A 54239-nucleotide genomic window follows, 5' to 3' on the forward strand; every position below is an offset into this window, starting at 1 on the left:
AACTTATTGCAATGGCTGAAACCTTTGTGCTGCCAGAGCGAAGAGAAAGACATTATCCAAGATGTGTGAAAAAGAGACCCAGTCGGTACCCTGAACGAAAGCCCCAAAAAATGCCTGTCAGCTCTTAACTGACAGGCATTAGACTTTAAGGTCTGCTTTTTTGTTTGTTTTAGACATTTTTAGGTATAATCATCCTATTCAATCTAAGGAATCAAATATTATGCACGTTGGTATTATTGGCGCGATGGAGCCAGAAGTAAAAATCTTACGCGAAGCAATGGTAAACCCAAGCATCATGACTAAAGCTGGTTTTACCTTTTACACCGGTGAATTAGCGGGTAACACTGTTACTTTAGTTCAATCTGGTATTGGTAAAGTAGCTTCTGCAGTAGCAACGACACTACTAATCGACAACTTCAGCCCAGATTGTGTGATCAACACAGGTTCTGCAGGTGGTTTTGAGCCATCGCTAAATGTAGGTGATGTCGTTATTTCTTCAGAAGTTCGTCACCACGATGTAGACGTGACTGCATTCGGTTACGAAATCGGCCAAGTACCACAAATGCCAGCGGGCTTTGCTGCGCACCCTAAATTGATTGAAGCGGCAGAGCAAAGCGTAAGCCAAATCAGCGATGTCAAAACCATGATTGGCCTAATTTGTACTGGTGATTCATTCATGTGTGACCCGGTAAGAATTGAAAAAACACGCGCAGAATTTCCAACTATGCTTGCAGTAGAAATGGAAGGTGCAGCAATTGCACAAGCTTGTCACGTGCTAGAAACACCATTTGTTGTTATTCGTTCAATGTCTGACATTGCTGGCAAAGAATCGCCGCAATCATTTGAAGAGTATATCGAAACTGCATCTATCAACTCATCTAAAATGGTTGTTGCTCTTTTAGAGAAGCTAACATCGGTGAGTTTATAAGGTGATTGCAAATATTGTTCAAAACCATTTGGACATTATTGTATTTTTTGTAGCGCTCTTAGCTGAGCGCTTCTTTCCTTTGGTTAGTTGGTATCATCCTAATACCTTTTTAACCGTTATTTTCTCTGCCCTCAGCGATCGTTTATACAACCCAACGAATCCTAAAAGCTATCAATATTTAGCCTCAACTTTGGCTTTTACACTCACTATTTTAGTGATAGTGACATTAGTTGTGCTGTTTTTAGAGTTTGCTTTTTACCCTGAGTTATTAAGTGGCTTAGTTTTATATTTGTTACTCAGTAGCCGCGCGCAAGAGAAGAAATCATTACGTATTGCCAGATTGCTCAAGCTCAACCAAAAAGCGACTGCTAGAGAGCTACTCTCGAGCCTTGTTGCCCGTGATGTATCACGTTTATCGGCTTCTGGAATTTGTAAAGCAACCATGGAGTCACTGGTGTTACAAAGTGCGCGGCATTATTTTGCCGTTATCTTCTTTTATCTACTTGGCGGCGCTATCCTTGCTTTAGTTTATCGCTTACTGACATTAATTCATCAAGCATGGCGAAAAAACCAAAAACCAAACAACCCGTTTTTGGCTACCATTGCTAAGTTACTATTTGTATTGGAGTGGTTACCCACTCGATTAGTTGCATTAACCATTGCAGCAACCAATGCCAGTAGACAGAGCATTCATTACATTAAGCACTATGGCAGACATTTTTATCAAACCAATACGGGTTGGCTGTTAAGTGTTACATCGGCTGCTTTGCAAGTACAGTTAGGCGGCCCTGCCCTTTACCAAGGTGAGCGCTTTAATAAAATGCGTGTTGGTACCGATCGCCTACCAGATGCCGATGATATTCCCGCTTTAGTGAATCGCTTAAATCAAGCGAAAGCATTTTGGTTACTACTTATCATCGCCATTGAAGTGGCTACGCTGTTTATTAACTAAAAAAGGCACAAAAAAACCAGCCGCAGCTGGTTTTTATTCTGTTAGCTTATTTAAGCTAAGGTGATTTTAGCAAACTTACGTTTACCTACTTGGTAAATCTGTGTAGTGCCTTTAGCAACTTCAAGCTTAGTATCCGTTACTTTTTCTTCACCATTAATCTTTACAGCGCCTTGTTTAATCATACGCATTGCTTCTGACGTACTTGCAACAAGGTTCGCTTCTTTTAATAGATTAGTGATAAACACAGTGTCTTCAGCAATTGTTACTGTTACTTCAGGGATCTCATCTGGTAATGCATTCTTTTGGAAACGCTTGATGAAATCTTGATGAGCACCTTCGGCTGCTTCTTCGCTGTGGAAACGTGCAATCATTTCTTTGGCAAGCTCAATCTTAATGTCGCGCGGGTTTGCACCATCTGCAACACGTTGTTTAAGCGCTGCAATCTCTTCGATAGATAATGCACTTAATAAGTCATAGTAACGCCACATTAGCTCATCACTAATAGACATCACTTTACCAAACATGTCGTTAGGCTCATCAGTAATACCAATGTAATTACCTAATGACTTAGACATTTTCTGAACGCCATCAGTACCTTCAAGCAGTGGCATCATAAGTACTGTTTGTGGCTTTTGACCTTCGTCTTTTTGTAATTCACGACCCATTAATAGGTTAAAGCGTTGGTCTGTACCGCCAAGCTCAACATCAGCTTCTAATGCAACTGAGTCCCAACCTTGTACCAGTGGATATAAAAATTCGTGGATAGCAATTGATTGACCGTTGGCATAACGCTTTTTAAAGTCATCACGTTCTAGCATACGTGCTACTGTTTGACGCGCAGCCAGTTTAATCATACCTGCTGCACCTAAGTTCTCCATCCAAGTAGAGTTGAATGCAACTGTAGTTTTAGCAGGATCAAGAATCTTAAATACTTGCTCTTTATAGGTTTCAGCATTAGCTAATACATCTTCACGGGTTAACGGTTTACGCGTTACGTTTTTACCCGTCGGATCACCAATCATACCGGTGAAGTCACCGATCAAGAAAATCACTTCATGACCTAGGTCTTGGAAGGTTTTCATTTTGTTGATAAGAACTGTGTGACCTAAATGCAGATCAGGCGCAGTTGGATCGAAACCCGCTTTGATCTTAAGTTTCTTACCAGACTTTAGCTTTTCGACTAATTCGTCTTCAATTAATATCTCTTCTGCACCGCGTTTTATCTCAGCTAGAGCGGTTTGTAAATCCACTGTGTATTACTCCAAAAATTCAGCTACCGGGGCGTGGTGGCCTGTCAGGGTTATAAATATAGAGCTAAAAACTTTAAAATTTAGCTAGTTAGCACCAAAAAGCGACACTAGAAAAAAGCCTAACTTAAATAGTTTAAGAAACAGCCCTGAAGGCAGCGCGCATGATTGTTCTTTATACCGCGTTATTGCAATTTAATGAAGGGACTTTAGTTAACTAATGTAGATTTAGTTTAACCATAGACATCTGCTGCAATTTTAAACAAAAAAGTTTAACGCGCAGGCCAATTCTAGCGTAAAATAGCGCCAGTTTAAATCTACAAAACACTGGTATTTGCTCTATTTTAGGTATATCCTGCGATATTAGTATTTAAATTTCTTGACAGCAGAAAAGGCACGATATGGTTCACGTAGTGCACAAACTTCCCAAAAAACACAAACTGCTTATTCTCGGTTTGGTTTCTGCTATTGTCGGCTTGGCGTTATTGCCTTCTGAAAAAGCCACCGCATCAAAGGACAACAGTGCAAACGCACTTGAAATTGGCAAACGCTACGAATTACAAGTTAAAGTTGATGATAACGAAAAACTAACTGAGCTTAATTCGGAGCAAGCAGCAGCAAAACTTCCAGAATACGAGCTTATCGACCATGAAGTACGTAATGGCGATAATTTAGCACTTATCTTTAAACGTGCGGGTTTCTCAGCGCAAACATTACACAAACTAGTTAATACCAACGCTGAAACTCGTAAGTTAACAAAAATTCACCCAGGCGAAATCTTAAGCTTTGCAACCGCTGAAGATGGCTCTTTAGCGCAGCTTCGTTATGTGATCTCAAAAACAGATACCTTATACGTTACATTAAATGACGAAGGTAACTACGACACTTCTATCGATAGCAAAGAAATCGAAACGCTAAGTAAATCTGCTGGCGGCGAGATCTCTAATAGCTTTTGGACATCAGGCATTGCCGCTGGCTTAAGCGAGCGTCAAATTATGAATTTTGCTGACATCTTTGGTTGGGATGTCGACTTTGCTAATGACATTCGTAAAGGTGACCAATTTGGTCTTATTTACGAAGCTCACTATGTTGATGGTGAATACATTGGCGACGGTAAAATTATTGCCGCAGAGTTTATTAACCAAGGCGAGCGTTACACTGCTATTCGCCATACCGATGGTAACTTCTATACGCCTGAAGGCCGCAGCATGAAAAAAGCTTTCTTACGTGCGCCAGTTAACTTTAAGTATATTAGTTCGAGCTTTAACCCGCGTCGCTTACACCCAGTGACCAAAACGGTAAAACCACATAACGGTATCGATTACGCAGCGCGTACCGGTACGCCAGTTGTATCATCGGGTAATGGTAAAGTGATTAGAGCAGGCTACAGTAAATACAATGGTAACTATGTATTTATTAGCCATGGCACACAGTATGTAACTAAGTACTTACACTTAGACAAAAAGATGGTTAGAACTGGTCAGAAAGTGAAGCAAGGCCAGAAGATTGGTACCGTTGGCGCAACAGGTCGTGTAACAGGCCCTCACTTACACTATGAATTCTTAGTTAACGGTGTACACCGTAACCCTAAAACGGTCAAACTACCTAAATCAGAGCCTTTACCGCGCGATGAGTTAGCTAAGTTTAAACCAATTGCTGATAACTTCTTGGCGCAATTACAGCGTAACCGTGAGTTACAATTGGCGCTAAATAAGTAGTTAAGTAAACATAAAAAAGCCGCTTCAATTGAAGCGGCTTTTTTGTGCCAAATAAACCCGGCTAAAACTATTATAGACTTTACTAAAATGAGTACTGATAGCACTGCGGTTTAATACAACTATTACCTTAAAAGAACATAGATAAGTTGAATAATCAGCGAAATCATCACCAGTGGCCAAATGTACTTTGCATACTTTGTCGCGCCATCAAGCCCCATTCTAGACTGATACTTTTCAAGTAGCGGTATTAGAATAACCAAGGCAACAAAAAGGCATAATAAGATAATAAAAACATTCATGGCGGCTTCCTTACACAACTATCATTTAACTACAATTTCTTTAGGGTGGCCCTAGTCTATAGGCAAAAAAAAGCGCAGTAAAATTACTGCGCCAGTCGGTTGGAAGTAAATCGACTTAGCCAACAATCGCTAACAGAATACCTGCTGCAACGGCACTTCCTAATACCCCTGCTACGTTTGGTCCCATGGCATGCATTAACAAGAAGTTATGCGGGTTGCTCTCAAGGCCGACCTTATTAACCACCCGTGCTGCCATTGGTACCGCTGACACACCTGCTGCGCCTACTAATGGGTTGATTGGCGATTTAGAGATCTTATTCAGACCTTTTGCCATAAACACGCCTGACGCTGTACCAATTGCAAAGGCCAATGCACCTAACACCAAAATACCGATTGTTTCTACGGTTAAGAACTTATCTGCCGCAAGCTTTGAGCCTACCGCTAAGCCTAAGAAAATGGTGGTAATGTTGATGATTTCGTTTTGTGCACTATTGCTTAAACGATCAACCACGCCCGATTCACGCATCAAGTTACCTAGGCAGAACATGCCCACAAGCGGCGTTGCTGCTGGTAAAAACAAGATGGTTAAACTAAGCACCATTAACGGAAAAACAATTTTCTCTTTCTTCGATACTGTACGAAGTTGCGGCATTTGAATTTCACGCTCTGCTTGCGTTGTTAATGCACGCATAATTGGCGGCTGAATAATTGGCACAAGTGCCATATATGAATAAGCCGCTACTGCTATTGCACCAAGTAAATCAGGTGCCAGCTTAGATGCTAAGAAAATAGCTGTTGGACCATCTGCTCCACCAATAATGGCAATGGCCGATGCATCTTGAAGTGTAAACTCAAAACCAGGAATAAAGTTAAGTAGAATTGCACCAAATAAAGTAGCAAAAATACCAAACTGTGCAGCCGCGCCTAACAGCAACATACGCGGATTTGCTATCAAGGCACTAAAGTCTGTAAGCGCCCCCACGCCCATAAAGATCAAAAGTGGGAACACCCCAGAATCAATCCCGATATCGTACACGTAATAAAGCAAACCACCCGGTTCAGATAACCCGGCTACAGGAATATTAGTTAAAATAGCCCCAAAGCCGATAGGTAATAACAATAATGGCTCAAATTTACGGGCGATTGCGAGATATAATAACCCGCAACCTACCGCAATCATTATTAATGCAGGAAAGGTAAAGTTAGCAATACCTGTCGCATGCCAGAGGTTTAAAACACCATCCATCCTCTGTCTCCTATGCTAGCGCGATTAGCGCATCGCCAGTGGCAACAGAGTCGCCCTCTGCTACTAATACTTCAGCTATTGTACCTGAGTGTGCGGCGCGAACTTCTGTTTCCATTTTCATTGCTTCCATTATGATAACCACATCACCTTCATTTACTGTTTGGCCAGCTTTTACTTTCACTTTGAAAATATTGCCTGCTAACGGCGCGTTTAAGGTTTCGCTAACAGACGCTGAGGCAGATTGAGGAATTAACTCACTGTCTTTTAGAGTTACTTCTTTTAGTTCACCACCTTGCGCTACGACCACATCGTAAACTTTACCGTCAACTTTAACGCTGTATTGCTCTGCTTTTGCAGGACTTGAAGCGGCTGGTTTGCTTTCTGACTTAGCAACTTCACCCGTTGGAATTGCTTCAAACGCATCAGGGTTGTTACGGTTTTTAATAAACTTAAGGCCAATTTGAGGGAATAATGCGTAAGTAAGCACATCATCAATCACGTCATCAGCAAGCTCTAAACCTTGCTCTTTAGCTTCACTTAATAACTCTGCTTCAAGCTTCTCAAGTTCAGGCTCAAGCTTATCAGCAGGACGGCAAGTGATTGCTTCAGCGCCATCTAGTACACGTTCTTGCAGCTCTTTATTCATTGGCGCTGGTGTTGCACCATACTCGCCTTTAAGCACACCCGCAGTTTCTTTAGTGATGGTTTTATATCGCTCGCCAGTCAAAACATTAAGTACCGCTTGAGTACCAACAATTTGCGAGGTTGGTGTAACGAGTGGAATGTAACCTAAGTCTTCGCGAACACGCGGGATCTCGAGTAATACTTGATCAAGTTTGTCAGCAGCACCTTGCTCTTTAAGCTGATTTTCCATATTAGTTAACATGCCGCCCGGCACTTGCGCTAATAAGATACGTCCATCAACGCCTTTAAGGCTGCCTTCAAATGCAGCATATTTCTTGCGTACGTCACGGAAGTAAGCAGCAATTTCTTCTAATTGGTTTAAATCAAGGCCTGTGTCTCGCTCAGTGCCTTCTACAATTGAAACGATGGTTTCTGTGGCGCTATGACCATAGGTCATACTCATTGACGAAATAGCCGTATCAAGCATATCGATACCTGCATCGATCGCTTTTTGGTAAGTTGCAGTGCTTAAACCTGTGGTCGCGTGGCATTGCATCGCAATAGGAATAGACACAGTTTCTTTTAAACCTTTGATCAACTGTTCACAATCATAAGGCTTTAATAAACCTGCCATATCTTTGATACAAATTGAATGACAACCAAGATCTTCTAGTTGTTTTGCAAGCTCAAGCCACATATCAAGCGTATGGACTGGGCTTACTGTGTACGAAATAGTACCTTGGGCATGAGCACCTACTTTAACAGCAGCTTTAATGGCAGTTTCAAGGTTACGCACATCGTTCATCGCATCGAAAATACGGAAAACATCAACACCGTTTTTGTGGGCACGCTCAACAAACTTTTCGACTACATCATCAGCATAATGACGGTAACCTAGAAGATTCTGTCCGCGTAGTAGCATTTGTTGCTTAGTGTTTGGCATTGCCGCTTTTAGCTCGCGAATACGTTGCCAAGGATCTTCACCTAAATAACGGATACACGAGTCAAACGTCGCACCACCCCATGATTCAATTGACCAATAACCCGCATTATCGAGTTTTTCTGTCATGGGTAGCATGTCGTCTAAGCGCATACGCGTTGCCAAAAGAGACTGGTGTGCGTCGCGCAATACTAGTTCGGTTAGTTTTAATTTAGCCATGTTTAAGCTGCCCCGTTATTTTTGTTTATTTCGAAATTGAGCAATTGCAGCGCTGATTGCTGCAATATGTGCCTGTGGCACACCCTGTTGAGGTTGAACTTTTGCTGTACGCGTAGGTTCTGCAGTTGCAGGATCATCAAATCGACCCACCAGCTTTGACATTAAAGTGACTGCTGAAATCAAAATAGTCAGAAAAACAAACACGCCTACCATGCCTGTCACCATCAAACTGGCCGCAGTGGTGAGTAATCCACCTATATCCATACGACTCCCCTCGCTTACTTAAAATAAAAAGTTATTTTTGTTAAATAATTATGCACCAATAATAACAAACAAAATTCATTTGTATAGCACCATTGTAAATTGGTAAAACCAATTAAATTTAAAATAACATGACGTACATATAATTAACACCCCACTATTTATGCATTTAAAGCCCCGCTATAGATGATATAAATAATCAATATAGCCAGTCGTTATATGCTGAACTATTAATTAATAGCAACAAAATGGCTAAAAACCACACACAACAAGGTGTTAGAGGTAGCCAACCCAAATAATGTTAAATTGGTCTTACCATTTATTAGTGCATTATCTCTTTTTCTCATGCATCTCAATATGAAAAAATATCACTATGAATAAGTTACATGCTTACTCGTAAAAGTTACCAAATGATGAACCCTCTAAAGAACAACAAAAACACACAACCCATTGAAATATATAAAATAAAAGTTCTGGCACAGAACTCGCTTCAGTTACATCGAACTTAAGAAAATTTAAATAGCCAAGGAGACCACTATGTTACGCTGGACAATTACTTTTCTAGTTATCGCGTTAATCGCAGCAGTGTTAGGTTTTGGCGGTATCGCAGGAGCCGCTGCAGGCATCGCTAAGATTATCTTTTTTATATTTTTAGTATTACTTGTTATTTCGCTGGTATCAGGAGCACTTAGAGGCAACGTCCCTAAGTAGTTAAAAGCAGATAACCACTTACTTTATTTTTAAATTTACAAGGAATTTCATTATGAAAAATTCAACTTTAAAAGCCGCAACTATCGCCCTATTTTCAGGTCTTTTCATCATGGGTTGTGAAGACAACTCTGCTGAAGACGCAGGTGAGCGTATTGACGAAGCAATTACTGATACACAAAATGCAGTTGAAGATGCATGTGAAGAAGTAAAAGAAGGTGTTAACGCAGAAGAAACTAACTGCTAATAGCACACCATACTTAAGAAAAGCGGCCAAGTGCCGCTTTTTTGTTTTTTAAATGATGCATGAGATCTGAGATAATCGTAGGAATGATTTTAACCGTGAACTTTTGGCTATAGCGTGAGTTTTTCGGCGTTAAAACGCCTCCTACAAGTCTTAACTTGGGTTTAAAGTCTGATGACTTTATAAACCACCGCGCGAAATAAATTTCACGCCTACGTGAGCCTCAAACTCGCTAACTTGTTGGGTTTTAATCTGATAGCTGACGGCTGAAAGCTGATGGCTCTGACTGCGTCTCCGTTCTACCCAACGTTATCACTCACATACCTTAGTGAGGGGCACATTTGTCGTTACACTCGCTATATGCCATTGGCCGTCGATAAAACTTACTTTTGCGACATCGCTTACAGCAAAATCTCCGGGGACATTTAAACGCGTTAAGTTACTCGCTAACGGCTGCTGACAATATGGGCCGGTATCACCATGCATTACAAGCACAGGCTTCTTAGTGTGCTTTGCAAAGTCGCTGATGGCATCTCGGTATAGTTTAAATGCATCACATTTAGAGCGCTGCGATTCACTACAGGCGGGTTTACTGCTTGGGTGGTAAATATCAGCCTGAAAGCCAAACACATAGGCCTTAGCATCTTGTTGAACAAGTGCTTGTTTTAACCAAATTAAGTTGTACTTATCACGTTTGTCAGCGGCATCAAGTGCTGCGTTTTTGTCACTTTTTAAAATTTGCGAGCGGCCATTAAAAGTGCCCGGTATATGCAAAGTACGAAACTCAATACCATCAAACTGCCAACGGGCATTCTCTAGCATTTCAGCTTGTGTGGCATAACCCTGTAGTTGCTGTGCTTTTTGTGTATAAGCCTCGTCGAACATTAAGCCTTTAACAAAGCTTAGCCGCTCAAGCTCATCAAAACGTACCGATAGCTTTTCTCGGTCACAATCGGTCCATTCATTATCACCGGGGGTGTAAATAAAAGGCTGTGGGGTCAATGACGTCAATAACGCTTTATTTGTTTGCAAAAGCTTGTTCGTGCAAGCAAGTGCTCCCGATTTCATATCACCAAGATGTATTAAAAAGCCATGCGGTGTTGCTTCGATTGCCTTGGTAATTTTTCCGCCTTTGGCGAGATTAATTTCATCAATCGGGGTGTATGGCATATCGCCCATAACTAAAAAAGTATTTGTGGTCATTGCAAGTGCTAATGACATTGAACTAACAAACATACAACTTACGCCTTTAAAATACACATACCTTAAGCTCTCACAATGACAACTAAATGAAAACCAACTACGGCAGATTTTTTCTATCAATGTTAAACTGCTGTCAGCAAATTAAGTGAGCCCACGAATGACATTAAGTACAACTTACACATTAGATAAACCGTATTATTACGAATGCTTTGATGAGTCTTTGCCTTATTCATCTCAAGCCAAGCCTAAATACCCGCTGTTGATACTGTTAATAACCTTAGGCTTATTGGCGTTTTATCAATTAGAGAATCATTACCTTGGTAGCTTTATGATTATGCTTGCCGTCGTTGAGTGCTTATCGTTTTATTACAAGCGCCCATGGTGGGTCGCAAGACAAATGATGAGCCGTGCATCAGGCAGCGAAGTGACTATCGTATTTGATGATGAAGGCGTTAAGGCCGAAAACCCGCATAAAAGCTACCAATTAAGCTGGCAACAGATTAGTGAGATTATTGAAACTGAGCGAGGTTATATTTTAAAGGCACAGCGCGGTATGCAGTATATTTCTAAACAAGCGCTAAATGATGAAATGACGGCCGAACTAAATAAAAGAGCCACTCAGTGAGTGGCTCTTAAAATATCTGTCGCTGATTAAACGTTGCCCGGATTTGGGTTAGATTTCTCTGCTTGAATTCGCATGTAGATTTCTTCACGATGTACTGATACATCTTTCGGTGCGTTTACACCAATGCGAACTTGATTTCCTTTAACACCAAGAACAGTAACTGTTACTTCGTCACCGATCATTAGGGTTTCACCTACTCTACGAGTTAGTATTAGCATTCTCTTGCTCCCATGTTCCAAAAAATTAAAAGATTCCGCGTCAAAAACATTCTAATGAAATCTAGACTTAAAAGTAAGTAAAAACTCTAGATCTTATTCATTTTCGGTTAAAAAAACTTTGTGTAGCGCACGTACAGCCAGTTCTAAATACTTTTCGTCAATTAAAACTGATATCTTTATTTCTGATGTCGATACAAGCATCACTTTGATGTTTTCATCGGCAAGGGCATTAAAAAATAAACTTGCCACACCAGAGTGAGATTTCATCCCTACACCTACTGCAGACACCTTGGCAACATTGCTGACCCCTTTAATAGATTCTGCGCTGATACCATCTTGGTTACTGGTCAAAATTTCAAGGGCTTGCTCAAAATCATTCGTGTGCACAGTAAAAGCATAGTCTATTTTTTCAAAGTTATGATTAACTTGATTAATCATATCTATTTCGATGCCAAATTCTGCAAAAAGTTTCAAAATTTTTGCAAGGTTTTCCGTTCCTTGGTGTACGCCATTGACGTAAATCAAGCTTTCGTCACGATTAAAGGCGATACCCGACACAATGTTTGCTTGCACATCCGGCTCCTCAAAACTGATCAAGGTCCCTTGATCCGGGTTAAAACTCGATAACACTCTGAGCGGTATATTGTATTTTCCTGCCGCTTCGACACTACGAATATGCAGTACCTTAGCCCCAAGACTAGCCATTTCGAGCATTTCTTCGAAGGTGACATGGCTCATACGTCGCGCATTAGGCTCAATACGTGGGTCGGTGGTGTATACCCCATCAACATCGGTGTAAATTTGACATTCATCGGCATTGATAGCGCCTGCAATCTCAACCGCAGAGGTATCAGTACCACCGCGACCAAGCGTGGTGATATTGCCTTCAATATCGCGGCCCTGAAAGCCCGCTATTATAGCAATCCGGTTATGTTCAAGTTCATGCTTTAGACGAGTCGCCGCAATCTCTTCAATCCGCGCTTTACCAAACATGTTATCGGTGCGAATGTTGACCTGATCAGCAAGTAAGCTTACCGCTGAGTGACCACGTTTAATAATAGCCATAGCGAGTAAAGAGACCGACACTTGCTCACCGGTGGTTAGCAATACATCAAGCTCACGAGCACTGGGTCGAGAATCGATTTGTTTAGCGAGTTCAATTAGACGGTTAGTTTCTCCCGACATCGCCGAGAGCACCACCACAACTTGATGGCCTTGTTGTTTGGTTTTTACAACAAGGTCGGCGACGGCCTCAATTCGCTCTATTGAGCCAACTGAGGTGCCACCGAATTTTTGGACGATAAGTGCCACTAGTGATTAAGAACGCTCAGTTAACCAAGCCGTTACACTTTCTAAGGCTGCAGCTAGGTTCTCTGGCTGAGTACCACCTGCTTGCGCCATATCAGGACGACCACCGCCCTTACCGCCTACTTGTGCAGCCATGTGATTTACAAGTTCACCGGCTTTCACTTTACCTGTTAAGTCTTTAGTTACACCGGCAATTAGGCTTACTTTGTCGCCATTAGCAACACCAAGGGCAATAACACCTGAGCCAATCTTCGTTTTCAGGTCATCAACCATGCCACGTAGTGCTTTAGACTCAGTACCTGCAACATCAGCAACCAGTAGTTTAATACCGTTCACTTCAACAACAGAGTCAAGTAACGATGCACCAGCCGCACTTGCTAGCTTGTCGTTAAGCTGTGCAATTTGCTTCTCAAGGCCTTTTGATTTCTCAAGTAATGCAGTTACTTTTTCAAGTACTGTGCTGCTATCACCTTTTACTAGTGCTGCAACATCGTTTAACTGTTGTTCTTGCTCACTTACATAAGCAACCGCTTCAGCACCTGTTACCGCTTCAATACGGCGGATACCGGCTGCGATACCGCTTTCTGATACGATTTTAAATAAACCGATATCACCTGCACGCTTAACGTGAGTACCACCACATAGCTCGATTGAGTAATCACCAATGGTTACTACGCGAACTTCATCGTCGTATTTTTCACCGAATAATGCCATCGCACCTTTTGCTTTTGCATCTTCGATAGCCATTAGCTCAGTTTCAAGCGCAAAGTTACGACGGATTTCATCGTTTACTGCGCGCTCGATTTGACGTAATTCGTCTTTTGTTACCGCTTCAAAGTGAGAGAAGTCAAAACGTAAACGTTCAGGGTCAACTAGTGAGCCTTTTTGACTTACGTGCTCACCTAAAATTTGGCGTAATGTTTCATGCAAGATATGCGTTGCAGTGTGGTTTTTCTTGATGCTATCGCGACGTGCTGCATCAATTGTTGCCTCTGCTTTATCGTTTGTACCAATACGACCTTGTACACGACCATGGTGTGCAAATGCATTACCAAGTTTCGTGGTGTTAGTCACTACAAACTCACCACCAGCGACTTTTAAAACACCCGTGTCACCAACCTGACCACCTGATTCAGCGTAGAACGGTGTACGGTCTAAGATTGCGATACCTTCTTGACCATCTTCAAGTACAGAAACCGATTGACCTTCAGAGAAAAGTTCAACCACAGTACCTGTGTAATGTTCTGCATCGTAACCTTTAAAGTCTGTGTGTTTTTCAGACTTAAGTTGTTGGTTGTAATCAGCACCAAACTTACCCGCTTGCTGTGCTTGCTTACGCTGAACAGCCATACACTCTTGGAAGCCATGCTCATCAATCGTCATGAAACGCTCACGCGCAACGTCTGCCGTTAAGTCTGCTGGGAAACCATAAGTATCGTAAAGTTTGAATACTAAGTCACCTGGGATCACATCACCTTCGATGTCAGTTAGGCTTTCTTCTAAAATAGCCAGACCACGCTCAAGTGTTTTACCAAACTGCTCTTCTTCAATACGCAGTACTTTTTCAATAATTTCTTGTTGCTTAGCAAGCTCTGGGTACGCTTGACCCATTTGCTCAATTAGCGCAGCAACTAGCTTATAGAAGAAAGCACCTTTTGCGCCTAGCTTGTTACCGTGACGAACAGCACGACGAATGATACGACGTAATACATAACCACGGCCTTCGTTTGACGGCATAACGCCGTCAGACACTAAAAACGCACACGAACGAATGTGGTCAGCCACAACGCGTAACGATTTATCATCTAAATCTTGTGCGTTTGTTACTTTGGCCGCAGCTGCAATAAGAGCTTGGAATAAATCGATTTCGTAGTTTGAGTGCACGCCTTGTAAAATTGCAGAAATACGCTCAAGACCCATACCTGTATCAACAGACTGCTTAGGAAGCGGCTCCATTGTACCGTCGGCATGGCGGTTATACTGCATAAATACTAGGTTCCAGATCTCGATGAAACGGTCACCGTCTTCTTCAGGTGAACCTGGAGGACCACCCCAAATTTCTTCACCGTGATCGTAAAAGATTTCAGAACATGGACCACAAGGACCTGTATCACCCATTGACCAGAAGTTATCGCTAGTTGCAATGCGAATAATACGGTCTTCACTTAGACCCACTTCTTTATGCCAAATGTTGAAGGCTTCTTCATCATCGTGATAAATAGTAACAAGGAGCTTTTCTTGCGGTAGTTTTACAACGTCAGTTAAAAACTCCCAAGCAAATTTGATTGCGTCTTGCTTGAAGTAATCGCCAAAGCTGAAGTTACCTAGCATTTCAAAGAATGTATGGTGGCGTGCAGTGTAGCCTACGTTTTCAAGGTCGTTATGTTTACCACCTGCGCGTACACAACGTTGAGAGCTGGTTGCACGTGAATAAGGGCGGCTTTCCGCACCTAAAAATACATCTTTAAATTGCACCATACCGGCGTTATTGAATAATAACGTGGCATCGTTACCCGGGATCAGCGAGCTTGAAGGAACAATTTGGTGTTGTTTAGAGGCAAAAAAGCCTAAGAACTGTTGCCTGATCTGTGCGGTAGTCATATGCTGCATGTGAAAATCTCACCCGTTTATTGCTGTGCTTGCATTGCAAAATCAATTTGTTCGTAATTAAAGCCTCGATACATCAAGTAGCGTACACGTTTCGCTCTTTCTTTCTGGTCGAGTTCTTTACCTGAATTTGAAAACTTCTTTAAATATGCGTCCTTTGCGAGTTCGAACCAATCGACTTCGAACTCCTCGAGCGTCTTATCTAATAGTGCTCGGTCTATCCCTTTTGCCATTGCTTCGCTCTGAATGCGTTTTACACCATGATACTTAGCTAAATGGCGGCGTACAAACCCTTCGCAATAGCGCTGTTCGTTAATAAAGTTGTGTGATTCACACCAATCTAACAAGCGCTCTGTAAACTCAGGTGTCGCCTCTTTTTGCTGTAACTTTCGCGTTAAATCCCGACGCGAATAATCTTGTCGGGACAATAACCAAAGTACGTAATTCTTTAACTTTTGTTCTTTATCATCCATTACGCGTCAAAGCGTCCTGATTGTGACTGTGCTTCAGGTGCTTTTGTTTGGTCATCACCTTTTGGCACAACTGGCATAAAAATGGCCTGAAAAGACACGAAGAAGCTAATGTAACAAATTGGCATTAAAACCAATAGTGGAATAAACGATAAAGGAATACAGATCACCATTAAAACAGCGCAAATTAGGCCATAAACACCAAGTGGCGCCATATTATGGTAAAACACCATGAATGAGGTTTTTAAAACCTGAAACATATTGCTTTGCTTTTGAAAATAAACCAAAGGCACTGCATAGGCAAAAGCAGTTAAATACACACAGATCGCCAATAGAAATACCGCAACTTGCCCCATTGAAATGGTTGCTAATAAGTCTGCTATATGTGATTGGTTTTGTGGGTCGAAAGTTTGACTCGAAATAACTGCGTAGGCATCTGCAAAAATGAAATTAGATAGTAAGGCTAATAAAATACCTGCCGCCATCTGATACACGGCAACGCGCACTAAACCTATACGGTTTCCTTTATTACTAAATGGCTTAAAAATATCTGCTTGGCTGATAGTCCCGCCTTGCTGCTTTGTTAGCACTGCTTGATAAAAACCTGCCATCAAAAATGGCGTCACAAATGCACCAACAACTTGCAGTAAAGGTAGCAGCAATGCCAAAAAGCTAATTATCACGATTAGCAGATGCATTAAAATAAAAGTCAAAGGTTGCAGCTTAAAGATTTCCCACCCAGCTTTAAACCATTTAACGCCCGCATCAGCTTTAAAAATACGTACTTCGATCGACATAGTTTCTCATTCAATAACGACAAAACGCACCGAGTATAACTGGGTGCGCCGCTTGTTTATAGTCACCTGTTGTGAAATTTACTCAGGCTTTTTAATTTTTTTAATATCAAGCATGTGCGAGCCATGTTTGATTTTCGTTTCAAGGTAAGCTCGGTTACCTACCACACCCGCTTTAATGTGCGCATGAGTGCCAACCACTGAATCAACTTCAATACCCGCATCACGCAGTGCTTTGAGCTTATTTGGGTTGTTAGTCATTAACTTAACATGCTTTTGATTCAATGCTTCGAGCATTAATACCGCGTCTGAAAAATCACGTAAATCATCAGCAAAACCCAAATGGTTATTTGCTTCGTACGTATTCATACCTTGCGACTGTAATACGTAAGCATCAATCTTATTGTATAAGCCAATACCACGGCCTTCTTGGCGTAAATACAGTAAAATACCACCCTGCTGGTGCATCATCTCGATACACTCATTTAATTGCTCACCACAATCACAACGTGAAGAGTGAAATACATCGCCCGTTAAACACTCTGAATGCATTCGAATTAAAGGAACATCTTGCTCTGTGTCTGCTTGATTAAACACTAAAGCAACATGTTCTTGGCCATCATTTAAGCCACTAAAAGATACGATTTCTGCAGGGATATCACTGTTTTTGCCAACATTCAGCTGGACTCTTGCTCTTACTTGCGCCACGACAAATCCAAATTAAAAAATAAATGCGATACTGCAAATGTTATTACAACAGCTTGAGGTTGTAAGGATGCAACATACGACGAGTGATAACTAATATTGAGGCAGTTACCAGCAATTCAAGTATTATACACTCAAACCACCCCAAGATACGAGCTTTGCGCCTCGCTTTAGTGGCGCTCATCAAACACATGAAAACTCGCCGTCATACAGCTACCTAATTGAATTGTAATGCGTTTTAAAAAATCACATTCAAAATATTCGAAAAAATAGATTAGTTTAATCTCGATAAACAGTCAGACCTTGTTCAAATTGTTAATAAAAACATACTATGTATCTTAATATTCAACAGTGACACAGCGAGTGTAACTTGCTACCTTGCACCTAATGATGATAATGATTATCATCAACTAGTATTAATTCCCTTCTCTATCTCAGGGCAAAATAATAAGGAATATTATGAAAAAGAGCTCGCTTGCCTTATGCATGGCACTTTTATTTAGCCAGCAAAGCATGGCAAATGAAACGACCACACAAGAGTTTAACGACACCTACCGCGCTTATGTCGCCGCTGTAAAAAATCAGCAAGACAGTAGTGAGCTTGCAAAAAAAGCGTTTGAACTAGGCAAAAAAGTTTATGGCGAAAGCGCCGACAACACTGCGAACCTTGCTATTAACTATGCAAACAGCCTAGATAAAAGCGAGCAAGAGCAACGCTTTGAGTTATATCGTACAGCCTACGAAATACTAGAACAAAATCACGGTAAACTCAGTGTACAAGTGTATGACTCATTAATCGGCATGGCAGAATCAACACCTTCAGCTAAGCGTGCAGATACGTATTTAGATGATGTCATTGCCATTGCTGAAAAACAAAACTCCGCCAAGCTTGTTGCAGATGCAAAAATGACCGCCGCTCGTATCCTTGCATATAAAGGCACTGGTGAGCGCTATTACACAGCAAAGAAATATCTTGAAGAAGCCGATGATTACTATCAAGAGAATTTACCCAATAACGCTGTCGATCGTATTAGCGCTGACTTTTTAGTTGCCGCATTTGCAGAAAATCAACGTAAATACAGCACCGCCATTGAGCGTTTAAATCACGTGGTAAGCGTATTTGATCAAGAGCTAGACTTTGATCATCAAACCGAATTAAACGCCCATTCAAAGCTAGTTCACCTATACGAAAAAACAGGTAAAAGCGACGAAGCAACTAAACATTGCTTAGCGATTGCGAAAATGGTGCCGTGGAAAGAAAGCCAAGAACAAGAGCCGTTATATCGCGTACATCCTAAATATCCAAAATCAAAAGTTCAACGTATGGAAGATGGCAGTGTCGTAATGGAGTTTGAAGTAACCCCGTCAGGCTTTGTAGACAACATTACTGTGGTTGGCTCTGAGGGTGGCTCTGCATTTGAAAGAGAAGCTGTTAAAGCAGTAAAACAGTGGCGTTATGCCCCTAAGTTTGAAAATGGGCAAGCTATTGCTGCGACTTCTCGGGTGCAATTAGATTTTAAAATCAACAACTAAATAACAGGGTCGCAGTGCGACCCTATCATATCTTGTTAAGTAGTTTATCTGCTGCGTTCTCAATTAAATCGAGTACTTTTTCGAAGCCTTGATCGCCACCATAGTAGGGATCAGGGATCTCGTTTTCCCCTGCGTCACCATGACTTAAAAATAGCGACAGCTTATATTGTAAGTGCTCTGGACACTGGGCTGTTAAATCAGCAAGATTTTGCTTGTCGGCTGCGAGGATTAAATCAAACTCATAAAAATCAGCTTGAGTCACAGGTCGCGAATAAATTCCTTTAAAACTATAGCCGCGCTTTTCGGCTGCTGCTTTTGAGCGAGGATCTGGTGGATTACCTTGGTGATAACCAATGGTGCCAGCAGAATCAACTTTGACATTAATACCTAATGACTTTGCTCGACTACGAAGCACCGCTTCAGCTGTGGGTGAGCGGCAAATATTGCCTAAGCAAACAATCAAAATCTTCTTCATTAAAATGAACCACCTTTATTATTTGCTTCAAAAAATTGCTTAAAACTCATAACTCAAGTTGATACCACCATCAACACGTTTATCATCATCGCTTGAGGCTTCACCGTACCCTAATTCAAACCTCAATCGCCAACCGTCTTGGTTTAAGCCACTGAAATTATAGCTGTAACTAAGCCCAATACCATTAGTGGTTTCTTCATCAAACGCTTCAGCGAGAGCACAACCAATTGCGTTGGCAAATGCTGCTGTAAGTTCATCGCTATTTTGAGATTCATCGCACTGAGTATCTACTTCTCTGTTTCCTAATGCGCCAACCAGCAAGCCGATTGCATGTTTATTATTATCACTTATAGCTTGCTCAAAACCCGCAGAAAAACCATCATCAAGGCCTATCTTATAATTGCCATACCAACGCTGACTTAAGTCAGCACTAGCAACAGATACTTCAGGTATTACAAAGTACGGATAGCCACCACCAATCGAAAAACTAATATCATTAGCGCTAGCAAAAGTGGGGCCTAGTAGCAGCAACGAGACAACTGTATGTGTTATTTTTTTCATTGTTCACAATCTTTAAAATTTTGACGCAACAAAAAATAAAGTAAAATAGGTACAAAGACAACTTTTTAGTATTGATTTAGTATCTTTTCGTCATACTTATCAACATCTAAAGTTAAATTGTACTGCTGCGCAACACTATCAAGCTCAGCCTGCTTAATTGCCAACTCATCCATGGTAATAGTGTTGTCATCAAGCTGCCATAACAAACGTGACCCCGCATAACTGTATTGAATTGCTAATAAAGCATCGGCATTGCCCTCACGCCCTGCTGCTTTTAACTTTGGCATTTTACGGGTGATTTTATTCAGCGCTTTTTTAAGCTCCCACACATAGACAATTTCAGTCATGTAATCATGATTGCGGTACTTATTAAGCACAAAGCCCACCAGCAAACTACACACAACAACACCTAATAGGTTCCAATGAAAATGGCTACCGCTTGGATCAGGAAATAACGCAATTAATGTTTGTGAAATGGCTAAACTGCCAACGGCTAAAGCAATTACACAAGCAATAATTACTTGGTTTAAATGTTTACGGTAACGGGCTTTATCTATTTGAATAAGTTTCATAACAACCTAAAAAACTTGTGAAAAATAAAAAGTGAAAAAAATTTCACCCCTTTTTTATTTGCCAGCCGTTTTAGCTATGAAAGCAATTATCCAAAGAGGAACGGCTATGCATACTTTACCACTAAACTCAGCAAGCTTGAATAACAGCAATGCTGCTTTAAAGACAACCGCAGCAATTATTGGTGGTGGTGTCATGACCTTTGCAGCATTTGCATTTATGCAGTACTTAATTTCTGCTGAGCAAAGAGCCGATGTAAAAACAGGCCCAGACATCACGGTTGAAATTTATGAAGTACCGGAAGACTCAAAAGTACAAGTAAAGCAAACACTGCCGCCACCGCCAGTTGCTAAAATGCCACCAAAAGTACCACCGCGGCCAACCATTGATACGACCGATACAGTTGTGGTAGCTGATTTAACACCAACAATGACATTCGATAACATTGGCGACACACTGAGCAAAACTATTAATCAACCAACAGGAGATGCAACGCCAATTGTGCGTATTAACCCTAAGTACCCTCCGGTAGCAGCTCGCGACGGCATTGAAGGTTGGGTGCAAATTAGCTTTAGTATTTCACCGACTGGTGAAGTGATTGATCCTGTTATTATTGATGCTGAGCCAAAACGGGTATTTGACCGTGAAGCAATTCGCGCGATTAAACGTTGGAAATATCGCCCTAAAGTTGTTGAAGGTGTGGCACAATTGCAAACAAACCAAAGCGTTCAACTTGATTTTAAAATAGATGGATAACTGCCTATGCTAATGAGCATCAAGACATGGTTATTTGACAAGCCAAACACAGATTGTTTGGCGCTGTATGCCAAAACGGGCGACAACCGTTACCTTAACCAACTCGTTGCTCAATACGGGAATGATCTTTATCACTATCTAGTCACTCAAAGTGATAAAGATCTTGCCCTTGATATATGCCAGCAAACCTGGTTAAAAGTTATTGATAAACGCAACTTTTACAATGATCAAAACAACCCAAAAGCGTGGCTTTTTCGATTAGCTCGTAATTTATTAATTGATGAATTTCGTAAGCAGCAAAAGTTCGTTGAATTAGAAGACAACCAACTATTTTCTGAATCTCAGGATGCAAGTTATCACTATGACTACGAAGCCTTTGATAAAGCACTTATGGCGCTTAGCTTTGTACAACGTGAAGCGCTGACCTTACAACAAGAAGGCTTTAGTCTCGAAGACATTGTTGCAATCACACAAAATAACCCAGAGACCATTAAAACTCGGCTGCGATATGCCCGTCAAAACCTGAAACAACAACTAGGAGGCCATCATGAAGCGTAACGACGAGCAATTCGATGCTGATTTAAAAGCACATTTTCAAAAACGTAAGGCAGAGCACAGCTTAAGCAGCGACGAGCTTTCACATATGCAAAAGCCACAGTCGGCAACGCCAAGACCACAACGCTTTTTAGGCCTGCAAATGACCGGTGTTTTTGCTGCTTTAGCGATTCTTGGTTTTGTCATGCTGCAATACAACAACCGTGAATTAACCGATGTTTACGCCGTGGATTTATCGGATTATCAATGGCTTGAAGTACACGAACTCGACGCCAAAGGCAGCTATGTGAGTAATCTTAAACAACAAAAACAAAGCCTAGATGCTAACTACCAACAAGCATTAGCCAATCACCAAGCCCGCACCAGCTTCACCGGCCGTCTAGTCAGTGTTGATAACGACTGGTATATCGCCGACTGCGAGCAAAATGTCATAGTACAAATTAAACAATCACTCCTTGAAGAACTACAAAAACACGGCACCCTAGATACACATATTCACCAAGGTGACCTACTGGCCCTAGACCAGAACAAACAAGGCCAAATCATCGCACTCAAACAACTGACCCATGAGGCGGAAAATTGTACGAGTTAGCGAGCTCGTAGGTTGGGTAGAGCGTAGCGAAACCCAACACACTCAGAGCAGTCAGATTTAAAAAAGTTAGCGAGCTACAAGGGGAAAGAGTAAAGGAGTACCGTGGGCGTGAAATTTATTTCGCGCGATTCTCTCAATTTATGCGGCTGTAAGTCGGGCTTTAGCCCGCCACGTATGAGTGATAAAACATGTTTCGCCATAAATGACGACCTACGTGACGTTGGTTAGAACGGAGTGAAAACCAACACACTCAGAGCTTTCAGCTATCAGATTTAAAACAACCTAGCGAGTTACAAGAGTAAAGTCGCAAGTTTTTAGGTAGCAGCTGGTTTACCCCGCGTAGTTAGTCTTCAGATGTCAGATCATTCTTCTGACATCTGATCCCTAATATCAATCTCACTCCCCTACCTTCGGCAACATGCTTTTACTAATCACTTCAAATGTATCTAAGTCTACCAGCATAGAGTAAACTTCATCGTTGTTAATAAATACAACGAATAAATTGCCTTCAGCGTTGAGGTTAGACTCTACAATGCGGTTGTAACCTGAAATAACTTCGCTGTAGTTTGAGCCATCAATCTTGCTTAGCGCGAAGGTGCGCTTATCTTTGCCATCGAGCAGTTTGTCGTTGTTGGTATCGTTTTTGATAACTTCGTAAGAAACGGCCTTAGGAGCATTGGCTTTTTGCTCATTGTAAACTCGAGTATCAAACTCTTCGTAATGGCTTAAAGCACCAAACTCTATGATCAACTGATCCGTTGTTTTAAATAGCCACTTGGCGTGATTGGTTTTGTCATTAAGAAACAAAATGTTCTTTGAGCGCGTAGGTCTGTATTTATAACCACCGCTAAAATTATTGTAAACTGTTACATCAGCTTTCACCTCGATATCCAGTTTTTCTGATTCCAACGGGATAAAGTAAAAATCACTCCCCTCGACCTTACGCGGGTAACCCAGTTTCCACTTTTCTTGCTGCTTTTCATCTTCAGCTAAGTTTAGTGTTTGTTGCTGAACATGGTTATCGGACTTTAGTAAGTAAGCAACAAAGTTATACCCTATTGCTGCTGCTCCAATGATTAAGCCCATAAGTAAAATTAGGCCGTTAACATTCCACACCCATTTAAAAAACTTTTCTGTCTTCATACGACTGGTTAAATCCTTTTAAGAATAAGAACTTGCTAAGCTAGCAGATTTAAAACAAGTTAGCGAGTTACAAAGGGAAAGAGTAAAGGAGTACCGTAGGCGTGAAATTTATTTCGCGCGATGGTTCAACGAGCCATCAGCTTTCAAACTGACGGCTAATACTCCACTCTTTACCTCGCTTTTCCTACCAATAATCGCACATTGCTCTAATGTTAATAACAATTTAATGCTGAACCAGCTAGGCTAGTAACATCGTGTTTAAATATTATGGAGTTACCATGAAAAGGTCTTTGTTTAACAGTTTAATCATTACCTCAATTAGCTTGTCGAGCTTGCAAGCGTGTGCTCAGCCGGAGCAAAAGATCCCTCTGGATGCTAGCGCTAATGACTACAAGCTAGAATTAGTAAGTGAAGGAATTCAAATTCCGTGGGGTATGGCTTGGCTTAACGAGCGTGACTTACTCGTCACCGACAGACGTGGCGAGCTTAGATTAATTCGTGATGGCAAACTCGTTGAGCAAATAGTTAAAGGCACACCTAAAGTACATGATGAAGGTCAAGGGGGCTTATTAGACATAGAGCTTGATCCGAACTTTGCCGACAATGGCTGGATTTACTTTTCGTACTCGGGCTATGAAGGCGATGGTGAGGGTTATAACACCTCGATTATGCGCGCCCGCTTTAAAGATATGGCTCTTATTGATCAGCAATTATTGTTTGATGGCGAGCCAAATATTAAAACAACAAAACACTATGGTTCGCGTATTGAGTTCGATAAACAAGGTTACTTGTACTTCTCTATTGGCGACCGTGGCAAAAGGGACGTTCACCCACAAAGCCTTGACTATGATGCAGGCAAAATTCACCGTATCAATAGCGATGGCTCTATCCCTAAATCAAACCCGTTTTATAACCATAAAACAACTCACAAAAGTATTTATTCATATGGACACCGTAACCCTCAAGGTATGGCGATGCACCCAGAAACTGGGGTTATATGGAGTCATGAACATGGCCCGCGGGGCGGCGATGAAATCAACATAGTTAAAGCAGGTGCTAACTATGGTTGGCCTGAGATCACTTATGGGATCAACTACATTGGTACAAAAATTACTGACGAAACCAGTCGCGAGGGAATGGAACAACCTGATTGGTATTGGGTGCCTTCAATTGCCCCTTCTGGAATGGAATTTATCACCAGCGATAAATACCCGCAGTGGCAAGGTCAAATTGCCATAGGTTCGATGAAGTTTGGTCACCTTGTTTTGGTGAAACTTGATGGTGACAAAGTAACAGGCCACAGCAAGGTATTTGAAGGTGTAGGTCGCGTGCGCAGCCTAGCCACCCACCCTAATGGTGATTTATACCTAGGTGTTGATGGTGTCGGTGTTTATAAGGTTGTACCTAAATCGTAGGTTGGATAGAGCGAAGCGAAACCCAACACCTCAGAGCTATCAGCTTTCAGCCGTCAGCTATCAGATTTAAAACGAGTTAGCGAGTTACAAGGGGAAAGAGTAAAGGAATACCGTAGGCGTGAATTTTATTTCGCGCGATGGTTCAACGAGCCATCAGCTTTCAAACTGACGGCTGACGGCTGACGGCTGACGGCTGACGGCTGACGGCTATCAAACTTGAACATACGACTTACGTTACAAGCAATAAAAAACCACAGACTCCTCTGTGGTTTTCTACTTATAACTTAAAGCTTTCAGCTATTACTTATAAAACAATTATGCTTGTCACTAGGTAAGCAATAAAAGTTAGCGCACCGCCGAATAAGGCATATGGCATTTGAGTTTTTACGTGCGTTAATAAATCACAGCCTGATGCAATGGCCGATACTGCGCTGGTATCTGAAATTGGCGAGCAGTGATCGCCAAACACACCACCACCTAAAATAGCAGCAATGACCAATGAAGGTGGTAAACCTAATGCTTGAATGAGCGGTACACCAATTGGAATAAGTATTGCGAATGTGCCCCACGAGGTACCTGTGGTAAATGAAATTACTGCACCCGTTAAAAACAGCACTGGCACAACCAAGTAAATAGGTAAGAAATCACCGACTAGCCCGGCTACAAACACACCCGTACCTAAGTCTTTTAAGCTTGCACCTAAAGTGAGTGAAAGTAATACAATAGACACTAATGGCAGTAACTCACCCATTCCTTTAAAGCCAATATCAACCAGCTTATGATGCGTAAATTCACGCGAGCTAATCATTAAAAAGTAAGCCACAACACAAGCTAAAATAGTTGCATACAGCACTGATTTAGAGCCGCTGCCGCTGGCAATATCGCCATCGCCAGTCCAGAACATAAAACCAACCATGCTACCAATTAAAGTGATAAGTGGCACAAGCATGTAACGCGCTTTTGAGCCTTTGACTTCTTCTGCAAGCTCCGTTTCTTGTTGTTCAAAATTTTCTTCTGCTTGCTTTAATGGGCCATGTACCTTGTCGAAAGTAATCGTATAAAACACGATAAGTAGCGCGATAATGGCATAGAAGTTATAACCAATACTGCCCCATAATACCGATACAGCTGACTCTTCCATTTCGTAGTTGCCAAGCAAGCCCAACACATAAGCGCCCCAACCATTTAGCAAGATTAAGATACACACAGGTGCACTAGTACTATCGATAATGTAAGCAAGGCGCGCTCGGCTCATTTTAAATTTATCAAACAAACCACGCGATAAAATCCCCGAGGTTAATACACTTAAGTTCGATTCAATGAACACCGCAATACCTGAGAACATGGTTAAGTAACCCACTTGGCGCTTACTTTTTGCAACCCCTTTGTTCATCAGTAAATTAACCGTCGCAGCCACACCGCCAGATTCACGAATGTAGGCAAGTAAAGCACCGATTAGAACACTAAAAATAAGGATACGGCTATTACCAGGGGAGCTGGCAACTTCAATGACTCGCTCTATGGTATTAATAAAGGTGAAAAACAAGGTATTACCTTCACCATTCAGAGCAAGTAAAAACTCAGACGACGCAACAGCGACTAATAACGCCATGATCACTTCTTTGCGCCAAAACACAATTAAGATAGCAATCAAGGGTGGTAAAATTGAATACCAAGACATAAAAACCCTTTTAAATTAAGAACAACATTTTATTTTTATTATGCGAAAACTTGCTAAGCTTAATGGCTTTGCCACCAAACTCAACTTAATTCGACTAGTGATTTAATATACTCTCATAAATCAGTGAGATAATAGAGCCATACTTACCTGTTTCAAAACGCTTGCCGACAAACTGGTAATTTTTTTGCGAGCCTTCAATAGGGGTATGACGCGCGTTGGTTAGTAGTACAATAGCAAGGTCGTATTCGGGGTCAATAACGGTTACAGTGCCTGTCCAGCCCGTATGACCATAAGCCCGCGGGCTAGCATAAGGGCCAAAATGCCATTTGCGCGCTTGATGCCCAGCGCGTCTCCACCCTAACCCATAGGTCTCATCGCTTGCTTGGGAGTTTGTGAATTGCTCAAGTACTTGTGGCGTAAAAATTTGTTTGTTGTCGTAACCGCCACCATTGAGTAACACCTGCATAAGTACGGACAAGTCACCAGCGGTACTAAATAGCCCCGCATGCCCCGCTACACCACCTAAAGCATAAAAGGCTTTTTCATCATGTACTTCACCTTGCAGTACATCGGTTCGAATGTTTTCAAACTCAATGCGACCACCTCGGGTGTTGCCGTTAATCTCAGTAGCTGCAATCTGTGAAGCTAAAAAGCCTTTTTGCAATGGATTATAAACCGTATGTGTTAAACCAAGCGGCTGATAAACTTGGCTCTCAACATAGGTATCGAGCGCCATACCGCTGATACGCTCAACTAATACACCAAGCAACATATAATCGATATCAGAATATAGGTGTTTTACGTTACGACCAGCCACAAAAGGCACGCCTGTTAATAACAGGTTTTTAGTACGTAGGCTGTTTTGAGAAAAAAAGCGCTCACCAAATTTATTGTCTTTACGATGAAAATCAACCACTGCTGGGTAACCCGCACTATGGGTGAGTAAATCTTTTACTAAACGTTGTTCACGACCGCTGCCTCTAAATTCTGGTAGGTAATAGAACAGCGGTTTTTCTACGTCGAGTTTTCCTTCGCTGGCAAGCTTCATCAGCGCAAAGTTAGTGGCAAACATTTTTGAATTTGAAGCTATATCAAACAAGGTATCGTTTTGCATGGCTTGTGGGCTTGCAAGCTCACTGCCATCAGCATGGTACTTTTTAGCCGCGCCATAATGGCTTAGTTTGATCAACTTGCCATCTTTAATAACGGCAAGTACTGCACCCGGAAAGCCCTCTTTAATCTCTTGATTAATTAACTCATCAACGGCACTAAAACGCTTTTGACTGTTGTTTGTATCAAGCGTTGGGTAAGGAAAACGTAAGGTTAAGCTTGCCCCTTCAGGCAACACATTCTCTACCTTATAAGTGTTAATGCCATCGCGGGTGCGTTTAGCTAAACTGTATTGATATATTTTTTCGGCTGTTAATGGTGAGGCAATATTAATTTTTTCACCATTAATGAAAATATCAGCACTGGTTGCATCTTGATTTTCTATGATGATTTCACCGCGGCCTTTATAGGCTATAAAAGTGCCTCGGTCGTTCACTAGCGCGCGGCTACTCGGATCAAGCGCCGGAATACGCGCTACAACTTGTGCATTGGCCAGTGTTTTTGGCGCAGGCTCAACCGCTTGCTGTTGCTGCTGATATTCTTTAAATAACCGCTCAAGCTTTTTAGGAAAGTACTTATCTAGTAATGCAAATAGCACAGCGGCACTTCTTGCATCACTATTACCGCTTACATGCCAAGGCAAAAAGTGCATTTGAAAAGCACTTAGGGCATCGAGCGTTTGCGAATCAAGCTGACCCGTTGCAATCACCTCATAGCCGTAACTGCGCAATGCTTTTTGCATTAATTCAACAGAAGGTTTTGATGCACTAAATAGCTGCCAATACTTATCAACGGTGTTGCTGTCATACCACGCACCGATACCTGCTTTATACAGTTGATACCAAGGAAAACGCGGGCCTGGGTCGTTCTTACGGCTTGGGGCAATATCAGAATGGCCAATAACTTGAGTTGGGCCGATATCTGGATTACGAGCAAGAATATCTTTGCTTAGCTTGATTAGTAGTTCAATTTGTTTGGCATCATAGTCTGGAAAAATACATAACTTGCTGGCGTCATTTTCCATCGCAAGCTTAGTTTGCTCCGGAGTATGGCAGCTTGGTACATTCACTATTTCAATACCAATTGAATGATCATTTAAATCTTCTCGGCCTTGCCAAAAGCTGCGTCCGGCGTGCCATGCTCTATCTTTTTCATCAACTAGCTGAATAATTTCTAAATCATCTTTTGGGTAACTAGGATCGCCTGATTCGGGTAATAAATAATGTGAACTCAATCCCCCTTCATCCACGAGCGCACGCATTGATTTTTCGTAATCAATAGCGGTGTAATGCATCACTAAGAACTTAACACGATGGCTGTAATTAGCTGATTGTGTGTAGGTATATGGATTACTGGCACAGCTTACTAATAATGCCGCACTACTGAGATAACACAGCTGTTTAAGTAATGTTTTCAAAGGGGTAAAACTCATAACAGATTCATACCTGATGATTTAAGCATTGACGATTCTCAGCAATACAGTAGCAACACCCACTTAACATGTAAAATATTTTATTTCACATTTAAAGAATAAAAAGCATACATTATCGCTAAGTTACTAAAAATAGGGCTTTCTCAATAATTAGTGTTGTATCTATTATGGAATAAAACTATATTATTCCATCTAAATTAAGAAAAATATTCCAAACTTAGGTCTGCTAAAACAAAAATAAGTCGTCGTGTTAAGCAAACAATGCGCCCAAGCCCTGTGTTTATAATAGAACCATGCTTTGCGTTTTGACTAAGTTAAGCAAACAAAGTGAGCCCTATGTCTACTTTTGTAAAAATTAAAGCCTTACGCCAATCTCTATCGAGCAGCGAAGCTAAGCTTGCTGACTTTACGTTAAATTCAGCGAATGCGATTCGTAATTTATCATCGGTTGAACTAGCAAAAGTGGTTGGTGTAAGCCAATCGAGTGTGGTGAAATTTTCGCAAAAGTTAGGTTATAAAGGCTTCCCTGCTTTTAAACTCGCAGTAATTGATGCCCTTAACGATGAAACGAGCGAACCTAAACTACATGGCAAGATCACCCTTAATGACTCGCTAGAGCAAATCGCCGAAAAACTATTAAGCAGTAAATTGGCGGTGTTAACCGAAACAAAAAACCTCAACGAAGCGCCTGCCGTCGAAAAAGCGGTAGAGCTATTAAAATCAGCAAAACGTATTCTGATTTGTGGTTTAGGTGGCTCAGCGCTGGTTGCAAAAGATTTTTCTTATAAATTACAAAAACTCGGTATGCCTGCGATTGCAGAGCCAGATGGGCATGCACAACTTGCGTATGTTGCGACCTTTTCGAAAGGTGATTTGGTCATCGCGATTAGTGAATCAGGTATGACTCGCGAAATTGCCGAAGTCGTTAAGCAAGCCAAGAAAAATTCAAGCTCGGTGATCTCAGTGACAAAATTTGGCAGTAGCCTTGTTGCTGACTCAGCAGATGTAAAACTTTACTCGGTTGCTGAGGGTGAGTCTGTACGTTTATCGTCAATTTTAGCGCGAACGGCACAAGATTTTGTCATTGATATTTTGTTTATAGCCCTAACGCAATCAAGCCGTCAAGGCCGTAAGTTACTAGAACATTCTAATGAAGTTGTTGGCGAATTTAAGAATAACTAATTTCTTCATTAAAGTTACTTAAATACTAAAAAGCAGCTTAGGCTGCTTTTTTTGTGTCTATTTTATATTTGTAATTAACAATTCATTTTTACCCTCTAAATCATTTACTCGTTTAGCTAAGGTACTGACCAAAAAGTCATAATTTCTTACAAAGTTTTGCTAACACTAAATTAGCCACTCGCTAAGGCAAGCCATTGCTAAGCTTTACCTAAAATCGGTTATATATTTTATTCCTAAAAACACACCTTAAAACAAAAAAATATTCTTGACCACATTCAATAACACCTGTTTAATATATGGGCAACATAATTTTAAAGTTCATAAGTCTCAATTGGGTAAGTAGTCCAGCAAAGCATATAAATATAAGGACGGGAAACAATGAAACAACATGCATCCACACTCGCAATGAGCTATATAGCAAAAGCGACTAGCAATGCACTTCGCGCAAAGAAAACAGCCTTAACCGGTGTTGTTATGGCCGCGGCACTCGCCAGCGCGCCAGCCTTTGCAAATCTAACCGGGGGGATCAAAGGTAAGGTATCATCACCAGAAGCACAGCAGTCACTGGCGGGGATCACCGTTACAGCAAAAAGTAATGTGATGCCAAAACCACGTACTGTCGTTACACGAGAAGACGGCAGCTACGACTTACCACAATTAAAACCGGGTACTTATGAACTGACTTTCACCGATAAAAACGGTGTAACTCAAACCATGACTGTGGATGTTTTACTTGAACAAACTTCGAGCCTAAACGTCACTATGGGTGGTGCTAACGAAAACGTTGAAGTCATCACGGTTACCGGCAGTAAATTATTCCGCCAAGGTAAGTCTGCACTAACTAACTCATTAGGTGAAGAAGCAATCAACAGCGTGCCTGTTGGTCAAGATTATCGTGACCTATTAAAACTTGTACCGGGTGTTGAGCTTTCGGCAAATACAATTTTAGGTCCGTCAGCGGGTGGTTCTGGGGTTGATAACTCTTATGGATTTGACGGTGTAAATGTTTCAATGCCAATGTTTGGTAACTTAGCATCAGAGCCATCAACTCACGACGTTGCTTACGTTACTATGGACCGCGGTGGTGCAAAAGCGGTTGGTTTTAACCGCTCAGGCGGCTTCTCAATTAACACCGTATCAAAATCAGGTACTGACGAGTTTCACGGCAATGTAGAATACAAAGTACAACCAAAAAGCTTTGTTGCAACACCTGTTGGTGAAGAAAGCTATGAGCTCGATAAAAGCTGGTTAACAGCAAGCTTAGGCGGCCCACTTATTGAGGATACCTTATATTTCTATACCTCTTATTATCGCCCAGAAGAAACTCGCTCGAATAAAGATACTGCCTATGGTGGCGTTAAAGAATATGAAAGTATCCGCGATGAATACTTTGGTAAATTAACTTGGGCGCCAACTGACGATATTTTAATTAATATTTCACAACGTACATCCGACAAAGAAGTTAAAGGTGATTCAATTGGCGCTTACGAAACTGACAGTGTATCTGTCGGTAGTAAAGCTGACCAAGATATTTTTACTTTAGATGGCTCTTGGATTTTAGGCTCTGCAACCACTCTATCATTCCAATACAGTAAGTTTGAATTAGAAACAGGTTCGAAACCAGATACAGAGTTGAGTGTCGTACCTTCATTAAATAGTCAGCTTGATGTTAACAACCTTACTCAGATGGGTTACTTCTCGGTACCAAGCCTTAGAGACTATGATCCTGAAGAAGGCTTCACTGAAGAACAAATTGCTATTTACAATGCTGGAGCTACCGGATTAATTAATACCTACGGTTACACGGAAGATGGAGTGTTAAAAGGCGGTGGTGGAGTTGGCGCTTATTCACAATATGACAATATTAACTTCTATCGTGATTCGTTTGAAATTAGCTTAGAGCATGAATTTGACTGGGGTGACACATACCACACGCTTCACTTTGGTGCTAAGTGGGAAGAAAGTGAAGAGCAACTTACCCGATTATCAAATGGCTGGGGACGCATCTCTTACCTTGGCGGTTTAGTCGATGCTGATGCAGACACTGAGGGCTTTGACCCTGCCGATGCCATTTATCGCGCACATGTACAACAAATGAGTCTGGCAACCGAAGATGGAAGCACAGTCTCAGGTATCGATTCTGAAATGCGCAGCCTCAATTTCGAAATAAACGATACTATTGAGCATGGTGACTGGACTTATAATATCGGTTTACTTGTGAGCCAAGATACTTGGTACGGACAAGGCTTAAAAGCGAAGTCAGGAACCGTTTCAGGTTATGAGTTGGCTCCAGGAAATAAGTACGAAATGTATAAAACAGATTGGAGTGATATGCTTCAACCTCGTTTAGGTGCAACCTGGACATACTCTGGCGAAGATTCAGTATTTGCGAACTTTGCTATTTATAACCCTGAAGCAAGCTCTTTGGCTCGTGCAGCTTCATGGGATCGTAATACTCGCGCTGAAATTGAATTACTACTTGATGAATCAGGTAATATTCTTTCTGCGTCACCTCGACGCGGCTCGTCAGGTAAAGCATTCCAAGAAGGCATGAAGCCTCGTCGAATTAATGAGTTCACGCTTGGTACCACTAAATACGTGGGTTCTGATTTAGTATTACGTGCTCACGTACGTCACCGTAAAGGTATGCATTTTTGGGAAGATATGCCAAACACTGCACGCTTAACTGACTACTCTGGCGTTGATGCTGATGGCGTACCGCAACATATTGCAGATAAAGGTTTATATGTAGATAACCTAGATGAAATCCGCGATGAAATTGGTGGTTCTTCTTATGTGATTGCTGAAGTCGATGGCGGTGAAACCAAATATTGGGAAGCCAGCATCGAAGCTGAATACTTAGGTGAAAACAGCTACATCAATGCTTCATATGTTTGGAGCCATTACTACGGTAATTTCGACCAAGACAATACCACAACAAGTAATGATGCAAATAACTTTATCGGCTCATCATACTATGGTGATGGTCGCGGTCGTTACTCATGGGATAACCGATACGGGACTCTTTCCGGTGATAAGCCACATAAAGTTAAAGTGTATGGTTACTACACTGTGCCGTGGGAAGCAAACATTGGTGCTTACTTTGTATTCCAATCTGGTCAAGCTTGGGAAAACTGGGATGGTACTATGTATGGTTATCCAACCAGCCATGTTAGCCGCTATGCCGAGCCTGCAGGTTCTCGAAGAACAGCAAGTCACTGGCAACTTGACTTAAACTACACCCAAGACTTTAAGTTCTCAGGTGATATGGAATTACAATTCCGCGCAGATATATTTAATGTCTTTAACCGCCAAACAGGTTACAACAAAAACCCATATGTACTTGATGAAAACTATGGTGAATCACGCAGTTACTATAACCCGCGTAGTTTGCAGCTTTCAGTTAACTTCAAGTTCTAAGTTAATCAATCCTGTTGGGGCCGCTATTGCGGCCCTTTTTTATGCCTCAAAAACAGTAAAAACTTAAATTGTACAAAATGCTTTTGCAGCATCTATATTAGCCGCTTCTTTCATGAAGTAGTCTAGCTGCACCGTTCGGGTTATCGCTCGTGACTCGCTGTTACTTTTACTTGCCTGCCACAGCCAATGTTTAAGTGACTCTCGCGACACATCGACAAACAGCCCTTCTGGGAAGCTCTCTACAAAACGGATATCGGTGGTATTACCTTGTTTATCAATAGTAATAATAAAGCGCGCACAACCTGTCTGCTTAGATATTAAAGCAGCTTGAGGATAGTTGGGCTTTGTTGCATGTTTAAGTGTCCACAGCTGCTCTGCTGCGTTTTTATCATCACGAAGGTCGAGCACATCGGTTGAGTTACTTGTTGCACTGTTTGGAAGTTGTGAGCAACCAGCGAGTAAAGCAAATGCAGCAATTAAATGAACTTTCATGGTATATCCTTATAAATCAAGTCCCTGAATATACCACAATTAATTTTTAGAAATATAAAAAACGAGGCAAGCGCCTCGTTGTTATTTATCTAATTATTATTGATACAGCAAATATGGCGTTCGCTTGCGTTTAAAAGCGTTCAAATCCGCTTGCCAGCTTTGCTTGATTTGTTGCTCAGTTTGGCCAGCTTCAATCGCTAAACGCAATTTATCAGTTCCTGCAAGTTTATCCATAAAACCAGCTCGTTCAAAAAACGTTTGATCATTCGCGCTCAACTGTTGATAAGCCGAAATAAACAAACTTAAATCTAAACCTTGAATATCAGCATCTCGTAAGTCTTGACCAAATACTTCAACCCCTTTGAATTTAGGGTGCATTGAAGCGCCTTTAATCGCCCTAGGCGTAAAACTAAATTCGCCCAGTTTAACTGGCGAGTAACCGACAACTTGAAACGGAAAATCAGTGCCACGGCCAATAGTCACAGGCGTTGCTTCAAAGAAACACAAAGATGGATAAAGCGCAATTGATTGGGCATTTGGTAAGTTAGGGCTTGGCTTTATTGGTAGCTCATAAGCCATAGCACGGTCGTAGTTTGTAACAGGCACGACACTTAGCTCAAGCTTATCTGCGTCATTTATCCAGCCTTCGCCTTTGATCATTTGAGCAAGTTCAGCCACTGTCATACCGTGTAGAACAGGAATTTCGTGCATGCCAACAAATGAGCGAAATTGTGGGTCAAGAATAGGCCCATCAACATAGGCAATATTCGGATTAGGTCTATCGAGTACCACAACCTGTTTACCATTTTCAGCGGCAGCTTCCATTACGTAATGCATTGAGCTGATGTAAGTATAAAAACGCACACCAACATCTTGAATATCAAAAATAATGACATCTAGATCTGCAAGCATCTCAGGGCTTGGCTTTTTATTACTGCCATAAATCGACACAACATCAATGCCGGTTTTAGCATCTACTGTGCTTTTAACGTGAGCACCGGCGTCATGATCGCCGCGAAAACCATGCTCTGGGGCAAATATTTTGCCGATCACTACGCCATTATCAAGTAATGCATCAACCAAATGTTGACCACTCACCAGTGACGTTTGATTAACGACCAAGCCAACACGTTTACCTTTTAATGCAGGAACATAAGCTTGAAAATTGGCTGCGCCAACCTGTAAAGGCTGTGCATTTTTAGGCGCTTGTGCAGGTGTTTCTTGGCAACCTAAAAGCGCAAAACAACTAAGAAGTAAAATAACTAATAAACGCATTATTCTTCAACCGCCTTACGTAAAAAGCCACCTGCTTTTGACAATAACTGTTTTGCTTCAGGAGCTGGTTTTCCGGTCAACACAATTAAAATAGCCAGTTTTGCGCTTTGCCCTGCTTGCTTTAATGCATCAACGGCTTGCTGCTGCGAACACTCTGTTGCTTGCATCACAATACGAATAGCACGAGCATGTAGCTTTTCGTTACTGGCATTTACATCAACCATCAGGTTTTTATAGACTTTACCTGTGCGGATCATGCTGGCTGTACTTAGCATATTCAACACCAGTTTCTGTGCAGTGCCCGATTTCATACGTGTAGAACCAGTCACAGCTTCTGCACCAACTACAGGGCAAATACCAATTTGTGGTAAACGCATCACAGCTGAGTCTGGGTTACAAGTAACACCCACAGTGACACAACCTAACGATTTAGCGTATTCAATTGCCGAGCAAACATAGGGGGTACGGCCACTGGCAGCTATGCCAACCACGACATCTTTACTGGTTAAACTCACATTTTTTAAATCTTCAACAGCAAGTGTTGTACTATCCTCAGCGCCTTCTACGGCTTTTTTAACCGCGGTGTCACCACCTGCAATAATACCGAGCACTTGCTGATCGCTAACGCTATAGGTAGGCGCACATTCAACTGCATCCAAAATACCTAAGCGGCCACTGGTGCCAGCGCCAATGTAGATTAACCTGCCACCTTGTTGAAATGCGTCAACCACATGATCGACAGCTTCACTAATTTGTGGGATCACTTGTTTCACGGCACCCGCTACTTTGTGATCTTCATTATTGATCTTAGTGAGGATCTCGGTGGAGCTGAGCAGATCGATATCCAAAGTGTCTGGGTTTTGCCCTTCGGAGACAATACCGTTTAACTCTTCGAGTAACTCACGTTGTTGCTTAAAGACGTGCTCAGGGCTCATTGGGTTGTCCTTTTTCAATAATGTCATGGTAATGCTTTGCCGCTAAAATGGCGGCACCAGTTAATGAATCTCCTTTACAAGGAGATAATTCGTTTTGTAAGGCACGTGGCAATAATGGTTGGCTGACTTTCGCTAAACCACCAATTAAAATCACCGGTAACGGCGAGTTACCTCGGCTTTTATTTATTAAACTAACCACCGATTGGGTGTGCTCTGTTAATACCGTTTTAGCCGCCTCACAGTCGTTTTGTAAGCTAAACACTAATGGGCTAAATGCTGCATAATCCGCAGGTTTTGCTTGTTTAAGCCAACTACTAATTGTTTGACGAGTGCATCCTAGCTGCTCACTCAAACGAACCGTTAATAGACTTTTTGGTAAATCATAAATATCTATATCGTTTAATAATTGCTGCACTGCCATCAGGCCGATGCGGGCACCACCGCCAAAATCATCAACGGAAAAGCCCCAGCCGCTCACCAACTTTGTTTGCTTTTGGGCGTTTAATCGTGCACCGACAGCACCGGTGCCAAGGGCAATAACCACACATGGGTCACCAAGATTAGCACCATATAATGACGTAATTGCATCACTGGTAATTTGCAAACTGGCAAATTCTATTTCGTAAACTAGCTTGAGCATCACTGTTAATTGCTCAGCAAGACTCTGAGATGAGCCACCAGCAACACCCATAACGGTGACAATTTCACTCGGCTTTGCGCCACTTTGCTGGCAAACATCACGGGTCACTTTAACAATGTTTTCTAACGCTAAATCAAGATCATTCGAAATTGATGCCGAACCCGCTTGGGCACGGAAAGTCGCACCACTTGCCTGCTCTTTTAGCTCAGCTAACACTTTGGTGCCGCCGCCATCGATGGCTAAAATATAGCGTAAGGCCATTTATGCGCTCTTCTCGTGTGCCGCTTTACCTAGGCAACATACAAGTGTTGCGAGCAATGTACCTATGCATAGCTGCCAAGTAAATCCTAAGTAAAAGCGCATTGACTCAGGTAGTAGCCAATCAATCATGTAGGGCTGCATTAATAAGGTCACCATAAAGCCCGCTATTAGCGCCGCTAACACTGAACCTTCACTACCTCGTTTGGTGAACAAGGTAGTAAAATACACACCTAACAAACCGCTGTACGAAAACACCATGACACTTAGCGCAAATTTTAATAATGGCATATCACTGTATTGCTGCCAGAAATAGCAAAGAATAGCCATAAGCGCTAAAGCAAGGCTTACTAAAGCCATGCCTACACGACCCGCTTTTACAAAGTGATGGTCATTTACTTGTTTATTGTGTTTTTCCAAGTAAGGGCGATAGATATCTTGTACGATGACTGAAGACATCGAACTAAGCCCAGAGTTCAAAGTAGAAATAGCGGCAGCAATAATACCCACGCTGACTAAACCTTTAACCCCGGCTGGTACTTCGTTTAATACGTAGTACATAAAGATAGTAATTTTTTCGCCATTAAATTCTTGTACGACCGTTTGCCCAGCTTCGCTATTCATTAGTGCAGGTTGCTGATAAACAATATACAGCAGCAAACCAATAAAGATAAAAATAGCCATAACTGGGATCACCATCACCACCGATAGTAATAACGCTTTACTGCCTTCTTTTGGACTTTTACAGGTTAATAAGCGCTGCGTCATATCTTGGTCTAAACCAAATGCAGCGATGTTTAATAGCACAAACCCCGTTAACACAGAGGCCATGTTAAACACACCTGACGGGCCAAAATCTAAATCAAATTTAAACAGCGCAAGTTTTGAATCTGCACCAGGACTTGGCTCATTCAGCGTTGCAATAATGGTTGAGAAATCAGCCGGAATAACACTCAACAAGCACCAAATAACCGCAATAGCCGCACTGACATAAACGATACTTTGCAGTACATCAGAATAAATAACGCTGCGAATGCCACCCAAAAAGGTATAAAGCAGACCCGCAAGCGCCAATACTAAAGTCGCGATGACCACACTATCGGCATCGATATTGCCATACAGAATCATCGCCACAGCAATCGCTGCCATGTATAAGCGGGCGCCACTGGCAAACACACGACCAAATAAATACATCATGCCGCTACGGCGCTTGGCCTTTGGCCCGATACGTTTTTCAAGCAGTTCATATACAGTGAACACTTTTTGCTGGTAGAACTTCGGAATTAAAAATGCCGATACTATGAAGGCCGCAATAAAGGCACCGATATTAGTCGCAATATAAGAAAAATCACCTTGATAGCCTTGATCAGGCCCGCCAATAAACGTTGCCGCTGATTGCGAAGTCGCTAAAACAGAAATAGCTACCATCCACGTTGGCATGCTATTTCCGCCTAGAAAAAAATCTTGGCTTGAGTTAGCGCGTTTGCGATTAAACCACCAGCCACTTAGCAATAAAATTGCACCGTAACTTGCGAATACTAGCCAATCGAGAAAAGCGTAATTTGCACTCATTTATTATCCTAACCCAAACCTTGATGGAATATATTATTCCATCATTATGACAAAATTAAAATACTTTTATTTCATTATTTTTATTTAGCTAAGTTAGGTAATTGCCACTGACTTTGCTTTTGTTGATATTGCGCTTTGGTTAAGCTGACTAATAGCGGCTTTTTACGCTCATCTAACCACGCAAGTAGAGCATCCATATCGCTTTCTGTCATCGCTGTACAACCTGCTGTTGGCTTACTTGGTGCCCGCCATAAATGCATAAAGATACAACTGCCCGCGCCATTGATATTGCTTGGGTTATGCTTAACAACAATGCCTTTTTTATAAAGGTTATCTTGGCTGTAAATATCACGACGCATCCATTCTGAAGAGTCTTTTACGGCATCTTCACCTACTTGTGCTTTATCAACCAATTGGTTGTAAAACGGTGAGCCTTTCACATCGATACAATAATCATTTACTGTCATTGCTTGATAACTAAGGTTCGTTTGTAATGAATCTAAATAGCCAAAAGCAGTACCAAGCTCAAAAATACCTGCCGGGGCTTTACCATCACCTTCTTGTTTTTGCTGACCCGGCTGTGCAGGATGCAGCCCCACTCCCCACGCAAGGCCAGTACGACCCAGTACCACCGCGTGTTGCTGGCCTTGTTGTTGCCAGCTACCAGCTGTTTTTTCAAAGCGATAAAGAGTGGCATCAATGGCATCACTGTCATTGGCCACCACCACCACGAGCTGTTGATGACTGTTATCAATAATAGTTTTAGGTAATTCTTTGCTGGCACAAGCCGATAAACTCATAACTGCAATAAGACTGACTAGTTTTTTCATGCTGGCCATACTCCGTTTATAATTAGTTCAAGCCCCGTTATTGATTCAATACCAAGACCTGGGGCTTCCGATAAGCGTATTTGTGGGCCGCTAAATTCAACGCCCCCTTGCACAGGGTCATATTGACCAAGGGCTGGGCCATCTAAATCGATTTTACTGATTTGCTGTGCTTTGGCAGAGGCTAAATGTGCAGCACCAGCTACGGCAATACTGCCCTCTAGCATACAGCCTATCATACACTCTGCTTGGTATTGGGCTGTGATATTAGCAATCTCAATTGCTCGGCTTAAACCGCCCGTTTTCATTAATTTAATATTGATAATATCAACTGCGCCAAGCTCTAAAAGTTGGATCACTTGCTTCGGTGAAAAGGCGCTTTCATCGGCCATAATCGGGGTGTTCACTCGCTCAGTAATATATTTTAGACCTTGAATATCACTGCTTTTTACTGGCTGCTCAACCAACTCTAATACCACGCCGGCTTGCTCAAGTTGCTGCAGTGCAAACACAGTTTGTTTGGCATTCCAACCTTGGTTTACATCTAAACGCAGCTGAGCCTTATCGGCAAAACTTGCATGAATTGCTTTTACACGTTCAATATCTTGATTAAGGTTATTGCCGATTTTTATTTTTAATACATCAAAGCCTTGCTCAATCGCTCGCTGACAGTCACCGAGCATTTTATCTATGTTATCGACACTAATGGTGATATCGGTTTTTAGCGCTGACTTACCACCACCAAGTAGCTTATACAATGGCGCTTGATAGAGCTTGCCCCACAAGTCGTAAACCGCCAACTCTAAAGCCGCTTTTGCACTACTGTTACCAACCACCGTTGATTGAATAATGTGGGTAAGCTGATTAATGTTTTCGATTTCTTGCCCCACTAATTTAGGAGCAATAAACTGCTGAATGACCGCTATCATTCCTTGATGGGTATCGCCTGTAATAACCGGAGTTGAGGCCGCAGAGCCATAGCCAATTTGACCACATTCAGTGTCGATTAAAACCACTAAATCCTCGATAAAACTCACTTCTCTCAGTGCGGTTTTAAATGGGGTAACTAATGGCACTTTGAGCTTTGCAAAGCGAACAGCTTTAATTTTCATACTGGCCTCTAACGAATACGCTTAATGTTATAAACACGATCTAAGTAGCTGGTTTCTTGCGATAATCTAAGTGGCAATAATGGCGTGACCGACACCCCATTCAAGGCACTACTATAAAAGCTACCATCACCTTTGTTATAACCTAAGCCTTTAACGTCATGAATAACATAAGGCTCACCGTGATGCTCTCCTAAGTACATCATTACATGACCCGGAATATAAATTAGATCGCCAATCGCCATGTTCTTAACCGTCGGCAACTTATCATCTGCCGCAGTATTTTTATCAAAACGACTATTTTGCCCGTATTCACTACTGCCTTGCTGGCCTGAATTACGCGGCATTAGTAGGCCAAAGCTCTTATAAATTTCACCAACAAACCCAGTGCAGTCGCGACCATTGTAATCATGGCCCCAACCATAACGCTCACCTAAAAACTTAAAGCCTTGTTTAATCAGATTCTGTTCGTTGTAGTCTAGGTAGCCTAAGTTTACATCGGCAGTTTTACTGATCATCGCCGGTTTAATTACAAGTTTGCCTTGCTCATCGCGGGTTGGTAACTGTACAACATGGCTAGCATAGCTGTTTTGGCCGTTGAGCAAATACGGTACTTGCTCACTATCAACCAATGGTAAGCGTACTCCCATATCGAGCTGCACTTCTGAGAGGGTTTCATCGCTTGGCACATAAGCAGTATTGACCTTTGCCCCAGTTACCACCAAAAAGTTAGCTTGTTCGCGATAAGCTTTTATTTTATCCGCATCAGCAAAGGCAAGATCTTTGGCTGGCGTCCATGCAAGGTAGTTGTAAGCACGAACTAACAACCATTTTTTATCTGCGCTTTGATGCAATACAGCAACCGCTTCGCCCGGAAACATACCGCTTTCTTGAAAACGATCTAAGTCTTGATCAAGGCCGCTATTTAATACCCGATCCCAGGTTGGAAAAGTGCGTAATGCGGTGCGCTTAACGACCACAGCAAAGCGTACCTCATTGTTATCTCCGACTTTGTTAAGGTTTAAGTTTTCCTGATATTTAGCAAAATCTTTCGCTGTGAGTTGGCGGCCATCGGTAAAAAAGCGCGGGCTTTTTGGAATTGAACTTGCTGAATGAATGGCGCTTGTTAGCTCGTCTTTAGTGAGCGACTTTTGAAATGAAAGAGGATCAACAATGTATTTATTATCTTTTACTAGTTTCTCGTTGAAGGCCGCAATTTGCGCCTCTGTCATGATCACTTTTGCCGATGCACCTTGTGCTAGCCAGTAGCTGGGCGAAAGCTGTGACTGCGTGACCCCGATAACATCTGATTGCCACCCCTCAGCATGCATAGGTGCACTAAAAGCAACACCTAAAGTAATTGATAAAGCGATAATTGAACGACGCATAGCTGTACCTTAATTCTTATTGAACGCGTTAATCTAATAATTTTGTAAAAGCATGCTGCAACTTTTGCTGCATTTGCTTACCGACTGTTGGTAAATTGGCTTCGTCGGCCCCCAAAGTTGACTGCTGCACACTAAAAGTAAACTCACGGCCACCTTGATAATTGCCTAAACACACATGTGCCAACATAACTGTTTCTGTGGTGGAGCGCGTTTCACTTGGCCCCCAGCCAATTTTTTGCCAAACACGCCACTGCCCATTCGTTGCGCTATCGAGCACTTCTTTTGCTGAGCGACTATCATTTGGTGCAATAACATTTGCCAATGCATTTGTAACGATATGACTGATACCCACCATCATACCGCCTACAGGAGCATGTTCATCTGTATGACCTGTGCCGTTAAGTAGCACATCAACATCACTTGCTTGTAAAAAAGGCATTTGCGTACTTGGTTCACGCTGATGACTAACCAGACGTTTTAACCATTCCGCTTGAGCAAGTGTGGTCATTGCTTTGTTGCCCGTTAAACCACAACCCTCACAACGATACCCCAAATAGCCAGGATCATCACTGCTTGCTTTGTACCGGCTTATCTTTGCATCAAGCTCATTATTAGCAGGGTTATGCCAGTATTCGTCTGATGGCATAAACTGCTCTGAGCCATATGCGCCGTTAAATAACAAACGCTGATCCTGTAGTTTTAGCCAGCCATAATTAAAAAGCCCACGTAAATACTCGCGCCCTGCTACATTGACAAAATAACTGGCTATCGCATTTGAATTACCATCGGCTTTGCCAAATGCTTCGTAACTATTGATACTGCTGATCAAATCAGCGAGTGCCGTATCACCAGCAAAAGAAGCTGCACCAAGCTCTGGGTGAGTTTGCCTTACTTTTGACAGCGCACCGCTAAACGCTTGAACCTTCGATGAGCTCCAAGGTTCATACAGCTCATTATGGCTGCCGTCACTTAAATACCGGTAAGCTAATTGCCCTGCTTGAACTTGATAATCGATTAGGAGTAGCTTGCCCGGTTGCTCTGGGGCTAAAAAATACTGCCAGTCGGCTGCCACTCTGTTTTGCCAACCTGCTTGCTGGTAATTAACCTCAGCCGCTGATTTATAGCCTTGCAGCTTAGTTTCACTCTCAAGCGATAAACAGCCAGTATTGGTTAAATCGTTTGGCAAAATAGCAGGCGCTAACATTACCTGCTCGAAGTATTGTTGGTCGGTTATCGGGGCTTTTTCAGTGCTTGTTTGACAACCTGCCAAGAGTATCAGGGTGCAACTTATAGCCAGCCTGTTTTGATATGCACCTTTCACATACATAAAATAAAATTCCCACTTGTTATTATTTTTGGAATATTTTATTAAATCTAACACAAATTGACCATGAAGCAAATTAACTCAATTTTTTAAACGTTTTTTGCATCCAATATTAGCAATTACTCGTTTGTTGATTAGCACCTTTCAAATAAGGATCTTTCAAATGAATAAGCTATGTATCAGTGTTGTAACCTTCTGCAGCTCTTTTAACGCGTTTGCTAATATAGAAAAAATAACGGTTTATGGTCACCGTACTGGATTAATTGGTGAGTCTATAAGCGCCTCTAGCGGTATTATTGGTCAGGGTGAAATAGAAAATAGACCCATGCTTCGATCTACTGAATTGCTTGAGTTAATTCCCGGTATGGCTGTCACCCAACACAGCGGCTCTGGAAAAGCGAATCAATATTTTATTCGTGGCTTTAATCTTGATCATGGAACAGACTTTGCCACGAACATTGATGGTATGCCTATCAATATGCGCAGTCATGGTCATGGGCAAGGCTATACTGACTTAAACTTTATAATTCCAGAAACAATTGCCACTGTTAGTTATCAAAAAGGCAGTTATGATGTGCGCCAAGGCGACTTTTCAACGGCTGGCAGTGCTTATTTTCATTTATCTGACAACCCTAAACATGATCAGCTCAGTATCACTGTAGGGGAAGATAACTTCTATAGAGGTGTTGCATTAGGGAGTACCTCAATCGGTAGTGGCAAACTGGTAGGCGCGACAGAGTGGCAAGTTTATGATGGGCCTTGGCAGGATATTAATGAAGACGTTAATAAAAAAAACGCATTGCTACGTTATAGTCGTGATTCAGAACAAGGTAACTTATCAATTACGGCAATGGCTTATGACAACAGTTGGAATTCAGCAGATCAGATCCCGCAAAGGGCTATTGAGCAAGGTATCATTTCAGAGCTTGGCTCACTCGATAAAACACTTGGCGGAGAGTCAAGTCGGTATAGCTTATCGACAAATTGGCAAGGACAAAACTTGTCAGTAAGTGCATACCTCATCGACTACGAGCTAAATTTATACTCTAACTTCTCATATTTCCTTAATGATCCAATTAATGGCGATCAGTTTAACCAACGAGATAACCGCATTATCTCAGGTGGAACACTAAGCTATCAATTTACAGCTAATGTAGGTGATATTCCCGTTAATCATACCGTTGGAACAGAGCTTCGGCATGATAATGTGAATAAAGTTGGCCTATACAATACACAAGCCCGAAAGTACCTTTCAACAGTACGACAAGACAGTGTCGAGGAAACAAGCTATACAGCATACTGGCAAACACAACTTCATTTAAGCCAACAGTTAGAGGCAACCCTTGGTGTTAGATATGATTATTTAGATGCTCACATTGATAGCGACAACAGTTTAAATTCTGGAGATGCAGATGATGATTTACTCGGCTTTAAGGCGAGTCTAACTTACTTATTTACTGATAACCTTGCTGGTTATGCAAACTGGGGGCAGTCTTTTCACTCAAATGATGCTCGTGGCGCAACCATTGCTCAAGACCCAGTAACATTTGAGGCAACAAACACCGTAGACTTACTCGTTAAGAGTAACGGTGCAGAGTTAGGGTTGCGCTACTTCGATGAGCAACAATTTAACTTTTCTGCAGCCCTTTGGTGGCTAGAACTCGACTCAGAATTGTTGTTTGTTGGTGATGCAGGTAACACTGAGGCCAGTGATGCATCACAGCGCTATGGTATAGAACTAAGTGCCTACTACTGGCTTAGTGACACATTAAGCTTAGATGCAGAAGCGTCATTTACGCATTCTCGTTTAGACATTAGCAATAACAACAACCGTATTGAGGGAGCTGTACCAGTGGTTGCAAGTGCCGGGATTAGCTGGCAGTTTGCACAACAGTGGCAAAGCTCATTACGTTTACGCCATATAGGTAAACGTATGTTGAGTGATGATGGCAGCAAACGTTCAGAGCCTTTAACTGTGGTAAATGGTTTAGTGAGTTATCAGCAAACTCATTGGAAAGCAGAACTTGAATTGCTTAACTTGTTTGATAGTAATGACCGTGACATTGATTACTACTACTCATCAAGACTAGCGGGCGAACCAACAGAAGGGGTAGAAGATAATCACTTTCACCCCATTGAGCCACGCACAGTTCGATTAAGCATGAGTTTTTTATTTTAAAGAATTCGCGACTGAAGTCGCTCCTACAACCATACCTACGCGAATTGCAGGCACAAAAAAACCGACTTTCGTCGGTTTATGTCACTTTAACTCTAATTGAGAGAAAGTGGCGGACGCGGGAGGATTCGAACCTCCGACCGCCTGGTTCGTAGCCAGGTACTCTATCCAGCTGAGCTACGCGTCCGCAGTATGTTTTGCATGTTTAAGTCGCGCATTGACCATGTCTTAAAGACAAAAAAACCGACAGCTTGTCGGCTTATATCACTTTCTAAGAGAAAGTGGCGGACGCGGGAGGATTCGAACCTCCGACCGCCTGGTTCGTAGCCAGGTACTCTATCCAGCTGAGCTACGCGTCCGCAGTTGCATTTTATAATCTTGCAATGATTTATCTTTATACTCGATGTGAGCTTTCAAATATGGCGGACGCGGGACGTCTCTTGAAAGAGTGAACCTCCGACCAAATTTGTATCTTTATACTCGATATGAGTTTCAAATATGGCGGACGCGGGAGGATTCGAACCTCCGACCGCCTGGTTCGTAGCCAGGTACTCTATCCAGCTGAGCTACGCGTCCACACGCACATTTGAATATTGCTAATTTATTCTCTTAGCAGAGCCAAAGTAAAAAGTGGCGGACGCGGGAGGATTCGAACCTCCGACCGCCTGGTTCGTAGCCAGGTACTCTATCCAGCTGAGCTACGCGTCCACACATATTACTTTCAAGACATGCCATTTTAAAAAAATGGTGGAGAAGGAGGGATTCGAACCCTCGATAGAGCTACAAACCCTATACTCCCTTAGCAGGGGAGCGCCTTCGGCCACTCGGCCACCTCTCCGTCTTGTGGGGCGTATAATAAAGACTTCAGGAAATATGTCAAACACTTTTCAAGGAAAATCGTACAGATGGTTATAGATTATCCACAACGCACAAAAACAACTCGTTTTTGTTTACCCTTTAGTCGTTTTTTCTTTATCACTCAACGGCTCAAGACCCGTCAGTGGGATTAGTTCATCTGTTAATTCGGCTAGGTATTGGTCTTGATAACCCAATTGTTGGAATTCGGCGATGCAGGCACGATAAAAAGCTTCACGTTGATGCTCGCTTGGCGTTGTCTCTACTGAAGACTGCGAAGGCTTTTTTGTCATTATTATTAAGTCCGTTTAAACGTTGAAGAGAATGGCGTAATGATGTCATATCTTGTCTAAAAATAATACTATCGGACTTAGAATTAGTAGAAAAACTTTACAACTTAGTAACTTCGTTTGAAAAATAATTCAGCATTTTCTTTTAGATCAGCTAATTACAATTAAATATAAAAATTGAGAGCAATAAAAATCAGAAAATTCTGATAACAAAAACGCCGCTAAAAAGCGGCGTTTTCAGAACATTTAGCTGATTAGTCAGCTTGAGGACGCATGTGTGGGAATAGGATCACGTCTTTAATTGTTGGTGAGTCAGTAAATAACATCACTAGACGATCGATACCAATACCCTCACCCGCTGTTGGTGGTAAGCCGTACTCTAACGCACGAATGTAATCTTCATCGTAGTGCATTGCTTCATCATCACCTGCGTCTTTCTCTTCAACTTGACGAGCAAAACGCTCAGCTTGATCTTGTGCATCGTTAAGCTCAGAGAAACCATTTGCTAATTCACGGCCACCTACGAAGAATTCAAAACGGTCAGTCACAAATGGGTTTTCATCGTTACGGCGCGCAAGTGGAGACACTTCCCACGGGTAAGCGGTAATGAAAGTTGGTTGAATTAACTTATGCTCAGCAGTCTCTTCGAAGATTTCACACAAGAACTTACCTGGGCCCCATACGCAGTTTTCTGGGATCTTAACGTGTACTTGCTTTGCGTACGCTTTAAGTTCTTCAAAATGGTTTTCAGGGTCATTAAATACCGCAGCATCAAAGTCTGGGTTGTACTTAAGGATAGCCTCGCTCATTGTTAAACGAGCAAAAGGTTGTCCAAAGTCGTACTCTACTGAATCAACAACTTCACCATTTTCATCTTTCGTTGTGTTTACCACAATTGGTGAACCAAGTACGTCTGTCGCAACAGTACGTAACATGTCTTCAGTAATGTTCATCAGGTCAATGTAATCCGCATATGCTTGGTAGAATTCGATCATCGTAAATTCTGGGTTATGACGCGTTGATAAACCTTCGTTACGGAAGTTACGATTGATTTCGAATACACGCTCAAAGCCACCTACAACTAAACGTTTTAAGTAAAGTTCAGGGGCAATACGTAAGTACATGTCGATATCAAGTGCATTGTGGTGTGTTACGAATGGACGTGCAGACGCACCACCTGGGATCACTTGTAGCATCGGTGTTTCAACTTCCATGAAGTCACGATCAGCTAAGAAACGACGGATACCTTCAACAACTTTTGAGCGAATACGGAAAGTTTCACGTGTCGCATCATTCGTAATTAAATCAACATAACGTTGACGGTATTTAGTTTCTTGGTCAGATAAACCATGGAATTTTTCTGGTAACGGACGTAATGACTTTGTCAGTAACTCGTACTCTGTCATTTCTACGTAAAGGTCACCTTTACCTGATTTATTTAGTGCGCCTTTAACACCGATGATGTCACCGATATCAAGTTGACCGTATTTTGCTTTTAATTCTTTTTGTACGTCTTTTGATGCGTACGCTTGAATTTGGCCTTTCATGTCTTGTAACGCAAGGAAAGGACCACGTTTTGCAAGAATACGACCTGCAACTGATACAACATGTTGCTCAGCAACTAATTCTTCTTTCGATTTATCACCAAACTCAGCTTGCAAATCAGCCGTGTAATGTTCACGACGGAATTGGTTTGGATGACCGTTGGCTGGGCAATTTTCGCGGATTGCGTCTAATTTGCCACGACGCTCAGCGATTAACTTATTTTCGTCTTGGATTTGATCAGTCATTTTTTAGCTCTTTTTTAGCTTGGTGGTTATAGGCCAGATTTAAGGCTGGCTTCAATAAATTTATCTAAGTCGCCGTCAAGAACCGCTTGTGTATTACGGTTTTCAACGCCAGTACGTAAGTCTTTAATGCGCGAGTCATCAAGTACGTATGAACGAATTTGACTACCCCAGCCAATATCAGATTTAGCATCTTCTTGGCTTTGTTTCTCAGCATTTTGTTTTTGAATTTCAAGTTCAAACAATTTCGCTTTTAACTGCTTCATTGCTTGGTCTTTATTCTTGTGCTGTGAACGCTCATTTTGGCACTGTACAACAGTGTTGGTTGGTATGTGAGTAATACGAACCGCTGACTCTGTTGTATTTACGTGCTGACCACCTGCGCCTGATGCGCGGTAAACGTCAATACGTAAGTCTGCCGGATTAATATCAATTTCGATATTATCGTCGATTTCTGGGTAAACGAATGCCGATGCAAATGAGGTATGACGACGACCACTTGAGTCGAACGGGCTCTTTCGCACTAAACGGTGAACACCTGTTTCTGTACGTAACCAACCGTATGCATATTCGCCAACAAAGCGCACAGTTGCGCCTTTGATACCAGCCACATCACCATCAGTTGCTTCAACCAGTTCAACTTTAAAACCTTTTGCTTCACCCCAACGTAAATACATACGCAGTAGCATGTTGCACCAGTCTTGGGCTTCAGTGCCGCCAGAGCCTGATTGTAAATCAAGGTAAGCATCGTTTTGGTCATGGTCGCCTGAGAACATACGACGGAACTCTAGCTTTTCAAGCTGTGCGCTTAAATCGCCTAATTCAGCTTCAGCTTCAGCGAAGGTTTCTTCATCTTCTGCTTCAACAGCAAGCTCGACTAAACCTTCAACATCTTCGGTACCAGACACTAGATTATCAATGGTCTCAACAATAGCTTCGAGTGCCGACTTTTCACGGCCAAGTGCTTGAGCTCGCTCTGGCTCATTCCACACTGCTGAATCTTCAAGTTCTGCGTTAACTTCTTCTAACCGCTCTTTCTTAAGAGGGTAGTCAAAGGTACCCCCGAAGCAGTTCAGTACGTTCGCGAATTTCCTTGATTTGATTAATCACAGGATTCACTTCAAACATGTACATTACTCCAAAATGGCTGATTTACCGCGCACCGATATCGACAATAAATACGGTAAATTATCTACAAATATTAAAAACGCCCGATTTTAACAAAAAACCGAGCGTTTTATTAGCCTTTTATGTCGATTATAACGATATTTTTATGTCGCTTTTTGTAGCTCTCGAATAATCAACTGTAACGAGAATTTACCACGGAATTCATTTATATCGAGTTGATAAGCAGCTTTCACATAACGCACTTCGGTATCTGGCCATGCACGCACATCAACCCCAAATGCAATGCCATCAACTAATCGTCCAGACTGATGTTTTAAAACTAGTTTTAAGTGTTTTTCACCGACAATGCGCTGCTGTATTACTTCGAATACATGTTCAAACACTGGCTCTGGAAATTGCTGACCCCAGGGGCCGGCATTTTTTAGCTGGTTTGCAAACTCCATCGAAAAGCACTCATTAGGTAATTCACCATCGGTAAGTAAAATACTTTGCTTATGCTCTTCAGTGAGTGTGTCTGTCACCATTTGCTCAAACACGGTTTTAAATTCAATAAAACACTGCTCATTGATACTCAGCCCCGCTGCCATGGCATGGCCACCAAATTTACTGATCAAATGCGGGTAGAGTGTATTTACTCGCTCAAGCAAATCACGCATATGCAGCCCTTCAATAGAGCGGCAAGAGCCTTTTATTTCGCCGTTATCACCCGCTGCAAAAATAATCGTCGGGCGGTGATACTTTTCTTTTAAGCGACCAGCCAAAATACCAATCACGCCTTGGTGCCAATCAGCTTGGTATAAACAAATGGCATCAGGCACTGACTCGGTTTTAAATGCTAAACGATCAAGCACCGCTTGTGCTTCAGTTTGCATACCCTGCTCTATTTCACGGCGCTCATGATTGAGGCTGTCGAGCTCACTGGCAATACGGCGAGCTTGGTTTATATCGCTTGATAACAAACAAGCTATACCTAAACTCATATCATCTAAACGCCCTGCTGCATTTAAGCGTGGTGCCAATGAAAAACCAAAGTCACTGGCGCTTAAACGGGCCGCATTGCGATTTGCCACTTCGATTAGGGCACTAATACCTGGGCGTGTTTTACCACTGCGAATACGTGCTAAACCTTGATGAACTAAGGTTCGGTTATTGGCATCAAGCGCGACCACATCGGCAACGGTACCAAGGGCTACAATATCAAGTAACTCAGCCAAATTTGGCATTGGATTTTGCTGAAAGTACCCTTGTTCACGTAAGTGGCTACGTAAAGCAATCAGCAGATAAAAAGCCACCCCAACGCCTGCTATCGATTTCGATGGAAACTGACAGTCATGGCGATTCGGATTCACAATAGCATCTGCATTTGGTAGGGCTTCACCTTGTAAATGATGATCAGTTACCAGCACCTTAATACCTGCTTGCTTTACAATGGCAATGCCATCGATACATGAAATACCGTTATCAACGGTGATCACAAGCTCGGGTTGCATGGTTACTATTTGCTCAGCAAGTGCGGGGCTTAGGCCATAACCTAGGCTGAATCTGTCTGGTACCAAGTAATCAAGGTTCTTTAAGCCGAACATAGCAAGACCTTGCATTAAGGTTGCTGTGCTGGTTGCACCGTCGGCATCAAAGTCACCGACGATTAACACGCGACTTTGATCAGCTAGCGCTTGTTGCAATAGCACAACAGCTTTGTCGATATCTTTAAACAGCTTAAAGTCATGTAATGTTGCAGCGCTATTATCGAGTTCAGTGGCACTTTGCACCTGTCGAGTCGCATATATTTGCTTAATTACAGGATGTAAATGGTGTGGTAAATGCGAATCATCAACATGAGGACGAGCTTGAATTATTTTTTCCATGTCGGAAATGGTACTTCTTTGCTTAAGACAAATAAAAAAGGCCTACGACAAATAGGCCTTTTCGTTAAAAAATCGGTTATGAAGATGTTTTTGGTAAAGCATCAAGCGCTTGGCTAATTTGCGCAGCTGATTGATAACCTGGGATCATGGTACCATCTTCTAAAATAATTGCCGGTGTGCCCGACATTCCAAAGCTTTGGCCTAGTTGGTAGTGCTCTGCAATTGGTGCGTTACAACCAGGCACGGCAGCGACTTCTGCACCCGCTTTTGCTTCTGTTAATGCTTCAGCAGGGTCTTTAGCACACCATACATTCATTAAATCTTGGTAACCTTTACCACGTAAACCACCACGTGGGAAAGCAAGGTATTTAACCGTGATACCCGCATCTAAGAAGTCATCAAGTTCACGGTGTAATTTACGACAATAACCACAGGTGATATCGGTAAATACTGTGATCGAATGCTTTTCGTCTTTCGCTTTGTAAACGATCATTGAGTCTTCGTACTCAGCAACACCTTCTTTACGAACGTCACTTAGAGCATGCTCTGTTAAATTAACTCGATTATTAAGGTCAATCAGTGTTCCTTGCATTAGAAATTGACCGTCAGGGCTTGCGTACAACACGCCTTTGTCAGTAATTAGTTCTTTAAGACCTGCCACTGGGCTTGGGTTGATTTGCTTAACGGTTACGCCTAATTCAGCAAACTTAGCAATAATAGGGGCATCAGCAGCGTCTGTTGTTGATACGCCATTGGCAAACACATTTAAGCTTGTGCCTAGTAGTGCTGTGGCTAAAACTAACTTTTTCATAAATATCCTATATCCTGATCATTTTTTATATAGACCGGTACATCTTTAAAAATCTTGCACTAAGCACGTGGATGATGTTGCTCGTGTACCGACTTCAATCTTTCATTCGCTACATGGGTATAAATTTGTGTTGTTGATAAGTCACTGTGACCTAACATCATTTGCACGACTCTAAGGTCCGCCCCATGATTAAGCAAATGCGTTGCAAACGCGTGTCTGAGCGTATGCGGTGATAACGGCGATTCAACTGATGCCAAAATAGCATAGTGTTTGATGCGATGCCAAAAAGTTTGTCGTGTCATGCCAATCCCGCGCTTTGATGGGAACACAAAGTCAGTGGCATGTTTAATCATTTGCGAACGACCCACTTTTAAAAACTGCTCAAGCCAGTACATTGCTTCTTCGCCTAAGGGAACTAAACGCTCTTTATTACCCTTACCTTTTACAAAGACCACCGCTTGGCGCAAATTAATTTGCTCCATTCTGAGCCCCACCAGCTCTGTAACACGAAGCCCTGTGGCATATAACAGCTCAAGCATGGCTTTATCGCGAAGCCCCATTGCATCTTCTATGTCTGGGGCTGCAAGCAGAGCTTCTACTTCGGCTTCTGACAGTGTTTTTGGTAATGACTGCCCTGCTTTTGGCTGAGCAATACTGACCATCGGCGAATCAGCAATGGCTTTTTCGCGTACAAAATACTGATAAAAACGCTTAAGTGCACTGATGCTTCGCGCTGTACTGCGCGACTTCAGTCCTAAATCAACACGGTATGCTAAATACGCTTCAATATCATCTGAGCGGACAGCCAGTAGGTCTTTATCTTTTAAAAATTGGCAAAACTTTTCAAGGTCACTGCGATAAGCGGCTAATGTGTTTTCGCTGACTCCCTGCTCAAGATACAGCGTATCTAAAAATAACTCTAAATGTTCGGCGTTATTTGCTGTTATTACACCTTTTTGGGCTTGTGAATTATTATCAGCCACGCGTACTCTCATCCTTATCAAGGTATCAATTGATTATACCTTACGGTAAACTTACGCCTATCATATCAGGCAAATACACAGTGATAAATACGATGCAGATTGGTTTATTTTATGGTTCTACAACCTGCTACACAGAAATAGCGGCAGAGAAAATTCGCGATATTATTGGTCACGACATCGTGAGCCTTCACAATATCAAAGATGAGCCATTAAAAAATGCAGAGCAATTTGATTTCGTGATCTTCGGCATTTCAACTTGGGATTTTGGTGAGTTGCAAGAAGATTGGGAATCAATCTGGGATGACATTAAAGATGTTAACCTAAACGGCAAAACCGTGGCTCTGTTTGGTATGGGCGATCAACAAGGTTATGGTCAGTGGTTCCAAGATGCACTTGGCATGTTACACGATGAAATTTGTGATCAAAGCATTACCTTGCTAGGAAAATGGCCTAACGATGCAAGTTATGAATTTGAGGCGTCAAAAGCACTCACTGAAGATGGCAAACAATTTGTTGGCCTAGCCCTTGATGAAGACAGCCAATACGAGCTTAGTGATGAACGTATCGCAAGCTGGGTTGAACAAGTCATGACTGAGTACAGTGAAAGCTTGTAAGCCATGAATAAAAAGCCAAGCATTGCTTCAATGCCGATCAGTTAAGCAATTGACATTTGGCATAATAGGATCAAAATCCGATGATCACAGGTCATCGGATTTTTTTATGCCCCTTAATCATAGCTTCGCCAATATTTCATCATTTATCGATTCTAATATTCACAGCTTG

The 54239-nt window shown here is 42.0% G+C and carries 47 protein-coding genes and 5 tRNA genes; 15 read left to right on the forward strand and 37 right to left on the reverse strand.

The features are described 5' to 3' along the window. The first annotated feature begins 220 nt into the window (after window positions 1-220). Window positions 221-928 carry a 5'-methylthioadenosine/S-adenosylhomocysteine nucleosidase gene (mtnN, locus tag JIG37_RS18615; RefSeq protein WP_054551291.1) on the forward strand — a complete coding sequence of 236 codons (708 nt, stop codon included), beginning with the start codon at window positions 221-223 and terminating at the stop codon, window positions 926-928. Between the two features lies 1 nt (window position 929). Next, window positions 930-1880 carry a regulatory signaling modulator protein AmpE gene (gene ampE / locus JIG37_RS18620; RefSeq protein ID WP_199530050.1) on the forward strand — a complete coding sequence of 317 codons (951 nt, stop codon included), beginning with the start codon at window positions 930-932 and terminating at the stop codon, window positions 1878-1880. 50 nt (window positions 1881-1930) lie between these two features. Here ampE and tyrS read toward each other — a convergent pair whose 3' ends face one another. Further along, on the reverse strand, window positions 1931-3130 hold the full coding sequence (gene tyrS / locus JIG37_RS18625) for a tyrosine--tRNA ligase (RefSeq protein ID WP_199530051.1): 1200 nt from the start codon (window positions 3128-3130) through the stop codon (window positions 1931-1933). Window positions 3131-3528: 398 nt separating this feature from the next. On the opposite strand from tyrS, the gene JIG37_RS18630 reads away from it, so the two are divergent. Continuing rightward, window positions 3529-4845, forward strand: coding sequence for a peptidoglycan DD-metalloendopeptidase family protein (locus tag JIG37_RS18630; protein ID WP_054551288.1), 1317 nt, complete (start codon window positions 3529-3531; stop codon window positions 4843-4845). Window positions 4846-5259: 414 nt separating this feature from the next. Here the strand turns inward: JIG37_RS18630 and JIG37_RS18635 are convergent, their stop codons facing one another. The 3 genes from JIG37_RS18635 to JIG37_RS18645 are packed head-to-tail and all read right to left on the reverse strand — an operon-like array spanning window position 5260 to window position 8437. Beyond that, window positions 5260-6390 (reverse strand): sodium ion-translocating decarboxylase subunit beta, encoded by a 1131-nt coding sequence (locus JIG37_RS18635; protein ID WP_194441752.1) that lies wholly within the window; start codon window positions 6388-6390, stop codon window positions 5260-5262. 10 nt (window positions 6391-6400) lie between these two features. Further along, window positions 6401-8173, reverse strand: coding sequence for a sodium-extruding oxaloacetate decarboxylase subunit alpha (gene oadA / locus JIG37_RS18640; RefSeq protein WP_199530052.1), 1773 nt, complete (start codon window positions 8171-8173; stop codon window positions 6401-6403). Window positions 8174-8188: 15 nt separating this feature from the next. Then, window positions 8189-8437: an OadG family transporter subunit gene (locus tag JIG37_RS18645; protein ID WP_199530053.1), complete on the reverse strand. Its 249-nt coding sequence runs from the start codon at window positions 8435-8437 to the stop codon at window positions 8189-8191. Window positions 8438-8971: 534 nt separating this feature from the next. Between JIG37_RS18645 and JIG37_RS18650 the strand changes: the two genes are divergently transcribed. Together JIG37_RS18650 and JIG37_RS18655 are read left to right on the forward strand one after the other, a co-directional pair. Next, complete coding sequence (locus JIG37_RS18650) at window positions 8972-9145, forward strand: DUF1328 family protein (RefSeq protein WP_064485886.1); 174 nt, start codon at window positions 8972-8974, stop codon at window positions 9143-9145. A 52-nt stretch (window positions 9146-9197) separates the two neighbouring features. After that, entirely contained in the window at window positions 9198-9389 is a 192-nt protein-coding gene (locus JIG37_RS18655; RefSeq protein ID WP_054551284.1) for a hypothetical protein, read from the forward strand. Window positions 9390-9698: 309 nt separating this feature from the next. On the opposite strand, the gene JIG37_RS18660 is transcribed toward JIG37_RS18655, so the two are convergent. Continuing rightward, entirely contained in the window at window positions 9699-10622 is a 924-nt protein-coding gene (locus JIG37_RS18660) for a hypothetical protein (protein ID WP_199530054.1), read from the reverse strand. A gap of 124 nt (window positions 10623-10746) precedes the next feature. On the opposite strand from JIG37_RS18660, the gene JIG37_RS18665 reads away from it, so the two are divergent. Beyond that, window positions 10747-11214 carry a YcxB family protein gene (locus JIG37_RS18665; protein ID WP_138601895.1) on the forward strand — a complete coding sequence of 156 codons (468 nt, stop codon included), beginning with the start codon at window positions 10747-10749 and terminating at the stop codon, window positions 11212-11214. 26 nt (window positions 11215-11240) lie between these two features. Here the strand turns inward: JIG37_RS18665 and csrA are convergent, their stop codons facing one another. From csrA to ribA, 6 genes are all read right to left on the reverse strand, one after another. Continuing rightward, a complete protein-coding gene (gene csrA, locus JIG37_RS18670; RefSeq protein ID WP_036970495.1) occupies window positions 11241-11432 on the reverse strand; it encodes a carbon storage regulator CsrA in 192 nt (63 codons plus the stop codon). A gap of 93 nt (window positions 11433-11525) precedes the next feature. Further along, window positions 11526-12743 (reverse strand): aspartate kinase, encoded by a 1218-nt coding sequence (locus JIG37_RS18675; protein ID WP_138601893.1) that lies wholly within the window; start codon window positions 12741-12743, stop codon window positions 11526-11528. Window positions 12744-12749: 6 nt separating this feature from the next. Beyond that, window positions 12750-15350 carry an alanine--tRNA ligase gene (gene alaS / locus JIG37_RS18680; protein WP_199530055.1) on the reverse strand — a complete coding sequence of 867 codons (2601 nt, stop codon included), beginning with the start codon at window positions 15348-15350 and terminating at the stop codon, window positions 12750-12752. A gap of 17 nt (window positions 15351-15367) precedes the next feature. Next, on the reverse strand, window positions 15368-15820 hold the full coding sequence (locus tag JIG37_RS18685; RefSeq protein WP_054551279.1) for a regulatory protein RecX: 453 nt from the start codon (window positions 15818-15820) through the stop codon (window positions 15368-15370). Beyond that, the gene (locus JIG37_RS18690; protein WP_199530056.1) at window positions 15820-16614 is read right to left on the reverse strand and encodes a BPSS1780 family membrane protein; all 795 of its coding nucleotides are present in this window, start codon (window positions 16612-16614) and stop codon (window positions 15820-15822) included. Before JIG37_RS18690 ends, JIG37_RS18685 begins: the two co-directional genes overlap by 1 nt. Before the next feature lie 78 nt (window positions 16615-16692). Further along, the gene (gene ribA, locus JIG37_RS18695; protein ID WP_054551277.1) at window positions 16693-17319 is read right to left on the reverse strand and encodes a GTP cyclohydrolase II; all 627 of its coding nucleotides are present in this window, start codon (window positions 17317-17319) and stop codon (window positions 16693-16695) included. Window positions 17320-17775: 456 nt separating this feature from the next. On the opposite strand from ribA, the gene JIG37_RS18700 reads away from it, so the two are divergent. Beyond that, complete coding sequence (locus JIG37_RS18700; RefSeq protein WP_199530057.1) at window positions 17776-18849, forward strand: energy transducer TonB; 1074 nt, start codon at window positions 17776-17778, stop codon at window positions 18847-18849. Between the two features lie 25 nt (window positions 18850-18874). On the opposite strand, the gene JIG37_RS18705 is transcribed toward JIG37_RS18700, so the two are convergent. The 3 genes from JIG37_RS18705 to JIG37_RS18715 all read right to left on the reverse strand — a co-directional run bounded on the left by JIG37_RS18705 (window position 18875) and on the right by JIG37_RS18715 (window position 20457). Further along, the gene (locus tag JIG37_RS18705) at window positions 18875-19324 is read right to left on the reverse strand and encodes a low molecular weight protein-tyrosine-phosphatase (protein WP_199530058.1); all 450 of its coding nucleotides are present in this window, start codon (window positions 19322-19324) and stop codon (window positions 18875-18877) included. A gap of 39 nt (window positions 19325-19363) precedes the next feature. Further along, window positions 19364-19885: a hypothetical protein gene (locus tag JIG37_RS18710; RefSeq protein ID WP_199530059.1), complete on the reverse strand. Its 522-nt coding sequence runs from the start codon at window positions 19883-19885 to the stop codon at window positions 19364-19366. Between the two features lie 65 nt (window positions 19886-19950). Next, window positions 19951-20457: a DUF3087 domain-containing protein gene (locus JIG37_RS18715; protein ID WP_054551273.1), complete on the reverse strand. Its 507-nt coding sequence runs from the start codon at window positions 20455-20457 to the stop codon at window positions 19951-19953. 106 nt (window positions 20458-20563) lie between these two features. Here JIG37_RS18715 and JIG37_RS18720 point away from each other — a divergent pair, with 106 nt between their 5' ends. The 3 genes from JIG37_RS18720 to JIG37_RS18730 are packed head-to-tail and all read left to right on the forward strand — an operon-like array spanning window position 20564 to window position 22358. Further along, complete coding sequence (locus JIG37_RS18720; protein ID WP_199530060.1) at window positions 20564-21211, forward strand: energy transducer TonB; 648 nt, start codon at window positions 20564-20566, stop codon at window positions 21209-21211. 6 nt (window positions 21212-21217) lie between these two features. Beyond that, window positions 21218-21769 (forward strand): sigma-70 family RNA polymerase sigma factor, encoded by a 552-nt coding sequence (locus JIG37_RS18725; protein WP_199530061.1) that lies wholly within the window; start codon window positions 21218-21220, stop codon window positions 21767-21769. Then, window positions 21759-22358 carry a hypothetical protein gene (locus JIG37_RS18730; protein ID WP_199530062.1) on the forward strand — a complete coding sequence of 200 codons (600 nt, stop codon included), beginning with the start codon at window positions 21759-21761 and terminating at the stop codon, window positions 22356-22358. The genes JIG37_RS18725 and JIG37_RS18730 overlap by 11 nt, the downstream gene beginning before the upstream one ends. Window positions 22359-22754: 396 nt before the next feature. On the opposite strand, the gene JIG37_RS18735 is transcribed toward JIG37_RS18730, so the two are convergent. Beyond that, window positions 22755-23501, reverse strand: coding sequence for a hypothetical protein (locus JIG37_RS18735; RefSeq protein WP_166338076.1), 747 nt, complete (start codon window positions 23499-23501; stop codon window positions 22755-22757). A gap of 278 nt (window positions 23502-23779) precedes the next feature. On the opposite strand from JIG37_RS18735, the gene JIG37_RS18740 reads away from it, so the two are divergent. Further along, window positions 23780-24916 carry a PQQ-dependent sugar dehydrogenase gene (locus JIG37_RS18740; protein WP_199530063.1) on the forward strand — a complete coding sequence of 379 codons (1137 nt, stop codon included), beginning with the start codon at window positions 23780-23782 and terminating at the stop codon, window positions 24914-24916. Between the two features lie 304 nt (window positions 24917-25220). Here JIG37_RS18740 and JIG37_RS18745 read toward each other — a convergent pair whose 3' ends face one another. Further along, window positions 25221-26597 (reverse strand): Na+/H+ antiporter NhaC family protein, encoded by a 1377-nt coding sequence (locus tag JIG37_RS18745; RefSeq protein WP_138601972.1) that lies wholly within the window; start codon window positions 26595-26597, stop codon window positions 25221-25223. A 94-nt stretch (window positions 26598-26691) separates the two neighbouring features. Continuing rightward, on the reverse strand, window positions 26692-29139 hold the full coding sequence (gene pbp4b / locus JIG37_RS18750) for a penicillin binding protein PBP4B (RefSeq protein WP_199530064.1): 2448 nt from the start codon (window positions 29137-29139) through the stop codon (window positions 26692-26694). Between the two features lie 336 nt (window positions 29140-29475). Between pbp4b and JIG37_RS18755 the strand changes: the two genes are divergently transcribed. Together JIG37_RS18755 and JIG37_RS18760 are read left to right on the forward strand one after the other, a co-directional pair. After that, window positions 29476-30321 (forward strand): SIS domain-containing protein, encoded by an 846-nt coding sequence (locus tag JIG37_RS18755; RefSeq protein ID WP_054551264.1) that lies wholly within the window; start codon window positions 29476-29478, stop codon window positions 30319-30321. 378 nt (window positions 30322-30699) lie between these two features. Then, window positions 30700-33741 (forward strand): carboxypeptidase regulatory-like domain-containing protein, encoded by a 3042-nt coding sequence (locus JIG37_RS18760; protein ID WP_138601976.1) that lies wholly within the window; start codon window positions 30700-30702, stop codon window positions 33739-33741. Window positions 33742-33804: 63 nt separating this feature from the next. Here JIG37_RS18760 and JIG37_RS18765 read toward each other — a convergent pair whose 3' ends face one another. The 9 genes from JIG37_RS18765 to JIG37_RS18805 form a co-directional block, all read right to left on the reverse strand. Then, complete coding sequence (locus tag JIG37_RS18765; RefSeq protein ID WP_199530065.1) at window positions 33805-34233, reverse strand: energy transducer TonB; 429 nt, start codon at window positions 34231-34233, stop codon at window positions 33805-33807. 96 nt (window positions 34234-34329) lie between these two features. Continuing rightward, window positions 34330-35508, reverse strand: coding sequence for a DUF1343 domain-containing protein (locus JIG37_RS18770; RefSeq protein WP_199530066.1), 1179 nt, complete (start codon window positions 35506-35508; stop codon window positions 34330-34332). Then, window positions 35508-36443, reverse strand: coding sequence for an N-acetylmuramic acid 6-phosphate etherase (gene murQ, locus JIG37_RS18775; RefSeq protein WP_138601982.1), 936 nt, complete (start codon window positions 36441-36443; stop codon window positions 35508-35510). Before murQ ends, JIG37_RS18770 begins: the two co-directional genes overlap by 1 nt. Further along, window positions 36433-37344, reverse strand: coding sequence for a BadF/BadG/BcrA/BcrD ATPase family protein (locus tag JIG37_RS18780; protein ID WP_199530067.1), 912 nt, complete (start codon window positions 37342-37344; stop codon window positions 36433-36435). The genes murQ and JIG37_RS18780 overlap by 11 nt, the downstream gene beginning before the upstream one ends. Further along, window positions 37345-38913, reverse strand: coding sequence for a sodium:solute symporter (locus JIG37_RS18785; RefSeq protein ID WP_199530068.1), 1569 nt, complete (start codon window positions 38911-38913; stop codon window positions 37345-37347). 80 nt (window positions 38914-38993) lie between these two features. After that, on the reverse strand, window positions 38994-39743 hold the full coding sequence (locus tag JIG37_RS18790; RefSeq protein ID WP_199530069.1) for a L,D-transpeptidase family protein: 750 nt from the start codon (window positions 39741-39743) through the stop codon (window positions 38994-38996). Next, window positions 39740-40852, reverse strand: coding sequence for a dipeptide epimerase (locus JIG37_RS18795; RefSeq protein WP_199530070.1), 1113 nt, complete (start codon window positions 40850-40852; stop codon window positions 39740-39742). The genes JIG37_RS18790 and JIG37_RS18795 overlap by 4 nt, the downstream gene beginning before the upstream one ends. Window positions 40853-40860: 8 nt before the next feature. After that, window positions 40861-42237 carry an SH3 domain-containing protein gene (locus JIG37_RS18800; RefSeq protein ID WP_199530071.1) on the reverse strand — a complete coding sequence of 459 codons (1377 nt, stop codon included), beginning with the start codon at window positions 42235-42237 and terminating at the stop codon, window positions 40861-40863. 28 nt (window positions 42238-42265) lie between these two features. Then, complete coding sequence (locus tag JIG37_RS18805; RefSeq protein WP_199530072.1) at window positions 42266-43564, reverse strand: hypothetical protein; 1299 nt, start codon at window positions 43562-43564, stop codon at window positions 42266-42268. Between the two features lie 160 nt (window positions 43565-43724). Between JIG37_RS18805 and JIG37_RS18810 the strand changes: the two genes are divergently transcribed. Then, window positions 43725-45740 (forward strand): TonB-dependent receptor, encoded by a 2016-nt coding sequence (locus JIG37_RS18810; protein ID WP_199530073.1) that lies wholly within the window; start codon window positions 43725-43727, stop codon window positions 45738-45740. 107 nt (window positions 45741-45847) lie between these two features. Here JIG37_RS18810 and JIG37_RS18815 read toward each other — a convergent pair. The 11 genes from JIG37_RS18815 to xerD form a co-directional block, all read right to left on the reverse strand. Further along, window positions 45848-45924: transfer RNA gene (locus JIG37_RS18815), tRNA-Arg, on the reverse strand. A gap of 95 nt (window positions 45925-46019) precedes the next feature. Further along, window positions 46020-46096: transfer RNA gene (locus JIG37_RS18820), tRNA-Arg, on the reverse strand. A 140-nt stretch (window positions 46097-46236) separates the two neighbouring features. Continuing rightward, window positions 46237-46313: transfer RNA gene (locus JIG37_RS18825), tRNA-Arg, on the reverse strand. A gap of 55 nt (window positions 46314-46368) precedes the next feature. Continuing rightward, window positions 46369-46445: transfer RNA gene (locus tag JIG37_RS18830), tRNA-Arg, on the reverse strand. 37 nt (window positions 46446-46482) lie between these two features. Continuing rightward, a tRNA-Ser gene (locus tag JIG37_RS18835) sits at window positions 46483-46575 on the reverse strand. 112 nt (window positions 46576-46687) lie between these two features. Further along, complete coding sequence (locus JIG37_RS18840) at window positions 46688-46885, reverse strand: hypothetical protein (RefSeq protein WP_054551252.1); 198 nt, start codon at window positions 46883-46885, stop codon at window positions 46688-46690. Window positions 46886-47136: 251 nt separating this feature from the next. Beyond that, window positions 47137-48672 carry a lysine--tRNA ligase gene (gene lysS, locus JIG37_RS18845; protein ID WP_054551251.1) on the reverse strand — a complete coding sequence of 512 codons (1536 nt, stop codon included), beginning with the start codon at window positions 48670-48672 and terminating at the stop codon, window positions 47137-47139. A 26-nt stretch (window positions 48673-48698) separates the two neighbouring features. After that, a protein-coding gene (gene prfB / locus JIG37_RS18850) for a peptide chain release factor 2 (protein WP_199530074.1) occupies window positions 48699-49797 on the reverse strand; the annotation gives its coding sequence in 2 pieces (ribosomal slippage) (window positions 48699-49721 and window positions 49723-49797; 1098 coding nt in all). A gap of 143 nt (window positions 49798-49940) precedes the next feature. Beyond that, on the reverse strand, window positions 49941-51662 hold the full coding sequence (gene recJ, locus JIG37_RS18855; protein WP_199530075.1) for a single-stranded-DNA-specific exonuclease RecJ: 1722 nt from the start codon (window positions 51660-51662) through the stop codon (window positions 49941-49943). Window positions 51663-51738: 76 nt separating this feature from the next. Next, a complete protein-coding gene (gene dsbC, locus JIG37_RS18860) occupies window positions 51739-52473 on the reverse strand; it encodes a bifunctional protein-disulfide isomerase/oxidoreductase DsbC (protein WP_138599639.1) in 735 nt (244 codons plus the stop codon). A gap of 59 nt (window positions 52474-52532) precedes the next feature. After that, window positions 52533-53456: a site-specific tyrosine recombinase XerD gene (gene xerD, locus JIG37_RS18865; protein WP_253036290.1), complete on the reverse strand. Its 924-nt coding sequence runs from the start codon at window positions 53454-53456 to the stop codon at window positions 52533-52535. 92 nt (window positions 53457-53548) lie between these two features. On the opposite strand from xerD, the gene fldB reads away from it, so the two are divergent. Then, entirely contained in the window at window positions 53549-54070 is a 522-nt protein-coding gene (gene fldB, locus JIG37_RS18870) for a flavodoxin FldB (RefSeq protein ID WP_054551247.1), read from the forward strand. The last annotated feature ends 169 nt before the right edge of the window (window positions 54071-54239 follow it).

The organism is Pseudoalteromonas sp. bablab_jr010 (genome assembly GCF_016464105.1).
GTDB classification, from domain to species: Bacteria; Pseudomonadota; Gammaproteobacteria; order Enterobacterales; family Alteromonadaceae; genus Pseudoalteromonas; species Pseudoalteromonas simplex.

What these genes read in the sequence shown, in the direction of transcription:
- JIG37_RS18755 (WP_054551264.1), top strand. Translation starts at nt 29,476, where the DNA reads ATGTCTACTTTTGTAAAAATTAAAGCCTTACGCCAATCTCTATCGAGC.
- JIG37_RS18725 (WP_199530061.1), top strand. Translation starts at nt 21,218, where the DNA reads ATGCTAATGAGCATCAAGACATGGTTATTTGACAAGCCAAACACAGAT.
- murQ (WP_138601982.1), bottom strand. Translation starts at nt 36,443, where the DNA reads ATGAGCCCTGAGCACGTCTTTAAGCAACAACGTGAGTTACTCGAAGAG.
- alaS (WP_199530055.1), bottom strand. Translation starts at nt 15,350, where the DNA reads ATGCAGCATATGACTACCGCACAGATCAGGCAACAGTTCTTAGGCTTT.
- JIG37_RS18795 (WP_199530070.1), bottom strand. Translation starts at nt 40,852, where the DNA reads ATGAAAATTAAAGCTGTTCGCTTTGCAAAGCTCAAAGTGCCATTAGTT.
- JIG37_RS18645 (WP_199530053.1), bottom strand. Translation starts at nt 8,437, where the DNA reads ATGGATATAGGTGGATTACTCACCACTGCGGCCAGTTTGATGGTGACA.
- JIG37_RS18630 (WP_054551288.1), top strand. Translation starts at nt 3,529, where the DNA reads ATGGTTCACGTAGTGCACAAACTTCCCAAAAAACACAAACTGCTTATT.
- JIG37_RS18700 (WP_199530057.1), top strand. Translation starts at nt 17,776, where the DNA reads ATGAAAAAGAGCTCGCTTGCCTTATGCATGGCACTTTTATTTAGCCAG.
- JIG37_RS18760 (WP_138601976.1), top strand. Translation starts at nt 30,700, where the DNA reads ATGAAACAACATGCATCCACACTCGCAATGAGCTATATAGCAAAAGCG.
- JIG37_RS18650 (WP_064485886.1), top strand. Translation starts at nt 8,972, where the DNA reads ATGTTACGCTGGACAATTACTTTTCTAGTTATCGCGTTAATCGCAGCA.
- JIG37_RS18790 (WP_199530069.1), bottom strand. Translation starts at nt 39,743, where the DNA reads ATGAAAAAACTAGTCAGTCTTATTGCAGTTATGAGTTTATCGGCTTGT.
- lysS (WP_054551251.1), bottom strand. Translation starts at nt 48,672, where the DNA reads ATGACTGATCAAATCCAAGACGAAAATAAGTTAATCGCTGAGCGTCGT.
- fldB (WP_054551247.1), top strand. Translation starts at nt 53,549, where the DNA reads ATGCAGATTGGTTTATTTTATGGTTCTACAACCTGCTACACAGAAATA.
- JIG37_RS18660 (WP_199530054.1), bottom strand. Translation starts at nt 10,622, where the DNA reads ATGTTTGTTAGTTCAATGTCATTAGCACTTGCAATGACCACAAATACT.
- recJ (WP_199530075.1), bottom strand. Translation starts at nt 51,662, where the DNA reads ATGGAAAAAATAATTCAAGCTCGTCCTCATGTTGATGATTCGCATTTA.
- JIG37_RS18665 (WP_138601895.1), top strand. Translation starts at nt 10,747, where the DNA reads ATGACATTAAGTACAACTTACACATTAGATAAACCGTATTATTACGAA.
- JIG37_RS18805 (WP_199530072.1), bottom strand. Translation starts at nt 43,564, where the DNA reads ATGTATGTGAAAGGTGCATATCAAAACAGGCTGGCTATAAGTTGCACC.
- oadA (WP_199530052.1), bottom strand. Translation starts at nt 8,173, where the DNA reads ATGGCTAAATTAAAACTAACCGAACTAGTATTGCGCGACGCACACCAG.
- JIG37_RS18770 (WP_199530066.1), bottom strand. Translation starts at nt 35,508, where the DNA reads ATGCGTTTATTAGTTATTTTACTTCTTAGTTGTTTTGCGCTTTTAGGT.
- JIG37_RS18730 (WP_199530062.1), top strand. Translation starts at nt 21,759, where the DNA reads ATGAAGCGTAACGACGAGCAATTCGATGCTGATTTAAAAGCACATTTT.
- JIG37_RS18780 (WP_199530067.1), bottom strand. Translation starts at nt 37,344, where the DNA reads ATGGCCTTACGCTATATTTTAGCCATCGATGGCGGCGGCACCAAAGTG.
- JIG37_RS18715 (WP_054551273.1), bottom strand. Translation starts at nt 20,457, where the DNA reads ATGAAACTTATTCAAATAGATAAAGCCCGTTACCGTAAACATTTAAAC.
- pbp4b (WP_199530064.1), bottom strand. Translation starts at nt 29,139, where the DNA reads ATGAGTTTTACCCCTTTGAAAACATTACTTAAACAGCTGTGTTATCTC.
- JIG37_RS18705 (WP_199530058.1), bottom strand. Translation starts at nt 19,324, where the DNA reads ATGAAGAAGATTTTGATTGTTTGCTTAGGCAATATTTGCCGCTCACCC.
- mtnN (WP_054551291.1), top strand. Translation starts at nt 221, where the DNA reads ATGCACGTTGGTATTATTGGCGCGATGGAGCCAGAAGTAAAAATCTTA.
- JIG37_RS18840 (WP_054551252.1), bottom strand. Translation starts at nt 46,885, where the DNA reads ATGACAAAAAAGCCTTCGCAGTCTTCAGTAGAGACAACGCCAAGCGAG.
- JIG37_RS18710 (WP_199530059.1), bottom strand. Translation starts at nt 19,885, where the DNA reads ATGAAAAAAATAACACATACAGTTGTCTCGTTGCTGCTACTAGGCCCC.
- JIG37_RS18785 (WP_199530068.1), bottom strand. Translation starts at nt 38,913, where the DNA reads ATGAGTGCAAATTACGCTTTTCTCGATTGGCTAGTATTCGCAAGTTAC.
- JIG37_RS18810 (WP_199530073.1), top strand. Translation starts at nt 43,725, where the DNA reads ATGAATAAGCTATGTATCAGTGTTGTAACCTTCTGCAGCTCTTTTAAC.
- csrA (WP_036970495.1), bottom strand. Translation starts at nt 11,432, where the DNA reads ATGCTAATACTAACTCGTAGAGTAGGTGAAACCCTAATGATCGGTGAC.
- JIG37_RS18735 (WP_166338076.1), bottom strand. Translation starts at nt 23,501, where the DNA reads ATGAAGACAGAAAAGTTTTTTAAATGGGTGTGGAATGTTAACGGCCTA.
- JIG37_RS18740 (WP_199530063.1), top strand. Translation starts at nt 23,780, where the DNA reads ATGAAAAGGTCTTTGTTTAACAGTTTAATCATTACCTCAATTAGCTTG.
- JIG37_RS18800 (WP_199530071.1), bottom strand. Translation starts at nt 42,237, where the DNA reads ATGCGTCGTTCAATTATCGCTTTATCAATTACTTTAGGTGTTGCTTTT.
- JIG37_RS18655 (WP_054551284.1), top strand. Translation starts at nt 9,198, where the DNA reads ATGAAAAATTCAACTTTAAAAGCCGCAACTATCGCCCTATTTTCAGGT.
- JIG37_RS18765 (WP_199530065.1), bottom strand. Translation starts at nt 34,233, where the DNA reads ATGAAAGTTCATTTAATTGCTGCATTTGCTTTACTCGCTGGTTGCTCA.
- JIG37_RS18685 (WP_054551279.1), bottom strand. Translation starts at nt 15,820, where the DNA reads ATGGATGATAAAGAACAAAAGTTAAAGAATTACGTACTTTGGTTATTG.
- JIG37_RS18720 (WP_199530060.1), top strand. Translation starts at nt 20,564, where the DNA reads ATGCATACTTTACCACTAAACTCAGCAAGCTTGAATAACAGCAATGCT.
- dsbC (WP_138599639.1), bottom strand. Translation starts at nt 52,473, where the DNA reads ATGAAAAAGTTAGTTTTAGCCACAGCACTACTAGGCACAAGCTTAAAT.
- JIG37_RS18745 (WP_138601972.1), bottom strand. Translation starts at nt 26,597, where the DNA reads ATGTCTTGGTATTCAATTTTACCACCCTTGATTGCTATCTTAATTGTG.
- JIG37_RS18635 (WP_194441752.1), bottom strand. Translation starts at nt 6,390, where the DNA reads ATGGATGGTGTTTTAAACCTCTGGCATGCGACAGGTATTGCTAACTTT.
- JIG37_RS18690 (WP_199530056.1), bottom strand. Translation starts at nt 16,614, where the DNA reads ATGTCGATCGAAGTACGTATTTTTAAAGCTGATGCGGGCGTTAAATGG.